The sequence below is a fragment of the Streptomyces sp. NPDC018610 genome (assembly GCF_044391765.1).
Taxonomy (GTDB): domain Bacteria; phylum Actinomycetota; class Actinomycetes; order Streptomycetales; family Streptomycetaceae; genus Streptomyces.
In genome coordinates this window covers 90,887-148,557 of sequence record NZ_JBISAL010000004.1, presented here as the reverse complement: position 1 = coordinate 148,557, position 57,671 = coordinate 90,887, and the positions used below count along the sequence as shown (strand labels likewise).

The 57,671-nt window shown below is 73.5% G+C and carries 45 protein-coding genes and 2 pseudogenes (1 of these 47 cut by a window edge); 23 read left to right on the top strand and 24 right to left on the bottom strand.

All coding sequences use genetic code 11. The annotated features are described in order from the left end of the window. The 3 genes from ACH5A8_RS12520 to ACH5A8_RS12510 form a co-directional block, all read right to left on the bottom strand. Positions 1-626 carry the beginning of an FUSC family protein gene (locus ACH5A8_RS12520; protein WP_399000893.1) on the bottom strand. 1,591 nt of this gene lie to the left of the window's left edge, so only the first 626 of its 2,217 coding nucleotides appear in the window; it begins with the start codon at positions 624-626; its stop codon lies off the left edge, out of view. A 99-nt stretch (positions 627-725) separates the two neighbouring features. Beyond that, entirely contained in the window at positions 726-1,295 is a 570-nt protein-coding gene (locus tag ACH5A8_RS12515; protein WP_399000891.1) for a DoxX family protein, read from the bottom strand. A gap of 185 nt (positions 1,296-1,480) precedes the next feature. Continuing rightward, entirely contained in the window at positions 1,481-2,233 is a 753-nt protein-coding gene (locus ACH5A8_RS12510) for a helix-turn-helix transcriptional regulator (protein WP_399000889.1), read from the bottom strand. 120 nt (positions 2,234-2,353) lie between these two features. Here ACH5A8_RS12510 and folE point away from each other — a divergent pair, with 120 nt between their 5' ends. Beyond that, entirely contained in the window at positions 2,354-3,013 is a 660-nt protein-coding gene (folE, locus tag ACH5A8_RS12505) for a GTP cyclohydrolase I FolE (protein ID WP_399000887.1), read from the top strand. 108 nt (positions 3,014-3,121) lie between these two features. Here the strand turns inward: folE and ACH5A8_RS12500 are convergent, their stop codons facing one another. Then, the gene (locus tag ACH5A8_RS12500; RefSeq protein WP_399000885.1) at positions 3,122-4,126 is read right to left on the bottom strand and encodes a phosphatase PAP2 family protein; all 1,005 of its coding nucleotides are present in this window, start codon (positions 4,124-4,126) and stop codon (positions 3,122-3,124) included. Positions 4,127-4,611: 485 nt separating this feature from the next. Between ACH5A8_RS12500 and ACH5A8_RS12495 the strand changes: the two genes are divergently transcribed. After that, positions 4,612-5,517 (top strand): class I SAM-dependent methyltransferase, encoded by a 906-nt coding sequence (locus ACH5A8_RS12495; RefSeq protein ID WP_399000883.1) that lies wholly within the window; start codon positions 4,612-4,614, stop codon positions 5,515-5,517. Positions 5,518-5,763: 246 nt separating this feature from the next. On the opposite strand, the gene ACH5A8_RS12490 is transcribed toward ACH5A8_RS12495, so the two are convergent. The 3 genes from ACH5A8_RS12490 to ACH5A8_RS12480 are packed head-to-tail and all read right to left on the bottom strand — an operon-like array spanning position 5,764 to position 9,037. Next, positions 5,764-6,864, bottom strand: a complete 1,101-nt coding sequence (locus ACH5A8_RS12490) for an NAD(P)-dependent alcohol dehydrogenase (RefSeq protein ID WP_399000881.1) — start codon at positions 6,862-6,864, stop codon at positions 5,764-5,766. Positions 6,865-6,866: 2 nt separating this feature from the next. Continuing rightward, positions 6,867-8,270: an aldehyde dehydrogenase family protein gene (locus ACH5A8_RS12485; RefSeq protein ID WP_399001490.1), complete on the bottom strand. Its 1,404-nt coding sequence runs from the start codon at positions 8,268-8,270 to the stop codon at positions 6,867-6,869. Between the two features lie 8 nt (positions 8,271-8,278). Beyond that, positions 8,279-9,037 (bottom strand): (5-formylfuran-3-yl)methyl phosphate synthase, encoded by a 759-nt coding sequence (locus ACH5A8_RS12480; protein WP_399000878.1) that lies wholly within the window; start codon positions 9,035-9,037, stop codon positions 8,279-8,281. Between the two features lie 270 nt (positions 9,038-9,307). Between ACH5A8_RS12480 and ACH5A8_RS12475 the strand changes: the two genes are divergently transcribed. Beyond that, entirely contained in the window at positions 9,308-9,742 is a 435-nt protein-coding gene (locus ACH5A8_RS12475) for a type II toxin-antitoxin system Phd/YefM family antitoxin (RefSeq protein WP_399000876.1), read from the top strand. Between the two features lie 99 nt (positions 9,743-9,841). Here ACH5A8_RS12475 and ACH5A8_RS12470 read toward each other — a convergent pair whose 3' ends face one another. From ACH5A8_RS12470 to ACH5A8_RS12435, 8 genes are all read right to left on the bottom strand, one after another. Then, complete coding sequence (locus tag ACH5A8_RS12470; protein WP_399000874.1) at positions 9,842-13,066, bottom strand: lectin; 3,225 nt, start codon at positions 13,064-13,066, stop codon at positions 9,842-9,844. Positions 13,067-14,132: 1,066 nt separating this feature from the next. Next, positions 14,133-15,575: an NF041680 family putative transposase gene (locus ACH5A8_RS12465; protein ID WP_399001488.1), complete on the bottom strand. Its 1,443-nt coding sequence runs from the start codon at positions 15,573-15,575 to the stop codon at positions 14,133-14,135. A gap of 539 nt (positions 15,576-16,114) precedes the next feature. After that, complete coding sequence (locus tag ACH5A8_RS12460; protein ID WP_399000872.1) at positions 16,115-16,783, bottom strand: DUF5825 family protein; 669 nt, start codon at positions 16,781-16,783, stop codon at positions 16,115-16,117. A 33-nt stretch (positions 16,784-16,816) separates the two neighbouring features. Further along, positions 16,817-18,781 carry a RiPP maturation radical SAM C-methyltransferase gene (locus ACH5A8_RS12455; RefSeq protein ID WP_399000870.1) on the bottom strand — a complete coding sequence of 655 codons (1,965 nt, stop codon included), beginning with the start codon at positions 18,779-18,781 and terminating at the stop codon, positions 16,817-16,819. Positions 18,782-18,893: 112 nt separating this feature from the next. Next, on the bottom strand, positions 18,894-19,016 hold the full coding sequence (locus ACH5A8_RS12450; protein WP_256257095.1) for a hypothetical protein: 123 nt from the start codon (positions 19,014-19,016) through the stop codon (positions 18,894-18,896). A 72-nt stretch (positions 19,017-19,088) separates the two neighbouring features. Then, on the bottom strand, positions 19,089-21,095 hold the full coding sequence (locus ACH5A8_RS12445) for an alpha/beta fold hydrolase (protein ID WP_399000868.1): 2,007 nt from the start codon (positions 21,093-21,095) through the stop codon (positions 19,089-19,091). Continuing rightward, positions 21,088-22,746, bottom strand: coding sequence for an MFS transporter (locus tag ACH5A8_RS12440; protein WP_399000866.1), 1,659 nt, complete (start codon positions 22,744-22,746; stop codon positions 21,088-21,090). Before ACH5A8_RS12440 ends, ACH5A8_RS12445 begins: the two co-directional genes overlap by 8 nt. Before the next feature lie 654 nt (positions 22,747-23,400). After that, the gene (locus ACH5A8_RS12435; RefSeq protein WP_399000865.1) at positions 23,401-23,982 is read right to left on the bottom strand and encodes a TetR/AcrR family transcriptional regulator; all 582 of its coding nucleotides are present in this window, start codon (positions 23,980-23,982) and stop codon (positions 23,401-23,403) included. Between the two features lie 483 nt (positions 23,983-24,465). Here ACH5A8_RS12435 and ACH5A8_RS12430 point away from each other — a divergent pair, with 483 nt between their 5' ends. After that, on the top strand, positions 24,466-25,644 hold the full coding sequence (locus tag ACH5A8_RS12430) for a GDSL-type esterase/lipase family protein (RefSeq protein WP_399000863.1): 1,179 nt from the start codon (positions 24,466-24,468) through the stop codon (positions 25,642-25,644). A gap of 51 nt (positions 25,645-25,695) precedes the next feature. Here the strand turns inward: ACH5A8_RS12430 and ACH5A8_RS12425 are convergent, their stop codons facing one another. Next, the gene (locus ACH5A8_RS12425) at positions 25,696-26,928 is read right to left on the bottom strand and encodes an MFS transporter (RefSeq protein WP_399000861.1); all 1,233 of its coding nucleotides are present in this window, start codon (positions 26,926-26,928) and stop codon (positions 25,696-25,698) included. Between the two features lie 255 nt (positions 26,929-27,183). Between ACH5A8_RS12425 and ACH5A8_RS12420 the strand changes: the two genes are divergently transcribed. The 5 genes and pseudogenes from ACH5A8_RS12420 (at position 27,184) to ACH5A8_RS12400 (ending at position 34,534) form a co-directional block, all read left to right on the top strand. Further along, complete coding sequence (locus ACH5A8_RS12420) at positions 27,184-27,849, top strand: hypothetical protein (RefSeq protein ID WP_399000859.1); 666 nt, start codon at positions 27,184-27,186, stop codon at positions 27,847-27,849. Between the two features lie 406 nt (positions 27,850-28,255). Next, on the top strand, positions 28,256-28,801 hold the full coding sequence (locus tag ACH5A8_RS12415) for a hypothetical protein (RefSeq protein WP_399000856.1): 546 nt from the start codon (positions 28,256-28,258) through the stop codon (positions 28,799-28,801). A gap of 123 nt (positions 28,802-28,924) precedes the next feature. After that, entirely contained in the window at positions 28,925-29,953 is a 1,029-nt protein-coding gene (locus tag ACH5A8_RS12410) for a DUF6215 domain-containing protein (RefSeq protein ID WP_399000854.1), read from the top strand. A 132-nt stretch (positions 29,954-30,085) separates the two neighbouring features. Further along, positions 30,086-31,198: pseudogene (locus ACH5A8_RS12405) on the top strand (hypothetical protein). A gap of 228 nt (positions 31,199-31,426) precedes the next feature. Next, positions 31,427-34,534, top strand: a complete 3,108-nt coding sequence (locus ACH5A8_RS12400) for an alpha-N-acetylglucosaminidase (RefSeq protein WP_399000852.1) — start codon at positions 31,427-31,429, stop codon at positions 34,532-34,534. A 101-nt stretch (positions 34,535-34,635) separates the two neighbouring features. On the opposite strand, the gene ACH5A8_RS12395 is transcribed toward ACH5A8_RS12400, so the two are convergent. Beyond that, positions 34,636-35,268: a TetR/AcrR family transcriptional regulator gene (locus tag ACH5A8_RS12395; protein WP_399000850.1), complete on the bottom strand. Its 633-nt coding sequence runs from the start codon at positions 35,266-35,268 to the stop codon at positions 34,636-34,638. A gap of 180 nt (positions 35,269-35,448) precedes the next feature. Here ACH5A8_RS12395 and ACH5A8_RS12390 point away from each other — a divergent pair, with 180 nt between their 5' ends. From ACH5A8_RS12390 to ACH5A8_RS12360, 7 genes are all read left to right on the top strand, one after another. Then, positions 35,449-36,348 (top strand): metal-dependent hydrolase, encoded by a 900-nt coding sequence (locus ACH5A8_RS12390; protein WP_399000848.1) that lies wholly within the window; start codon positions 35,449-35,451, stop codon positions 36,346-36,348. A 35-nt stretch (positions 36,349-36,383) separates the two neighbouring features. Then, on the top strand, positions 36,384-37,475 hold the full coding sequence (locus ACH5A8_RS12385; RefSeq protein ID WP_399000846.1) for a PDR/VanB family oxidoreductase: 1,092 nt from the start codon (positions 36,384-36,386) through the stop codon (positions 37,473-37,475). 248 nt (positions 37,476-37,723) lie between these two features. Continuing rightward, complete coding sequence (locus tag ACH5A8_RS12380; protein WP_399000845.1) at positions 37,724-38,602, top strand: M24 family metallopeptidase; 879 nt, start codon at positions 37,724-37,726, stop codon at positions 38,600-38,602. Positions 38,603-38,727: 125 nt separating this feature from the next. Then, on the top strand, positions 38,728-40,491 hold the full coding sequence (locus ACH5A8_RS12375) for an SDR family oxidoreductase (RefSeq protein ID WP_399001486.1): 1,764 nt from the start codon (positions 38,728-38,730) through the stop codon (positions 40,489-40,491). A 257-nt stretch (positions 40,492-40,748) separates the two neighbouring features. Then, entirely contained in the window at positions 40,749-41,384 is a 636-nt protein-coding gene (locus ACH5A8_RS12370) for a GNAT family N-acetyltransferase (protein ID WP_399000842.1), read from the top strand. Positions 41,385-41,521: 137 nt separating this feature from the next. Further along, on the top strand, positions 41,522-42,202 hold the full coding sequence (locus tag ACH5A8_RS12365; RefSeq protein WP_399000840.1) for a DUF5701 family protein: 681 nt from the start codon (positions 41,522-41,524) through the stop codon (positions 42,200-42,202). Between the two features lie 468 nt (positions 42,203-42,670). Continuing rightward, positions 42,671-43,129: a hypothetical protein gene (locus tag ACH5A8_RS12360; RefSeq protein ID WP_399000838.1), complete on the top strand. Its 459-nt coding sequence runs from the start codon at positions 42,671-42,673 to the stop codon at positions 43,127-43,129. 289 nt (positions 43,130-43,418) lie between these two features. On the opposite strand, the gene ACH5A8_RS12355 is transcribed toward ACH5A8_RS12360, so the two are convergent. The 5 genes from ACH5A8_RS12355 to ACH5A8_RS12335 form a co-directional block, all read right to left on the bottom strand. Next, positions 43,419-43,691 carry a hypothetical protein gene (locus ACH5A8_RS12355; RefSeq protein ID WP_399000836.1) on the bottom strand — a complete coding sequence of 91 codons (273 nt, stop codon included), beginning with the start codon at positions 43,689-43,691 and terminating at the stop codon, positions 43,419-43,421. 230 nt (positions 43,692-43,921) lie between these two features. Continuing rightward, complete coding sequence (locus ACH5A8_RS12350) at positions 43,922-44,701, bottom strand: hypothetical protein (protein ID WP_399000835.1); 780 nt, start codon at positions 44,699-44,701, stop codon at positions 43,922-43,924. A gap of 271 nt (positions 44,702-44,972) precedes the next feature. Then, positions 44,973-45,632, bottom strand: a complete 660-nt coding sequence (locus tag ACH5A8_RS12345; RefSeq protein WP_399000833.1) for a response regulator — start codon at positions 45,630-45,632, stop codon at positions 44,973-44,975. Continuing rightward, positions 45,629-46,831, bottom strand: a complete 1,203-nt coding sequence (locus ACH5A8_RS12340) for a sensor histidine kinase (RefSeq protein WP_399000831.1) — start codon at positions 46,829-46,831, stop codon at positions 45,629-45,631. The genes ACH5A8_RS12345 and ACH5A8_RS12340 overlap by 4 nt, the downstream gene beginning before the upstream one ends. Beyond that, the gene (locus tag ACH5A8_RS12335; protein ID WP_399000829.1) at positions 46,831-47,664 is read right to left on the bottom strand and encodes a lysostaphin resistance A-like protein; all 834 of its coding nucleotides are present in this window, start codon (positions 47,662-47,664) and stop codon (positions 46,831-46,833) included. Before ACH5A8_RS12335 ends, ACH5A8_RS12340 begins: the two co-directional genes overlap by 1 nt. 1,223 nt (positions 47,665-48,887) lie before the next feature. Here ACH5A8_RS12335 and ACH5A8_RS12330 point away from each other — a divergent pair. The 4 genes and pseudogenes from ACH5A8_RS12330 to ACH5A8_RS12315 all read left to right on the top strand — a co-directional run. After that, positions 48,888-49,307: pseudogene (locus ACH5A8_RS12330) on the top strand (SDR family NAD(P)-dependent oxidoreductase); the annotation flags it as partial. Positions 49,308-49,511: 204 nt separating this feature from the next. Further along, positions 49,512-49,784 carry a hypothetical protein gene (locus ACH5A8_RS12325; RefSeq protein WP_399000827.1) on the top strand — a complete coding sequence of 91 codons (273 nt, stop codon included), beginning with the start codon at positions 49,512-49,514 and terminating at the stop codon, positions 49,782-49,784. Positions 49,785-50,591: 807 nt separating this feature from the next. Continuing rightward, complete coding sequence (locus tag ACH5A8_RS12320) at positions 50,592-51,755, top strand: S1 family peptidase (RefSeq protein WP_399000825.1); 1,164 nt, start codon at positions 50,592-50,594, stop codon at positions 51,753-51,755. Positions 51,756-51,929: 174 nt separating this feature from the next. After that, positions 51,930-53,618: a beta-1,3-glucanase family protein gene (locus tag ACH5A8_RS12315; protein WP_399000823.1), complete on the top strand. Its 1,689-nt coding sequence runs from the start codon at positions 51,930-51,932 to the stop codon at positions 53,616-53,618. A gap of 82 nt (positions 53,619-53,700) precedes the next feature. Here ACH5A8_RS12315 and ACH5A8_RS12310 read toward each other — a convergent pair whose 3' ends face one another. Further along, positions 53,701-54,372, bottom strand: a complete 672-nt coding sequence (locus ACH5A8_RS12310; protein ID WP_399000821.1) for a CBS domain-containing protein — start codon at positions 54,370-54,372, stop codon at positions 53,701-53,703. Positions 54,373-54,871: 499 nt separating this feature from the next. Here ACH5A8_RS12310 and ACH5A8_RS12305 point away from each other — a divergent pair, with 499 nt between their 5' ends. Continuing rightward, complete coding sequence (locus ACH5A8_RS12305) at positions 54,872-55,489, top strand: ABC transporter ATP-binding protein (protein WP_399001484.1); 618 nt, start codon at positions 54,872-54,874, stop codon at positions 55,487-55,489. Then, positions 55,486-56,289 carry a hypothetical protein gene (locus tag ACH5A8_RS12300; RefSeq protein WP_399000820.1) on the top strand — a complete coding sequence of 268 codons (804 nt, stop codon included), beginning with the start codon at positions 55,486-55,488 and terminating at the stop codon, positions 56,287-56,289. Before ACH5A8_RS12305 ends, ACH5A8_RS12300 begins: the two co-directional genes overlap by 4 nt. Before the next feature lie 36 nt (positions 56,290-56,325). Here ACH5A8_RS12300 and ACH5A8_RS12295 read toward each other — a convergent pair whose 3' ends face one another. After that, the gene (locus tag ACH5A8_RS12295; protein ID WP_399000818.1) at positions 56,326-56,688 is read right to left on the bottom strand and encodes a hypothetical protein; all 363 of its coding nucleotides are present in this window, start codon (positions 56,686-56,688) and stop codon (positions 56,326-56,328) included. Between the two features lie 101 nt (positions 56,689-56,789). Here ACH5A8_RS12295 and ACH5A8_RS12290 point away from each other — a divergent pair. Next, positions 56,790-57,671: sigma-70 family RNA polymerase sigma factor (locus tag ACH5A8_RS12290; protein WP_399001482.1), on the top strand; the 882-nt coding region annotated here is incomplete at its 3' end.

Below are 57,671 nucleotides of genomic sequence, written 5' to 3'. Positions count from 1 at the left end.
GCCTGGCCGGTCTGCCGGGCCTCCTCGGCGGCGGCGGCGCCCAGGGCGTACGGCGGCGCCGCGAGGAGGGTCGCGAAGCGCGCGGCGCTCAGTGCGGCGGCCGCGGCCCGTTCCCGGTAGGACGGCGGGTCGGGGTCGGTGAAGAGCAGCGCCTCGGACGCGGCGAGCAGGACCAGCCCGGCGGTCGTCCCGGTGAGGCGTTCGCCGAGCGTCGCGGGGTCGTAGGGCGGGAAGGACGGCAGGATGTAGAGGAGTTGCAGGCCCGGCGCCGCCCCGGCCCGGCGGGGCCCTCCGACGGCGGAGAAGGCGAGGACGAAGCCGACGACCAGCATGCCGACGACGGCGCTCCAGGTCCGCACGGACAGCCAGGTGCCGGCCGCCACGAGCACCCAGCTCGCCGGCAGCAGGCGCACGATGGTCCGGGCCCGCTGCCGCCCGGTGCCGGGGATCTTCGACAGTCCGCCCAGCGCGATGGCGCCGAAGAGGGCGTAGGTCGCCGCGACGGGGCGGTCGAAGCCGTAGCGGAACAGGTAGAAGCCGCCCGTGACGACGAGGGTGATCCGTACCGCGGCCCGCCCCGGGGCGATGTAGTCCCGGGGGATCCGACCGGCTGGGACACCGAACACCCCTCCAGGATCACGCAGCGGCGTGTGCCCGGCACTTCCGCGGGGCACACGCCGCTCGCGCCCGGCGCCCTGGGCGGAGCGGGGGCGCGGGCGCCTCGGTCAGAGGGCGAGCGTGACGGCGGCGGCGAGGCCGCCGAGGCCGAGGGCGAAGCCGGCCGGTTTCCAGCCGCCGCTCCCCCAGGGGAGGAACCGGTCGGCGGCCAGCCGGCCGGGGCCGGTGGCCGCGACGGCCAGGGCGACGACGGCGATGCAGACGCTGTACTCGACGCCGCCGTCCGTCTCCCACAGGCCGTGGGCGCCGGTGACCGTCACCATCGCGTTGATCATGACACCGATCAGCGCGGCGGCCGCCAGCGGTGTGAACAGGCCGAGGGCGAGACCGAGACCGCCGAGCGACTCGGACAGGCCCCCGATCACGGCGAAGAGCTTCCCCGGGTGATAGCCCAGGGCGGCGAACCCCTTGCCGGTCGTCGTCAGGCCCGGGCCCCCGAAGAGTCCGAAGAGCTTCTGGGCCCCGTGCGCGGCCATCAGCAGGCCGAAGGTCAGCCTGATGAGCAACAGCCCGAAGTCGGCGGCGGTCGCGGGCGCCACCGCTTCCTCGGACGAGACGTGAGCGGATGGAACATGAGTGGTGGAGAGGGGAAGGGTGAGAAGGCGTTTGGTCGACATGGCGGTACTCCGGTCGGGACGCCGGGAACGGGCGTTTCCCCCAGCTCGACGGGACGTCGAGCACCGGTGACGGGCGAGGCCCCCGCCGGACGGCGGATACGGCCCCGTGCCACCTGGACTTCTCGCCGCGTGCGGGCAGGGTGGGCCGGGGCGGTGGTCCGCGGGCGCGGGCGGCCGACGCCGTGTCAGTGGTCCTGGGGCATCCGGTCATCGCGATCGGTGTCGTCCGGGCCCAGCCGTACGCAGCACGCGCCGGGCTGGGGCGCCAGGAGCGCCTGGATTCCGTTGACCTGCAGGCCGCTGAGGCAGCCGCCGAGGAAGGCCTGGTTCATGCCGCACACCAGGTCGGGGGCCTTCGCGGCCAGGGGATGGAACGGGCAGTTGCGCAGCCGCAGCCGGGTGGGGGCCTCCCGGACGGGTTCGTAGCCGTACTGGTCGAGCAGGGCCTCGCAAACGGTCAGCCCGCGCTCGGGGCCCATGCGCCCGGGGCGGATCTCCTGCCGTGCGGCTTCGCCCAGCCGCCGGCCGCGCTCCCGTGCGCTGCGCATGGCCGCCTGGGTGGCGTTCTCACCGGCCTCCTCGGTCAGGACGGCGTCGAGGAGGAGGTCGGCGAGGAGTTCATGACGCCGGTCGGGGATGCTCACGGTGATCTGGGCGTCGGTGGGCTCGTACACCTTCGGCCGTCTGCCGACCTTACGGATCCCGCCGGGCGTCTCGTAATGGGCCCGCAGGAGGCCGGCGTCGACGAGCTTGTCGAGGTGGAAGGCGGCGAGCTTGCGGGAGATGCCGACGCTGGCGGCGGCCTCGTCACGGGTGACGGCGCGCCCTGCCCGGCGGATGAAGGTGAACATGCGCCGGCGTGAGTCCTCGCCCAGGACGCTGACGGAGTCGATGGCGCTGCCGACCGCGTCGGCCGACGCTGCCCGTTCGGAAGCCACGACACCAAGATAACCCTCACCGGCATGGGCGCAAGGGGTCGCTCGGCCCTGTGTCCCGCGCCCCTTGACGCTCGCCGGCAATAAGACCAAGAATCGTTAGTGAAATCGGAGGAGGCCGAGATGAGCGAGTACCCGTACCACGCCACCGCCCGGACGGACACGCACGCCGAGGAGGTCACGGCGCCGGCACGGCCCGCCCTGCGGGTGGTGCACGAGCCCGACGGGATCGACCTGGCCGCGGCCGAGGAGGCGGCCGGCCGGTTCCTCCACGCCCTCGGCATCTCCACCGCCTCCGAGAGCCTGCGGGGAACACCGGGCCGCATGGCCCGCGCCTACGCCGAACTGTTCAGTCCCCGCCCCTTCGACCTGACCACCTTCGCCAACGACGAGGGCTACGACGAACTCGTCCTGGCGCGCCGCATCCCCGTCCGGTCCGTGTGCGAGCACCATCTGCTGCCGTTCGTCGGCACCGCCCACGTCGGCTACCTGCCCGGCGCCCGCATCCTGGGCCTGTCGAAGCTGGCCCGCGTCGTCGAGCACTTCGCCTGCCGCCCACAGGTCCAGGAACGCCTGACCAAGCAGGTCGCCGACTGGCTGCAGACCCATCTGGAGCCCAAGGGGGTCGGCGTGGTGATCGAGGCCGAGCACGCCTGCATGACCCTGCGCGGCGTCCAGGCCACCGGTTCCACCACGATGACCTCCACCCTGCTCGGCCGGCTCCGGTCCGACGCCCGCTCCCGCGGCGAGTTCCTCGCCCTGACCGGCACCACCGTCTCCTGACCCGCCTGCCCGAGGAGACCGCGGCGCGCACGGACCGTGCGCCGGGCGCGCTCTCCCGGAGGGCACCGGCGCGCGCTCCGGCGGACGCGCGACGGCGCGCCCGCCCGGTCAGCCGCTCCCCGACGAGCGGGGCGCAGCCGCTCGCCGCGCCGCGTCCCACGCCCTGTTGACGCTCGGGGCCGCCACCCGCGCGACCACGGCCACCGCTAGTCCGGTGACCAGGTCCGTCACGTAGTGCCACCGCAGGTACAGCGTCGACGCGGGGACGACGACGAGCAGCGGGGACGTCAGCCAGAAGAGTCCGCGGCAGTCCCGCCAGGCGAAGAGCGCCATCAGGATGATCGTCGCGACGTGCAGACTGGGGAAGGCGTCCACGTCGGTGCTGTGCTCCAGGTAGTAGCTCCTGATCCCGAGCACGTCGCCCAGCGGGACGGTGAACCGGTCGGCCAGCCCGTACCAGGGGCCCACCGCGGGCAGCGCGAAGTACCCGACGTATCCCAGGCACTGGACGAAGACCAGCCCGAGCAGCAGGTCCGACCACTCCCGGTCGCGGCGTCGGGCCCACAGGAACCCGCCCAGCGCGAGCAGCGGAACCCACTCGCAGGCGTAGGCGAGAGCCATCACGGCCGTCGCGACCGGGCTGACCAGGTGGTCGAGCACGGGCACCGGGTCACGGTCGGCGAACAGCCACCGGTCCGTCGCCGCCAGCACGCGGTCGTAGTGTCCCGGATGCACCATCGGCACCGCCCAGCGCAGGCTGGGATAGACGGCCAGGCACGACGTCACCGCGATCAGGTCGCGGACCCGGCGGCACCAGTGCGGCCGCGGACCGTGCCAGGCGGGCAGCCGGACCGCCATGCCGCACCACACCGCGACCAGCGTCAGGGAGAGGGCGAGCGCGGCAAGGGAGTCCGAGTTCGTCACCGCGGACGGTCGGCTCACGGCGAGCACGGCCACGAGGGCGACGAAGGGCAGTGCGGCCGCTTCTTTGGGATCCAGCAGGCGAACGGCCGAGCCGATTCCGCTCCCGCCGCGGGTGGCGGCCCATGGACGCGGGATCCGCCCGTCGAGCGGGTACCTCGCGAAGCGGTGCCGAAGACCGGGTGTCGCCACGCTCGCTCCCTTCTGTGCACGCCGCACGGACGGGTGTCGACACGGGGGTGACCGGGGGCGTCGCGAAGTCGCGCCGGCCCGGACCGCCTCGGCCGCGCCCTGGAGGCGCACCTCGCCGCGGACGCAGATCCTATGTCACCGTGTGTGCTCGGCTGCCTGCGGCGCGCGATGTGGGCGGGCGGCCGCCAGGGCGGGAACGCCGCGTCCGGGGCGCCGAAACCGGCCGAGAAGCGCACGGGGGAGGCCGCGGGGACGGGCGCGCACGACGAGCGGGGCGCTCTGTGAACACACGAGCGTTCCTTCACTCACCCGGTTGGAGTCTGCTTCCTTCTCGGACGGCGGGCGGGCTCCGGCAGGACAGTGATACGGGTTCGGGCGTCCGGGGCCCGGTCGGTCGCCTCGCGGCCGGTCGTCGCCGGATTCCCTCCGCCCGATCCGCTGGATCGCTCCCCTTCCCCAGTTCGCGGTTCCCGAGGAGGACACACATGGTCGGCACGGTGCGACAGGACCCCGGTGTGGAAGGCGTGGACGGAGGAGTCGGGGTGACGGCGCTGCTGGTCGCCGCGGCACGGGCCATCGAGACGCATCGCGACGACAGCCTGGCCCGGGACGTGTACGCGGAGCACTTCGTGCGCGCCGCCCCCGCCTGCGAGGGCTGGCCGGTCCGGATGCACCAGGTCCCGGACGGGGACGCGAACCCGCTGTGGGGCCGCTTCGCGCGGTACTTCGGTCTCAGGACCAGGGTCCTCGACGACTTCCTGCTGCGATCGGTGCGGGCGGGCGCACGGCAAGTGGTCCTCTTCGGCGCGGGCCTTGACTCCCGGGCGTTCCGGCTCGACTGGCCCGAGGACTGTGTGATCTTCGAGATCGACAGGGAGGGCGTGCTGGCGTTCAAGCGTGAGGTGCTCGGCGGCCTGTCCGCCCTGCCGAAGGCGGAGCGTGTGCCGGTTCCCGTCGATCTGCGCGCCGACTGGGCGGGGGCGCTGGCCGACGCCGGCTTCGACGCGAGCGCGCCGACGGCCTGGCTGGCGGAAGGGCTGCTGTTCTACCTGCCCCCCGCCGCCGAGACCCACCTGATCGAGGCGGTGGACCGGTTGAGCGCGGGCGGGAGTGCCCTGGCCTTCGAGGTCAAGCTGGAGAAGGATCTGCTGGAGTACCGCGACAGCCCGCTCTACACGGCGACGAGGGACCAGATCGGCATCGACCTGCTCGACCTGTTCGACACTCGGCCGCGGCCCGACTCCGCCGGGAACCTGGCGGTCAAGGGCTGGTCCACCTCGGTCCTCACGCCTTTCGACTTCACCCGCCGGCACGGGCGCGGGCCGCTGCCCGAGCAGAACGACGCGCTGGCGGGCAATCGGTGGGTGTTCGCGGACAAGCCCTCGCTGTGACGCCGCGCGCGGCAAGAGGGTGAAGCAGGTCCGGTGGGAGGGCGGGGCCCCGGTCCGACATCGGATGCTGTTGGTTACCAACAGCATCCGACATCGGACCGGGGCCCGTCCCGGCGTCGGCCGCGGCTTCGTTCGGGCGTCGACCGCGGCCTCGTCCCGGGGGGCGGGCCTCGCTCCGTGGTGCCGGGCTCGGCGGACCGGCAGGGCGGCGGCGGTGTCCGTCGGGATCCCGGGGCGGTTCGCGCGTCAGCTTCCGCCGTCCGGGATCAGGACGGGTTTGACGACGCGGCCCGCGTCGCAGTCGCGTTCGGCCTCGTTGACGTCGCTGAGCGGATACGTACGGATCAGCTGGTCGAACGGGAACCGCCCGGCCCGCCACAGTGCCGTCAGCCGCGGAATCAGAAGACCGGGGACCGCGTCGCCCTCGCAGATGTGGGAGATCTGCCGGCCCCGGTCCAGTCCCCCTGGTTCCAGCGGCAGCGTGGTGTGGAGCCGTGCCACCAGGCCGAGACGGCCGGTCGGACGCAGGGCCTGGAGCGCGTCGTTGATCAGCCGGGCGGAGGCCGTGGTGTCCAGCGCGAACCGGGCGCCGCCGTCGGTCAGTCGCCGGATCCGGCCGGGCAGGTCGGGCGAGGCGGCGTCCAGCGGGAGGGCGTGGAAGCGCTCGGCGAGGGCCAGCCGTTCGGGGTACCGGTCCACGGCCACCGTCACCGCGCCGGCGGCCGTGGCCGCCATCACGGCCGCCAGGCCCACCGCTCCCGCGCCGAGGACCACGACGGTGTCGCCGGGGCCGGCGCCGAAGGAGTTCAGCACCGCTCCGGCACCGGTGAGGAAGCCGCAGCCGAGCGGGCCGAGCAGTTCGAGGGGCAGCGCGGGGTCGACGCGGACGGCGTTGCGGGCCAGGACCATCGCGTACGCGGCGAACGAGGACTGGCCGAACCAGCGGGGAGCCAGCGCGTTCCCGGCCGCGTCGGTGAACCGCGCCGCGTTCCGCTCCCGCCCGCCGAACAGGTTGAGCGGGGCGAAGGAGTCGCAGTAGGCGGGAGCCGCGCCCAGGCAGTTGCGGCAGTGTCCGCACGAGTCGAAGCTGAGCACGACATGGTCGCCGACGCTCAGCCCCGTGTCCGGGCCGCCGGTCTCCACGACCACCCCGGCTCCCTCGTGGCCGAGCACCGCCGGCAGCGGCGAGCGGCCCGCCGAGTGCCGGACCGCGAGGTCGGTCCGGCACATGCCGCAGCCCGCGACGCGGACCAGGATCTCGCCGTCGGCCGGTCCCGTCTCCAGGACCACGTCCTCGACGGTGAAGGGACTGTCGTACGAACGCAGTACCGCCGCGCCGAACTTCATGGTCACTCCTCCCCCGGCCGGTGTACGACGAACGGTCTGAGGTTGCCGTAGAGCCCCCACGGCCCGCCCGCGACGCCGACGCCGCTCTCCTTGACGCCGGCGAAGGGCTGGGCGAGGGACAGTTCGGCGTGGTGGTTGATCCACGCCGTCCCGCACTCCAGCCGGTCGGCCACCGCCTCGGCCCGGTCGAGGTCGGTCCCCCAGACCGAGCCGCCGAGTCCGAAGCCGGTGCCGTTGGCGCACTCCACGGCTTCGTCGACGCTCCGGTACGGCAGGACCGGCAGGACGGGGCCGAACTGCTCCTCGGTCACCACCGGGCTGTCGGCCGGCACGTCGGCCAGGACCGTCGGGGCGAAGAAGTAGCCCGGCCGGTCCAGCCGGTGCCCGCCGGCCGCGGCCCGGGCGCCGTCCGCCAGGGCCCGGTCGGTGTAGCGTTCGACGCGGGCCAGCTGGTCGGCGTTGTTGACCGGCCCGAGTCGGGTGCCGGGCTCCAGGCCGGGCCCGACGGCGACGCTCTTCGCGCGCTGCGCGAGCGCCTCGACCACCTCGGAGTACAGCCGGGCCGGGGCGTAGACGCGCTTGACCGCCATGCACACCTGCCCGCAGTTGCGGAACGCCGCCCAGAACAGGCGCTCCGCGACGGCTTCCACGTCCGCGTCGTCCAGGAGGATCGCGGCGTCGTTGCCTCCCAGCTCCAGGGTGATCCGGGCCAGCGACGCCGCCGCCCCCTCGGCGACGGCCCGCCCGGTGGGGATCGAGCCGGTGAAGGTCACATGCCGGATCCCCGGGTGGCGGGCGAGGCGGGCGCCGAGGGGTTCGCGGCCGGTGACGACGGTCAGTACGTCATCGGGCAGGGCGGCGGCGATGACGGACCCCAGCAGCCGTGTGGCGAGGGGCGTGTACGGGGAGGGTTTGAGCACCATCGTGTTGCCGGCGGCGAGCGCCGGGGCGAACTTGGCCGACGCCAGCTGGAGGGGGAAGTTCCATGGGACGATCGCGGCGACGGGTCCGATCGGGCGCCAGCGGATCTCGCTGCGCACCGGCCGGCCGTCCGTGATCTGCTGGGTTCCCGGGTCCAGCTCCGCGAAGTAGCGCAGCCGGGCGGCGGTGCGGGCGACCTCCGCGTGCGACTCGGTCAGGGGTTTGCCCTGTTCGCGGGTGAGCAGGGGGGCGAGCTCGGTCCCGGCGGCCTCCACGGCGTCGGCCGCGGCGAGCAGCGCCGTCGTACGGGCGGCCGGGTCGGACCGCCAGCCGCGCCAGGCGGCGTGCGCCCGGCCGACGACGGCGTCCAGTTCGTCCGGGCGCCGGTCGGGGGCTTCGTCGAAGGCCTGGCCCGTCGCCGGGTCGACGACGGCGAAGTGCCCACGGCGGGTGACGGACGCGGGGCGGGGGTGCGTGGCCGGCATGCCGGCGGTCAGCTCGCGGCGGCGACGGCCGGCCCGGAGTGCTGCCGCACGCACCGGTCCATCTCCGCCCTGAAGGCGGCCACCAGCTCCGGCCGGATCCGGCCGGCGTTGCGGTCGCCGCCCTCGCAGACCGCCCCGCGCACTCCCACGATGTCCGTGCCCATGCGGGCCAGTTCGTCGAGGTCGCCGGCCTTGACGCTGCCCGCGAGGGCGGCGAGCAGACCGGCCTCGTGGGCCAGCCGCACGAACGTGGCGCAGACGTCCGGCGGAGTGTGGTCGAACAGCCGGGTCCCGTCCTTGATCGCGGTGTCGAGCATGGCCCCGTCGGAGCCGGAACGGCGGGCGATGTCGGGCAGTGCGAGCGGGTTGACGCAGCCGATCCGATGGGCGTCGGCGTACCCCGACGCGACGACGAACGCGTCCGGCCGGAAGTCCTTCACCGCTCGGACGACCCCCCGCATGACGTCGATCGCCTGCTCGGGCGTGGTGCATCCGTAGAGGCCGACCTTGATGTAGGTGGCTCCGGAGACGGCCGCGCCGAGCGCCGCCTGGGCGACCGTGCCGGGCTTGTACGGCACGTCTCCCACCGTGGCGGACACCGGCTTGTCCACCGGGACCGCGTCGCGGATCTCCCTGATGACCCACGGGAAATTGGCCCCCAGCGAGCCCTCGTCGGGCTTCTTCACGTCGACGATGTCCAGGTGCTGCGCCGCCTTCGCGCATTCGAGGGCCTCTTCGACGCTGTCCGGGGAGATGAGAAGCAACAACGTGGACTCCTTCCGCCGTGTGACCCTCCGCCGGAAGACGGGGGTGCACGCCCGCCGCGATCGCTTGCGGTCCGCTCATCATCACCGCGGCCTCCGGCCGTCGGTAGAGCGCGCGGGCTCCCGGCGGCACGTCGCCGTGCTGTGCGCACCCCCTCAGTGCGCCGTCCGCTCCGGCGGGCGCCCGGCGCGGAGTCGAGGAGCCGTCACGCGGACCGTCGCGCCGGTGCGAGGCCGCGGCCGGCAGCGGCCGCGCGGGTAGTGTCGGTCCGTATGGACGACGTCGAACTGATGGAAGGCTCATCTGATTTCGGGCGTCTGGTCGCCGAGGTCGAGGCGAGCGGCGAGCGGGTCCGGGTCACCGAGGAGGGCGAGCCGGACAGGGTGCTGCTGGCGGCGGCCGAGCTGGCGGCATTGGAGTACTGGGCCGCGCGTCACCACAAGGGTGCGCGGCCCGAGGAGGAGCCGGCGCTCGGGTGTCCGCCGGGGCCGACGACGTACGGCCCTTACCTCGGACTCAGCCGTCCGCACGGCGGGATGACGCTCATCCGGGGCTCGGTGGTCGTGGCCGAGCTGCGCGACGCGGAAGCGGTGGCGTGGTTGGAGGAGCAGGCCGGGTACGGGCGCGGGGGGAACATGGGCCCGAAGCAGTCGGCGGCGTTCGCCGAGTTCCTCGCCCGTCAGGCGCCCGACGGCGACGGGCGCTGAACGACGGGCCGGTGCCCGCCCGCGAGACAGGAGTCACGGCCCGTGGCGCCGGCGGACCCACACGCGCGGGTGGGACCGCCGGCGCCACGAGGAGCACCGTCAGGAGGACAGCCGCCACTTCTGCGCGGCACTGCCGTTGCAGGTGTACAGCTGCACCTGTGTGCCCTCGACCGTGCTGGAGTTCGGGTCGTCCAGGCACAGGCCGGAGTGGGTGTTGATCAGTTGGCCGGAGGCGGTGGCTCTCCATTGCTGGGCGCCGCTGCCGTTGCACGTCCACAACTGCACGTGAGTGCCGTCGGTCGTGCCGCTGTTCGCGGCGTCCAGGCAGGCGCCCAGTACCCGGAAGGTGCCGTCCGCCGCCGACGTCCAGCTCTGGGCGGGTGTGGCGTCGCAGCCCCACAGCTGGACGGGGTTGCCGTTCGTGGTGGCGGAGGACCGGTCGTCCAGGCACAGGGTGGAGGAGACGCCCGCGGTGACGGCGCCGGTGCGGGCGGGCGGCGCGGCCGGCAGCTTCCACGTCTGCGCCGCGGACTTGTTGCAGGTGTACAGCTGCAGCTGGGTCCCGGTGGCGGAGGTGCCGGCCGGGTCGTCCAGGCACAGTCCGGAGTGCGGGTTGACGAGTGAGCCGTCGTCTCCGGGCGTCCACTGCTGGGCGGCGCTGCCGTTGCACGTCCACAACTGCACATGGGTGCCGTTGACCGTGCCGCTGTCGGCGGCGTCGAGGCACTTGCCGAGGGTGCGGATCGTGCCGTCGGCGGCGATCACCCAGTCCTGGGCGTAGCTGCCGTTGCAGGTCCAGATCTGCGCGTGGGTGCCGTCGGCGGTGCCGGAGCCGGCGGCGTCGACGCACAGCGAAGAGGACACGCCTGAGGTGACGGGTCCGACCCGGGGCCGGACCGGTGTGCCGAGGTCGCCGCCGTAGGAAGGGGGCGCCTGGCCGGCCGCGGCGGCCCAGGAGGTGTCGGCGGTGGTGCCCAGTGTGTAGGCGAGGGTGCCGCCCGTGGTGAGGGCGGAGGCGGGAGCGTACGCGTTGTTCCACGGCGAGCCGTCGAACGTCGCGGACTGCACGTAGGGGGCGTTGTCGGCGGCGCCGTCGCCGTTGACGGTCAGCGTCCTGCCCGACGGCAGGGCGAGGGCGATCTGCGGGAACAGCGGGGAGCCCAGCGCCAGGTCGGAGGTGCCCGGCGTCATGGGGTACATGCCCAGCGCGGACCACACGTACCAGGCGCTCATCGCGCCGAGGTCGTCGTTGCCGTCGGCCAGCCCGCCGGGGGTGTTCGCCCAGATCTGGTCCTGGATGTGCCGGACGGCGGCCTGCGTCTTGTAGGGGCGGCCGATGTAGTCGTACTCCCAGGGCAGTTCGATGCTGGGTTCGTTGCCGACCCAGGCGTACCCCTTGTCGCCGGTGTAGCTGCGCAGCACGGTGTCCAGGTAGTCGTTCATGGCCGTGTCGCCGCCCTTGGCCGCGGCCAGGCCGGCCACGTCGAAGGGCACCATGCCGGTGTAGATCCAGGAGTCGGCCTCGACCATGTCGGTGCCGCTGGTGGGGTCGAAGCCGCCGGTCCAGGTGCCGTCGGCGTTGCGCGGCTGGACGAACCCGGACGCCGGGTTCAGCACGTCGCGCCAGTCCTGCGCGCGGTGGGCGTAGGTGTGCTGGGTGTCGGTGTCGCCGAGCGCGCCGGCGAACGCGGCGAGCGCGAAGTCGGCGGTGTCGTACTCCAGGGTGGTGGCGACGGGACCGTAGAAGTTGCAGCAGCCGTAGCTGCCGTCGTGCGGCATGTAGCCCGGCGCGTCCAGGTAGTTGAGGCCGGGGCGGTTGTTGTTGGGCTTGCTCGCCTCCGCGATCATGTCCTTCAGGGCGGTGGCGGTGTCGAAGTCGCGGGCCCCGAAGGCGTAGTAGTCGGCGATCATCGCGGCGGCCGGGTCGCCGACCATCACGTACGACTCGCCGTTGTTCTCCGACCACTTGGGGAACCGGCCGGTCTGCGCGTAGTCGTCGAGCATCGACTGGGCGGTGTCGGAGGCCGCCTGCGGTGCGATGAGGGCTTCCAGCTGCGACTGGGTGCGGTAGACGTCCCAGCCCGAGTAGTTGGCGTAGACCGCCTTGTGGCCGGGGTCGACGGTGTGCGGGGCGCCGTCGAAGCCGGGGTAGTGGCCGTCGGTGTCGCTGATGACGTTCGGGTGCAGCAGGGAGTGGTAGAGCGCGGTGTAGAACTGCGTCTGCTGGTCGGTGGTGCCGCCCGAGACGCGGGCCTTGCCCAGCAGGGTGTTCCAGGCGCCCTTGGCGGCGTCGCGGGTGGCGGCGAAGTCCCAGCCGGCGTTCTCGGCGGTGCGGTTGGCGACCGCGCCCGCCTGCGACACGTACGAGACGCCGACCTTGGCCTGGACGACGGGGCGGGAGGTGGTGTCGAAGGTGACGTACCCGCTGGAGGGCGCCGCCTGCGGTGCGGCGGGCGTCGCGGGCGTCCGCGTCTTGGGCGTCGTGCCGTGCAGCCGCGGCGACTCGAACGGTTCCGCGGTGTTCCTGGACGCGCGCGGGGTCGCGGTCGGGGCCTTGGCGGCGGGTGCGACGGCGGTGCCCTGGCCGGCGAAGGGCCGGTCGAAGACCATGTCGAAGTAGACGGTGTAGGTGTTGCCCGCCCCGCAGAAGTGCCCGCTGGTGACCTGTCCGCTCACCTCGGTGTCCGACACCTTCGTGAACCGGGTGGCGGTGGCGGTGCTCTGGCTGCCGGCGAGCTTGAACACCAGGTTGGACCGGCTGCTCGCCGGGAAGGTGAAGCGGGCCATGCCGCTGCGGGTCGTCGCCGTCAGCTCGGTGGTCACCCCGTTGCCGAGGCCGACCTTGTAGGAGCCCGCCGTGGCGGACTCGGCGCCGTGGGAGAACGAGGCGACGGCCCCGGCGTCGACCGCGCCGACCGTGGGCAGGACGGGTACGTCCCCGGCCGCGCCGCAGCCCGGGCCCGCGATGTGGGTCAGGCTGAACCCGGTGATCGAGGAGTCCTTGTACTCGTAGCCGCCGCCGTCGGGGCGCGAGGGGGTGTCCGGGCTCCACTGGACCATGCCGAACGGGACGTCCGCGCCGGGGAAGTCGTCGGCCGCGTTCGAGGTGCCGATGAACGGGTTGACGAGCGAGGCCGGGTCGGTGACGGGTGCGGCCTGTGCTCGCGCGGCGCCGGTCGGCGTAGCGGGCGCCGCCTGGGCGGGGAGGGCCGCGAGGCAGGCCAGCGCGGTGCCGATGCCGATGACCGCGCTGAGGGCGCGGCCTCTGGGGCGGCGCGGGCCGCGTAACGATCCTTGTGACGTGCGCATGACAGATTGACGCATCGCCTTACTCTCCTTCGGGGGTGCGGCGAGACACTTTGACAACGTTGTCACAACGCTGGGCGGGGTGGGAGAGCGCTCGCGTCGAAGTTAGTGAGGAGGAGGGAGCCCGTCAATGGGTCGGAGCATGAGGGCAGTTGGGCCGGGAGGCGAGCCTTCGCGGTCGAGTCCCGCAGCGCCGGCGAGGCAGAGCCTCCGGCCCCTCGAAGGGTGCCGGAGGCTCCGCGGCCCCTGTGCGGCGCGCCGCCCGAAGGCCTTGGCGTCCGCCAGGCGTCGCGGCTCGAGCGCGTCGACGGTCCCCGCTCCCAGCCCCGGGGTGTCCCGCCAGGCCCGCAGCTTGCGGGCCACTCCCCGCACCTTCGGATGGGTGGGCCCGAGGGCCATCTCGAAGTGCGACTCGCACGGCGTCGAGCCGGTTGCGCGAGCCGGGTCCGAACGAGGTGTCGAGTTCCCGGGCCTGATCGAGCTGGTTCTCGCCGAACGCGCCTGACCGCCGGCCGCCTCGCGGGCGCGGCGGGCGGGGCCGGGCCGTCGGGACCCGAGGCGGCGTCCGGTCGCCGGATCGCTCGGGCGGTTCCACGTCGTGCCCGCCGGCCGGCCTCCGGGAGTCGGACGCGGACCGGCAGGCGCGATGGTGCGTGACCGGGGGTGTGGCGATCGTGTCGCGCGAGCGGGAGGTCGACGGGCTGGACAAGGCCGTCGCGGTCACCGTCGCCGCGGCGCTCTTGCTCCGGGAGCTCGCCAGTGGAGCGCGCTCGTCCGCACCCCGAGCCTTGGGGGCCCCGTCGCCACCTACCGCGTGGCCGGCTCCGAGCGGCTCCCCGAGGGCCGGGACCGTCGCCCCGACGCCTGACGTCCGGCGGGGCGGCGGTCACCTAGGGCGTGTTTCGAAAGTGGCGCTGTCCGCCCGAAGGGCGGGCCCCGCGGCGTCTGGTGCGTGTGATCGCAAGGCGGAGGGTCGTCCTCGTACTGGGCGTACGTGGACGATCCCGACAACGCGGCGAGCGCGCGTGCCAGGCGTCGCGGGGCAGGCGGGACTTTCGAAACACGCCCTAGGCTTGTTCTTTATCTACCAGGACCTGCCAGGCTTGCCGATGGCCTTGAGAGTCTCGGGGCGTTTGACGGTTTTGCCGACGTCGTAGCGGGGTGCCCGGTGTTTGTTCTTGGCGCCGGGTGGCCGTCCGGGGCCGGTGCCTCTGGGTTTGGGAACACGGGTCGGGCAGGCGAGGTGAGCGCGGATGTTCCTGAACCCCCGGCGGCCCCGGGCCGGGGTGAGCCGGTCGGATGTGGTGGGTTTCTCCCAGGGCCGGCGGAGGTCTTCTGCGAGAGGCCGGGCGAGCCGGAGCTGGGTGTGGGCGACGATCAGGATCCAGGTCCAGCGGTCCGCCACCTCGGGAGTACGGAGCTTCGGAGTGGTCCAGCCCAGGGTCTGCTTCGCGAACCGGAAGGTGTGCTCCAGATCGAAGCGGCGGAGAAATGCCTGCCAGAAGCGGTCAACGTCGTCCGGAGTGGCGCCGGTCTTGGAGGACCACAACCACACCGGCGGGGCATCACGGTCCTTCGACAGATGCTCGACCTTCAACCGGATCAACGTCCCCTCTACCAGGGGAAGTTCACCGTCATGGTCGAGCCAGGACGAGCGGTGGGTGAGCCGGGGGTGGACCCGATCCCACGCCTGGGTCTCGGCCTTGCCGTAGTTGGTGGTGGCGGTGACCGTGGCGATCGCGGGCTCGGGCCAGATCTCCGGCTTGGCGAAGCGGAATTCCGGGCCGTGCTTGGACGGCCGGCCGTTGGTTCCTGGCTGGCGGGGCGGTCTCGGCAGGCGCATGACCCGGTCGGAGCGGATCCGGCCGACCAGCTCGACCGGCAGATCGCGCAGGACCCAGGCCAGGCGGGTGATGTCGTAGCCGGCGTCGCTGACGATCACGATGTGTGGGTCCCCGCTCTGCCACTGGCCCGCGGTGATGAGCCGTTCAACGACTCCTCGGAGCTGGGCGGCGGTGATCGCGGTCGCGTCGTCCGCAGGTCCCAGCCGGACCGCGTCCAGGATCGCGGTCCATGACGTGGCACCCGGCTCCAGCACGGCGACAAAGGAGTACGGCCAGCCCGGGATGAACTGTGAGGCCGTCTTCGCCCGGCCGTAGACGTGGCAGAACAGCCGGTCCGCCGAGCAGGGCGCGTCCGAGCGGAGCCACGGCGACACGTCGACCGCCAGGACCAGGCGCCCGCCGTCGAAGCGCGGCAGCGACAGCCCGGCCAGTACGGTCCGCAGCCGGCCGACGTCGATCCGGCCGTGGTTCAGGCCGCCGTACATCGCTCCGTGCCCACGACGATGTTCGGGCAGCAGCGTCAGGTCCACCGGGGACTTCACCGCACCGTCCGCACACAGCACCGCGTCCACCAGCTCGAACAACTCGTCACGCCGGGCGGTCAGACACTCATAGAACTCACCTCGGAAGGCTGACGCTTGCGCGAACGCTTCCCTCCGGACAGCACCAGGCAGAAGACTCACCCTCACGGCCTTCGTCTTGGTCACGTGCACCTTGGTCGGAGCACATGATCAGACGAAGGCCGTTCCCGCGTCCGGTGATTGTCGGGCTTACGATCAAGTTCGACGGCCGTTCGAGGCCCACATGGGGGCGCAATGTCAAAGATCGCTCAGTGGCTCAAGGACTGGCATGCCGCACATCAACACGAGCTTCGCTCTCGTGGGATCAGCTCTGCGGTGAAGCGGCCCGCCCCAGGAACCCCATCCCGAGGGCGGCCGAAGGCCACGGCAGTGAGCCTCACACTGGAATCAGACGAGCGCACGGGGATGGTGTTCCTCTGGGAATCGGGTGCCACTTCACTGCTCTTCATCGACTCCGGAAGCGAACACACCTGGCAGGACCAACCGGTGCTCACCTCCGAGAACGAACTGCCACAGATCCTGGCGCCCCTCGTGAAGCTAGTCGAAGCAGCTGCCGACGGTAGTTAAAGAACAAGCTAGGCGGAGGCGCCGGGCGCCTCGGCCCCGGGCACGGTCGTGCCCGCGGGCTCCGAGGCGGCGGGTCATACGGCCATGGCCTCCTGGAGCCAGCGGGAGACGCGGTACGGCAGCCACCAGGCCAGGTCGCCGAGGCACAGGACGAGGTGTTCGGAGGTGAACTCCTCCAGTACGTCGGCGGGTACGCCGGACCGGTCGGCGCCCGCGTCGAGAAGCGCGATGGCGTCCTGGTAGCGGGGCTCGTCCGCGGTGAACCGGCGCAGGTCGCCCCAGCGCCGGTCCCGGATCTGGACGAAGCCGGGGCCCTGGCGCCAGACGAGCTTGCACACGTAGTGACGGGTGCGCCAGGCGTGCAGGGCCTGTGCCGCGTCGTCGAGGCCGGTCAGGGTGCGCGGCGGGTGCAGATGGGACAGCACCTTCCATTCCTGCGCGGAGCGCTGCGGCGACTTCGCCGACACCTCAAGGTCCCAGTCGACGGAGACGGCGCGCGCGGTGAGGTCCCGCACCAGGCGCAGCCGGTCGATCGCCGCGCGCTGCGCCGCCGGGTGCGTGGCGGAGAGGTCGACGGGAGCGTCCAGTTCGACGTGCCGCACACCCAGGTCCCAGAGCCGGTCGGCGTCCTGGTGCCCGGCCGTGCCCGCGAGGGGCCCCAGGGACATGCCCGGCAGCCGGCGGGCCTGCGGGTCGTGGTCGCGCCAGGCGCGTATGGCCGGTTCCGGTGCGATGGCTGTCATGTGTCGTCCTTCGGGGTTCCGGTCGGTCGGGGGTCAGGACAGGGCCGGCGCCGGCTCGGCCGGGGCCTCGGGCGCGGGGGCGGCGGGCGTGCCGGACCCGGGGCGCGTGTGGAGGTGGCGCATGTAGTCCAGGCGCAGCAGGTCCTGGTTGACGGCGGCCGGGGCGATGTGGACGTACTGACCCGCGTCGGTGAACACCACGCCCAGGTCGACCCATCGCCGCAGCAGGTCCTCGACGTCCTGCGGGGTGTGTTCCGCGCCGTCGGCGTGGTGTGCGCGGGAGGTGAGCTTGCGGTGCAGGGCCATCGCGCCGTGCGGCTGGTCGAGGAGGCGGAAGAGCGCCGTCTCGAACGGGTCGGTGAGTTCGAGGGTCCGCCACGGGAACGACCGGCGTCTGCTGACGAGCACGATGCGGTCGCCCAGGTCGGTGTGGGTGAGGCGGGCGTCGGCGTGGTGCTTCTTCCAGGCGGCGATGGCCTCGTTGAGGAGGCCGACCGTCGGTTCGGTGATGCCGCGCTCGGGGGCGGAGAACACGTAGGCGAGGTCGTGCAGTTCCGGCTCGGGCAGGTCGTAAGTGAACAGGTAGTGCTCCTCGGGCCGCAGCCCGGTGAAGCCGAGTTCGGGGCGTTTGAAGTACGGGCTGAAGCGCTCGATGGCGATGCGGGCGGACAGGTCGACCGGCGGGTCGAGGTGTTCCAGCGCGGGGAGCTGACGGATGACGGGGTCGTAGTCCTCGGCCGTCTCGCCGGGGAAGCCGTGCAGGTAGTTCCAGGACACCGACAGCCCGGTCTCGGCCGCGTCGCGGAGCATCCGCACGTTCTGGCAGCCGCTCACTCCCTTGTCCATGAGGTCGAGGACCCGGCTGTTGAGGCTCTCGATGCCGGGCTGCACGTAGACGAGGCCGGCGTCCGCCAGGACCTGGAGCTGGGGGCGGCGCATGTTGGCCTTGATCTCGATGTGCATGCGCAGGTCGTGTCCGCTGTCGATGATGCGGGGCAGGACGGTGGACAGGTAGCGCATGTCCAGGATGTTGTCGACGACGTACATGTCGAGCACCTGGTGGCGTTCCGCCAGGTCCATGATCTCCTGGTAGAAGGTGTCCGGGCTCTTGCTGCGGAACTGCATGAAGGAGCCGTTCAGCCCGCAGAAGGTGCAGTGGTGCTTCTCCCCCCACCAGCAGCCGCGCGCGCCCTCGACGACGAGTTTGGGCTCCACCCAGTTGCGGGCCACGGACGCGGCCAGCCGCTCGAAGTAGCCGCTGTAGTCGGGGGGCAGGATCGCCGCGGGCGGCAGCGGGCCGGTCGGCATCGGGTTGGCGGTGTGCGCGCCGTCGGGTGTGCGGTGACACAGTCCGGGGACGGACGCCGCCGCGGTCCGGTCGCCGTCGCGCAGGGCGGTCAGCAGCCGGGGGAAGGCGTCCTCGCCCTCGCCGCGGACCACGTAGTCGACGAAGGGGAAGTTGCGGTGGACGGCGGCGCCCTGTTCGGCGTCGCAGTTGGCGCCGCCCATCACGGTCACGATGTGCGGGGCGAGCCGCTTGATCTGCCGGGCGGCGGCCAGCGCGGCGGTGTTCTGCTGGAACGTGGAGGTGAAACCGACGACGTCGGGCCCGATCTCCGCCACCCTGCGCGCGACGTCGGCGACGAACTCGGGGACGGTCCGGTGCAGTTCGCGGGTCATCCGCATCCGCTCGCGGCGCAGCTTGTCCGACATCACGGCGACGAACTCGGGCTCCTTCCACTCCGGGTCGTCGTAGAGGGCGGAGGAGAACACCCAGTCGCCGCAGCCGAGGAAGTAGGAGGACAGGGCGTAGTACTCGTAGTCCTCGGCGGAGAACTCCGTGCGGTCGGTGATCCAGTCGGTGAACTCCAGGTTGGCGTGCAGCACTTCGCACGTCGCGCCCTCGACGCGTTCGTCGACGCTGCGTTTCAGGATGCCGAGGGCCAGGGAGGGCAGGTCGATCGGCGACCAGGGCATGTTCACGAGAAGAACGCGCACGGTGAGCTCCTTGCGCACGGGCGGGCGGCGGACGGCGTCCGGGGGCGGGGCCCCTGGTGGAAGGGGGGAAGAGCCCGGCCGGCCCGCGCGGGCGGGCCGGCCGGGCCGGGGATCACTCCTCGTCGCCGCCCTCGTCCGCGTTGCGGAACGGAACGGTGATGGTGATGCCGATGCCGGGCTTGCGGTTCTCCTCGTCACCGGCGAGCGGGTCGTTGTGGATGATGTCCTTCTGCATGGTGGTCCTCCTGTTCGGGTGCTGGTGTTCTTCGGACGGGTGGTGCCGTGCGACCCGGTCCCGCTGTCTGTCTCAGCGGGACCGGGGTCCTCCCGGACGGGCCGGGGGACGCGGGGGGCCGGCCGGGGCCGGCGCGGGCAGAGTGGTGCGCAGGAAGGTCAGGGAGCGGCGCAGCACGGCGATGTGGGTCGCGCCGTCGTAGCCGTCGTGTCCGGTGTCGAGCCACATCCGTTCGTGCGGGACGCCGGCGGCGGTCAGCGCGCCGAGGTAGTTGCGGATCTGCTCGGGCGGGCACTTGAGGTCGTGGCGGGCGCCGACGACGAGCACCGGTGCCGTCACGTGCGCCGCGTAGGTCAGCGGTGAGCTCGACGCGTACTGTTCCGGGACCTGTTCGGGGGTGCCGCCGAACCAGCGGACGTCCAGGGCCCGCAGCGCGGGCGTCGTGGTGCGGTGGGCGGTGAACCAGTCGGCGACGGGCTTGACGGCGATGCCGGCCTGCCACAGTCCGGGTCGGGTGCCGAGTGCGAGCAGCACCAGGTACGCGCCCCAGGACACGCCCCACAGGGCGGTCGCCCGGCCGTCGACGAGGCGGCGGCGCACGAGGTCGGCGCGGACGGCGGCGAGGTCGTCCACCTGGGTGTGGCCGACACCGGAGGTGAAGGCGCGCTGCCAGTGGGGGCCGTAGCCGGTGGAGCCGCGGTAGTTGACCCTCGCCACGGCGTAGCCGGAGGCCACCAGGGAGTGCACTGTGGCGTCGTAGGCGTCCCGGTCCTGGTCGGCGGGGCCGCCGTGCACCAGGAAGACGGCGGGCGGCGGGGCGGCCCCGCCGGGAGCGGGAGCGTCGCGGGCGGGGTCCGGCGGGCCGGGCCGGGGCCGTTCGCCGGGGACCGGCGGGCCGGGCCGGGGCTGTGGGCCGGGGTCCGGCGGGCCGGGTGCGGGCCCGGCGTGCTCCGGCAGGGCTCGCGGGGGCTCGTCAGGGTGGTGCGGCAGCTCGCCAAAGGGGTGCGCGGACTCGCCCGCGTGGTGCGGTGGATCGTCGGGGTCCGGGAGGCTGAGCAGGGTGTGGACGGGGCCGTCGGGTGTCGGTGTCCACAGTTCGGTGTGCCGGCCCGGCACCCGGGGCAGCAGGCCGGGCGTCGGCAGGGCGAGGCCGTCGGTCGTGTGCGGGACGGGCGGGTGGGCGGTGGCGGTCCACAGGTAGTGCAGCTCCCCGCCGGGACGGGGCGCGGCGTCCAGCAGGCTGCCCGGCGGTGTGGGGACGACGCGCCGGGTGCGGGTGTCCAGGGAGACCCGGTGCAGCAGCGAGCGGCCATGGCGGTCCTGACGCACCAGCACCTCGCGGGCGTCGGGGCACCAGCGCGCGGTGACCTCGGTGTCGAAGGCGCACCAGTGATGGACGGACAGGCCGCCGTCCGGGGTCCAGGTCGCCGGCCGGTAGCGGTCATCGGCCTGCTGGACCAGCAGCAGTTCGGGGCGGCCGGGCAGGGGGGAGAAGCCGCGGCACCACAGCCTGCCGCCCGTCCCGCCGGGGCCGGGCAGAACGGCGACGGCACGGCCCGACGCGGTGACGACGGTGACCGCCGCGTCGTCGTCGGACGCCGACGACAGCGCCACGAGGTCTCCGCGCGGGGAGAGTCCGCCCAGGCCGTACTCCCCCGGCACGGTGAGGATCTCCCGGGGGGCGCAGCCGCGCCGGCCCAGCAGCACGCTCGTGGCGCCCTCCCGGGTGGTGACCGCCGCGGCGACCGTGCCGTCCTCCGTCACCGCCAGTCCGCGCGGCAGTCCGGCCGGGGCGCCCGGCAGGCCGGGGCGCCGGGGGCCGCCGTCGAACGGCTCGTACCACCACTGCCCCCGGCCTTCCGGGTCCTCCTCGAACCACCACACGTAGGCGTCGGCGTCGATCGCGCAGTGCACGGTGCCCATGGGCCGGTCGGTGACCTGCCGGGTGGCGCGCGTGGCCGCGTCCCAGGTGAACACCTCGCAGCGCCCGCCGGCGTCCGCCGTGAGCACCATGCGCCGCGGGTCTCGCGGGCACACCTCGGGCAGGGCGCCCAGGAAGACCTTGAAGAGGTCACTCATGGCCTGCTCCCGTCCCGGGCCCGGCCGTGGCCGCCGGCGCCCCGGTCCGGAACACCGTGCGGACCCTGACCCTGGTGTAGAGGGCGAGCACGGCGGACAGCGCGGTGCACAGCAGCACGGGCGCCCGGGTGTCCCAGACCGTGACCAGCGCCGCCGCCGCGACCGGCGCGCCGGCGGCGGCGAGCGCGGACACCGAGCCGAGCACGCTCGCCACCCGCGACTGGACGCCCCGCGGGGTGCGGGCGACGGCCAGGCTGGACAGGACGACAGTGATCAGCGGCAGCAGCAGGGACAGTCCCGCGAAGGCGGCGCCCCAGCCCCACGCCCCGTCGGCCCACAGCAGCGACGCGCAGGGCACGGGCAGCAGCCAGGCCGCCGACATGAGCACCCGGGCCGCGCCGAGCCGTCGTATCGCGGGCGCCGCGAGCAGCGAACCCAGCAGTCCGGCCGCGCCGGAGGCGGCGAGGACCAGCCCGGTCGCGGCGCTGTGCCCGTCGCGGCCCAGCCGGAACAGCGCGGTGTAGAACAGCAGCGTCAGCGTGCCGCCGGCGGTCGACGTCCACACCAGCACCATGCGCAGGACCGGGGAGCCGGCGACCGTGGCCAGGCCGGCCCGCGCGTCGCCGGCCCAGCCGCGACACGCCCTGCCCCAGGCTGCGAGCCGCCGCCCCGGTGGACGCGGTGCGTCCGCCGGCGCGCCCGCGGTGGGGGACGGGTCGAGCGGGGGCGGGTCGAGCGGGGTGCGGATGGCGCGGACGCCTAGGGCCGCCACCGCGTAGGAGAGGGCGTCGGCCAGGAAGGGCACGGGCCGGGCGAGCTGGAACAGGGCTCCGCCCAGCGCCGGGCCCGCGACGAGGGCCGCCTGGTCGCCCGCCTGGAGTCCGGCGGCCGCCCGGGGCAGTTCATCGGCGGTGGCCAGCCGGACGAGCGCTCCACCGGCGGCGGCCTCGTAGGCCACGGCGCACAGCCGCTCCACCAGGGCGAGCGAGATCAGGAGCCACAGGGCGGGACGGCCGGGGCTGACCAGCGCCAGCGTTCCCATCGACAGGGCCGCCAGCGCCGCCGACGTCGTCATGATCCGACGCCGCTTCCCTCGGTCGGCCGGTACGGCGACGAGCGGACCGAGGACGACGCCGGTGAGCGCGGCCGCGCCGGCGAACGCGCCCGCGACGCCGGGCCCGTGGCCGAGCTGGAGCAGCAGGAGCGGGAAGACGAGTCCGGACGCCTGGCTGCCGAGCGCGTCGACCGCGTTGACCCACCACAGGATCCGCAGGTCTCCCCGCACCGGTGCGGGCCGCCGGCCGGGCACCGTGGCGGTGGGCGGGGCGGCACCCGGAGCCGTGGCCCGGCCGGAGGGCGGCTCCGTGCTCGGGTCGCGGGACGGGACCGCGTCGGGGCCGGCGGCCGGGACCGTGCCCTGGCCCGAGGGCGGGACCGTGCTCGGGCCGGAGGGCAGGGCCGCGCTCGGGCCGGAGGGCGGCTCCGTGCTCGGGTCGCGGGACGGGACCGCGCCGGGGCCGGCGGCCGGGACCGTGCCCTGACCCGAGGGCATGGCAGTGCTCGGGCCGGAGGGCGGGAGAGGGAGTTCGGCGGGCCGGCGGGCCGCTTCGTCGTCGGCGGGGGGCGGGGGCTCGTCGGCGTGTTGCCGCATCGCAGACGCGTCGACCTTCCCCACCTCCCCTGGACGACGGGGACTCCCGGCGGAGTCACCGACACGTACGTACGCCGTTCGCGGTCCGGATCGCCGTGCGAGCCGACCGTGATGTGCCGAAAACGTGTGTGAAGCGTGAAAGCGAGCGGGAGCCTAGCCATCACGCGTCGCCTGAGACAAGAGCCGGTCGGCGCGGGCGTTCCGGCCGGACGGCCGCATATGGCCGACAGTCGTCTGGCCGGGGAACGACGGCCCGTGCAGTCGCGCCGGAAGTGCCCGCCCGCGCCGTCCTCACCCCGGCGCACGGTCTCGCCTTCACACCCGCACATCGGGCACCAAGCACACCTGATGACCCGTCATCTCCGGTGCGCGGTGTCCAGGGCGTGGCACCTCGGCCTGTGCGCCACCGTCGGGGCGGCCGGGAGAACCGACTTCGGCCGGGGCAACCGTTGCGCCACGGAACGCGGACGGCCGCCTCCGTGCCGCCCGCGCCCCGCGCCGACCGCTGGGGCCCGGTGCGCGCCGCCCCTACCGCCCGACGGGGCGGGTGGCGGGGGGCGGCGCGCATTGGCCGACAACACACGCCTCCCCTCCGCCAGTCGATCACACTCCGCGGTGCGCCGGGGGTGGGGGTGACAACGTTGTCCGCCGTTGTCACTGTGGCGGCGGATCGGTCTGCGCTCCGCTCCGTGCGCCGTGCCGCAGGCCGTCGAGGAGGAGCGCCGTGATGCGGACGGCTTCCTCCTGCCAGCCCTCCATGGCGTGCATGCCGCAGATACCCCCCATCGCACGCAGCAGTGTGCGGCCGCCGACGCCCCCACGGACGGTCCCGGCCGCTTCGCCCGCTTCGAGCAACCGGTCGAAGGCACGCACCATCCGGGCGCGGACGTCGTCGTAGGGCGGTGAATCCGTCGCCATGACGCTCTCCAGCGCGACCGCCATGCCCCTGCCCATGGCCGCGCGCTCCACGAGCAGCAGCAGGAAGCGCCGCAGTGCCTCGTCCGGGGCGTGCCGGACGAGGAGGCGTGCGGGCGCGGCGCACAGCTCGTCGACCTCCTGACGGAGGACCGCCTCCAGGAGGGCTTCGCGCGTCTCGAAGTGGCGGTAGAGCGTCCCGACCGCCACTCCCGCCCGCCGGGCGATCTCCTTGACATGGGCGTCGGCTGCACCGGTGAGGAACGCCTCGCGCGCGGCGGCCAGGAGCGCCTCGCGGTTGCCTCGCGCGTCTGCGCGCATCGGACGTGAAGAGGGCAACAGTGCCTCCATGGGGCGCGTCGGGTTCTGCGGGCGGGGAGTCTCCGGAATCGGGTTGACGTCATGGGCGGCGTTCCTCGCGCCCGGCTCGCCCGGCTTCTCTTCCGGCTCGTCGGGCTTCTCTTCCGGCTCGTCGGGCTTGCCTTCCGGCCTGTCCGGCCTCACGCCCGCTTTCGCGTCCGGCTTCGCCTCCGGCCTCACGCCCGGCTTCGCGTCCGGCCGGAGGCTTCACGAGCGGCAGGGCAGTTTGCCTAAAGCTATTAGGAAAATGCATAATCTCTTTCGGTAGTGGTGGGGTGAACGGTTGTGTGACTCCCCGGATACCTGTCCACCCCGGGACCGAAAGCCACCTTTCCCTGACCACCACCCGCCACCCCCGCATCACCGGAAGCGGCCCCTTGCGCCCCGCCGGGCCCCCCGGCATGCACGCGGACGTCCGCGAACACCCACCGACAGGTTGAGGCGATGAACACCGACCAGCCCACGATCACGACACCCGTCACCGAGGACCTGCTGCGCGGTCACCTCGACGTGGAAGCGACCGCGCACGGGCTGCTGCCGCATCGGCTGCCGGCCCGGGCCCGCCGGCAGATCCCCGACGACCAGCTGGCCGTGGCCGAGGCCCAGCCCTCCGGCGTACGCCTGGTCTTCCGCACCCGGGCCACCACCATCGAGCTGGACACCCTGCCCACCAAACGGGTCTACCGAGGTTTCCCGGCCCCGGCGGACGGGGTGTACGACCTGCTGGTCGACGGCCGTCTTACGGCTCAGGCCACGGTGCCCGGCGGCAACGTCCGCACGATCACCGACATGTTCACCCAGGCCTCCGAGCTGTCCCGGGGACCGGCAGGCACCGCCCGGTTCACCGGTCTGCCGGACCGTGAGAAGGACGTCGAGATCTGGCTCCCGCACACGGAGATCACCGAGTTGATCACCCTGCGCACCGACGCCCCCGTCGAGCCCGCGCCGGACACCGGGCGCAGGGTGTGGCTGCACCACGGCAGTTCCATCAGCCACGGCTCGAACGCCGCCCATCCGACCGCCGTCTGGCCGGCCCTGGCAGCCTCCCTGGGCGGCGTGGAACTGGTCAACCTCGGTTTCGGCGGCAGCGCGCTGCTCGACCCGTTCACCGCCCGGGCGATGCGGGACACCCCCGCGGACCTGATCAGCGTCAAGGTCGGCATCAACATCGTCAACTCCGACGTGATGCGCCTGCGTGCCTTCGGCCCCGCGGTCCACGGCTTCCTCGACACCGTCCGCGAGGGGCATCCGACGACACCGCTGCTGGTCGTGTCCCCCCTCCTGTGCCCGGTCCAGGAGGACACCCCCGGCCCGCTCGCGCCCGACTTCGACGGCGGCACCCTGCGGTTCAAGGCCACGGGCGATCCGGCCGAACGCGCCGCCGGGCGCCTGACGCTCAACGTCATCCGAGAGGAACTCGCCCGGATCGTCGGGCAGCGGGCGGCCGACGACCCGCACCTGCACCACCTCGACGGCCGTGACCTCTACGGCGAGAGGGACCACGCCGAGTTCCCCCTGCCCGACGCGATCCATCCCGATCCCGCGGGACACCGCCGTATCGGAGAGAACTTCGCGCGGCTAGTGTTCGGCGAGGGCGGCCCCTTCGCCACCGGGACGAGCTGACGGGACGACGGCCGCACGGTCTCGCCGCGAAGGCCCGCGCTCCCCTCGCCGTCAGGTCTCGCCGTCGGTCGCGACGGTGTGCTCGGGCGGCGAGGACCGTCGCGCGCCCTGGGCGAGAACGGCGGCCAGGACGACCGCCGAGAGGGCCGACGCGAGGTAGACGGACCGGTAGCCGACGTGTGAGATGAGCAGGGCGCCCAGTGCCTGGGCCGGCGCCTGGGGACCGAACAGGAGCAGGGTGACGGCGGCCGCGACACGGCCCTGCAGGTGGTCCGGGGTCAGTTGCTGCCCGGCGTTGAGCGCGGCCAGGAACACCCACGGAAGCGCGAAACCGAGCACGAAGGATCCCAGCCACACCGAGGGCATCCACGCGACGGACCGCAGGGCCGAGCCGCAGGCGAACGCGGCCAGGCCCAGCAGGGCGAGGTTGTCCAGGCCGACCCGGGCGAGCACGCGGGAGCTGACCAGGCCGGCCAGCACCGACGCGCCGCCGAGGAGGGAGGCGAGCACACCGAGGTAGCCGGGGGGCCGGTGCAGTGCGGCGACCATGCTGTATTGGGCCGCCACGCCCACACCCGACACCGCCATGATCAGCGCGGCGACCACCAGGATCCGTGCGAGTGCCGGGGTGGCGCGTATGTGGGCGGCGCCGGCGAGGATCTCGGTACGCCACCGGGCCCGTGGCGGCCGGGCCTGCTCGGGCGGCGGCTTGAGCAGCGCTGTCGCGGCGGCCGCCGCGACGAACGTGGCCGCGTCCAGCAGGGCCACGGCTCCCCCGCCGAGCCAGGTGAACAGGCCCGCCCCGATCAACGGCGAGACCAGGCGGCCGGTTTCCTGCATGCCCAGACGCAGGCCGTTGATCCGCCCGCGCGTCGACGGCCGGAACATGTGGGCGAACAGCGCGGTCTCGGCGGGGTCGATCAGGACCAGGGAGGTGCCGTAGGCGGCCATCACGGCGCAGATCACCCACACGTCCTGCGCGCCGTCGGCGAACAGCAGGCAGGCGACGGCGACGGCCGTGCACAGGTTCACGCAGATCAGGAAGCGCTGTCGCGGAACGCGGTCCGCGATCAGACCCGCCAACGGCCCGAACAACGAAGGGAGGTAGATGCACATCTGCGTCAGGCCGGCGAGCGCGCTGCTGCCCGTGAGCGACTTGACCCAGATCCCCGCCACCAGGCTGAGCGCGGTGTCGCCGACCATGGAGAGGCCGAGACCGGTCAGGTACAGGCGCGCGTTACGCCGCTCAGCCGCCGTCGTCGGCTCCGGATGCTCGGTCGGCATCTGTGAACACCTCGCACTTCTCCGGCAGTCGACGCGCCGGGTCCGCCGGCTGGTCGCCGTGACAGTAACAGGTGGCGGGCTCGGTCGATCGGGCGGCGGAAGGGCCGAGTACCGGGAGGGCCGGGGGGTGTCGTCAGGGACACCCGGCATCCGGGTCCCAGGCCCAGGGACGCGGGGCGCCGTGGACGGCAGGCTTCAAGGTGTCGGCGAACGAGCCGTAGCGCACTCCACCACACGGACCACCGGGGGACACCCATGGACGAACATCTCGCGCGGCGCCTGACAGGCGTGGCGGGCATCGCCACCGCGACCGGCTTCATCGTCGAAGTACCCCTGTACTTCGTCTACTCGGGCCCGCCGCCGGACGCGAACGTGCTGGCGAGGCTGCTCTTCGGCATCGTCGCCCTGGTGTGCCTGATCGTGTTCCTGACGGCCTTCCGCGAACTGGTCAGGCGTGTCAGCCCGGCCCACGAGTGGGCCGCTTCCCTGGCCTGCGCCGCCGGACTGGCGTACACGACCGTCATCCTGGTCTCCAGTGGGCTTGAAGCGGGTGCGGTCATCGCGGCGGACCACCCGATCGACCCGACGATCACGGTCAGCGGCACGTACATCCTCTACGGGTCGATCTCGCGCCTCCTGCTGGCGCTCCTCCTGGCCACCGTCGGCCACATCCTCTCGCGCACACGTCTGCTGCCGCCCTGGACCGGCCGGTCGGCCTACGTCCTGGCCGCGGTCAACCTGGCCTTCGTGCCGTCCCTGTTCTTCGGCAACACCCCCGCGCACTTCTACGCGGCCAACGGCTGGGGCACCACGGCGCTGATGGGCGCGCTCCTCAGCTACTGGCTGCTGGCCCTGGGCGTCTCGGCCTGTCGCAGCGCCCGGCGCGTCGGCCCGGCCGGCGCGCCGTCGCCGCGGCACTGACACAGCGCCTATGGGGAAGGCCCGCACCGGTACTCCGGTGCGGGCCTCCCGCGCGCAGGCGTGCCGCGGGTGTCCGGCACGTGGGGAACTCCGCCCACGGCCCTCATGCCGGCCCTGTACCGCCCGGCTCACCCGGCTCCGACCGTGTTCCCGTCCGACGCGCTCGTGGTTCCCCTCCGACCGTTCTCACGTGTCCGTCCGACCGCCTTCCCGACTGTCCCGCGGGCCCGGGGCGGGCGTGAGGGCCGGCCGGATCACTCGAACAGCCCACCGCGGGACATCGGGCCGGGACGCGGCCCGACATCGCCGGGCGTCCGGGCCGCCGGGGGCCGGCCGGGGCGGACCGATGGCCGGCGGGGCGGGCCGTGGACGGGCGCTCGCGCTGTCGCCGGGTGAAGCTGGAGGCGTGAGCACCACTGGCAAGCACCCGGTAAGCGCCGACCAGGTCCGCGCGGCGCTGGCCGCTCTGGCGGCCGAACCGGCGACGGACGCGGACACGGGCCCCGAGGAGCAGCGGGAAGGGGAGCGGCTGCGCCTGCTGGGCAGTCTGCTCGCCAGAACGGAGCTGCTGATCACCGCCGCGACCCGGCTGACCGAGGAGGACGAGGTCGAGGACGTCCTCGAAGCCCTGAACGGCTGGACGCAGCAGCTGGGACCGGACCCCGGCGTCGCGGTCAACGTCCTGACGAACAGGCTGCAACGCACCGCGCTCCAGGTCTCCGAGCCCCGCGAGGAGGAACTCCCACCGGGCCGGGAGGCCGCCTTCGCCGCGGTGATGACGGCGGTGTACGCGCTCAGCGCCCAGTTGCACGCCGACCGCGGCGACGCGCAGGGGACCCGGTGCGCCCTGAGCGGGGCGGAGGAGGCCCTCATCGACACCCTCCAGGGCATGCACGACCTGCGCGTCGAGATCGGCGACGCGGCCGGGCAGGAGGACGGGGCGGACGACTGACCCGACCGCGGTGTCAGTGGTCGCCCCTCTCGTGATCACATGAGGTCACGCAGACCTGCCGGACTTCCCGGAACTGTGGCTTCCACCACGGCGGAGACGATCTTGTCATGGTGAGATCAACAGGTGCTCGGTTTCCTCATCCGTCGTCTGCCCTTCTGGGTCCGCGAGCCCTTGCTCATCGTGGTCGGATCCGTCTTCGGCGTACGCATCACGTATCTCGCCGTCCGTGACCTCGACCGGGTCGCGGCCTGTATCGGTGCGGTGTTCCTCGTGTTCACCGCGATACGTGTCCATGTGGTGGTCCGGGCGCTGCGCGCGCGCCGCGGGCAGGGTCCGGCGGCCTCCGCGGCGGGGACCGGAGCGGGGGGAGGTGCCGCCGTCCAGGCCCAGCCGCAGGACCGGGTTCCCGGGGCCCGGTCCGAAGCCGGGCCGGGCCCCGGCCCGGCAATCCAGGAGAAGGAGCCGAACGCATGGCTCCAGGCCTTCGCCGCCCTGGGCGTCTTCGCGGTGCTCGCGGCCTTGGCGTGGCTGGATCCGCACCTGCCGTCCGGCGACAACACGCCGAAGGCCGCCTCGTGTTCGAGCTCGGAAGACGAGGCGCTGCCGAAGGTCTACGGGCAACGGCCCCGGCCCCTGACCGGTGACGAGCTGTGCGAGGCGCTGGACCGGCCCGACCTCGCGCGGCTCCTCGGCACGCCCGAAGAGGTCGCGGACACGGTTTCGGGCGACAGCCGCACCGCCCTGCTCAGCGACGGGAAAGTCGCCCAGCCGGAGGCCGAGATCAGGTTCGAGACGTACACGGTGAACATCTCGGCCACGTACGACGAGCTGACGACCGCCCAGTACGTGAAGCTGATGAAGTCCGGGAGCGGGCAGGACGTCCGGACGCTCACGGTTCTCGGCCGGCCCGCGATCCTCTCCTCGGACCACACCCTGCAGTTCGAGGTCAGCCTCGGCACCGGCGGCGGAACCGGCGGACCGGCCGGAGAAGGACCCCTGGCCAGGACCCTGACCGTGGCCCTCGACCCGGAGGACCGGGGCGGTCACTACGAGCTCACCGTGTGGAGCACGTCCGGAGCGCTCCTGGAGGACGGCGTTCTCCAGGGCATCGCCGAGAAGATCCTTCCTACGCTCCCCGAACGGACCGCTTAGGTCCCCGGCCGCACAGCGCGGAGGCGCTCCCGCCGCACCAGGCCGCGCACCGCCGCCTTGTCGGACGGGAAAAGACGTTGTCCGGCCGACCGCCGGGTGCGACCATGCACGGATTTCCCCCGTGGAGGGTCGTTGTACGTCTTCGTCTGTGCCAGGTGCGGCACCGAGCTGACCGCCCCGTTGTCCCAGGTCGCTCTTCCGGCCCACGCCCACCAGCGTTACGGGAACGGGGTCCAGCTGCCGGTGCTCATGGAACCGGGAACGTTCGCCGTGGAACGGGGCCCCTGGGGACCGCCGTGGCGGCTGAGGGACGAGGTCGGCCCCGGCGAGGCCGAGGCCCGCGGCATCCACGCGCCGGTGCACGCCCTGTCCGACGGCGCCCGGGGCGCGATCGTGACGGCGCCCGGGGACATCCGCGGCACCCGGCTGATCCCCGACAGGACCGGCGGCGCCTGCTGCGGTCTCGACGGGGGCGACGGCCCCAACATGGCCTGTACGGCGTGCGGCCTGGCCGTGGCGACCAGGATCGACGACTGCTCGCTGTGGCAGGCGGTGTGGCTCGCCCCGCAGTCCGTGCGCCGCGTCCGCGTCGACGGCGTCGAGCCCGCACCGCTCACCTGGGAGGAACTGGTGGCGGAGGGGAAGATCACACCTCTGTTCGAGCCGATCTCCACGTGAGGCGGGCGGGCCTGGGGGACGGGGCACTACTGGTCGTGGAGTCCGCGGTGGGAGGCGGCGGCCGGTCAGGCGCTCGCCCACCTGCTCGCGGCCTCCGGCGGACGGCGGGTCACGGTTCCGGACGGCCTGGTCGCGGACGTGTTCCGGCGCACCCTCGACGCCCTGCTGCCCGCGCGAGGACCCGGACGGCGCGCCGTCCTGGCCGGCCCGGGACGCCCTGCTCCCGAGGCGGGCGCGGACCTCCACATCGTGCCGGTCCACCCTCGAACGGGCCGCCTCTGGACGCCCCCCGATCCGGCCGCCGCGCCGGCGTCTCCCGTTCCGCTGCCGATGGGGGTATGGCTGTGGATGGTCTCACCCCGGCCCTTTCCGCCCGTTCCCTCGTCGGGCGGCCTCCCCCGCGGCGTCCTCCGTGACGAACCGCTCCCGCCCCGCCCCGGTTCCCTGTTCCGCATCGACTCGGGGACGTTCTGGCGCACCCTGGTCCGGCTTCCGGTCGCGCGCAGCCCATGGCTGCGCGAACTCCTGGAGAACCTCACGCCGGACACGGCGGCCGGCCTCTTCTAGCCGTCCGCGGCGGCCGCCTTGGGGGGCCCGCCGAAGCGGTGGCCGGTGCGGGCGTGGCGGACCGGCGCGACGACCGCCGAACGGCGGGCGCCCCCCGCATCGGCGAAGGTCGTTGTTGAGGCGACGGTCAGCCACTGTCCGCCCGGCGTACAGGTACGCACCGTTGAGTGGCGACGGCGCCCCGGCTACCGTGCGCCGCACCAACCGCGACGCATGGGGGTCACACGCATGTCCGCACCGACGCGACGCACGGTTCTCGGCACGGTCGGCGCCCTCGGGCTCGGCACGGCCCTGGGCGGCCTGGACGTTCCCGCAGCACAGGCCGGCACACGTTTCGACACGGGCGAGGCGCTCGCCGCGCTGGAGAGGCTGCTGCCGCACCACGCGGATCAGTTCCGGCTCGCGCTGACGGCTCCGGGCGACGGCACGGACCGTTTCCGGGTGCTCGGCAGCCGGGGCCGCGTCGAGGTGTACGGGACGACCCCGGCGGTCCTGCTCACCGGGGTCCACTGGTATCTGAAGTACGTGTGCGGGGCGCACATCTCCTGGAACGGAAGCCGGCTGGACCTGCCGCGCACGCTGCCCGCGCCGAGCCGCACCCTGGAGCGGTCGACGGCGCTCCCTCACCGGTTCGCGCTCAACGACACCCACGACGGCTACACGGCGCCGTTCGCCGACTGGGCGCACTGGGAGCGCCTGATCGACGTGCTCGCGCTGCACGGCTGCAACGAGGTGCTGATCACTACGGGCACGGAGGCCGTCTACCACCGCGTGCTGCGGGAGTTCGGGTACAGCGACGCGGAGGCCCGCGCCTGGCTCCCGGCCCCCACGCACCAGCCGTGGTGGCTGCTGCAGAACCTGTACGGCTACGGCGGTCCCCTCTCGCCCGAACTGATCGCCCGACGAGCCGAGTCGGGCCGCAGAATCGTGGACCGGCTGCGCGCGCTCGGGATGAGGCCCGTCCTGCCGGGCTACTACGGCCACGTCCCCAAGGGCTTCGTGGAGCGCAACGGCGGCGACGCCCACGTGGTGCCGCAGGGCACGTGGTCGGGCGGGTTCGAGCGGCCCGACTGGCTCGATCCGCGCACCAAGTCGTTCGCGCGGGTCGCCGAGTCGTTCTACACGCACCAGCGGGACCTGTTCGGCGAGATCGACGCCTTCAAGATGGATCTGCTGCACGAGGGCGGCACCGCCGGCGACGTGCCGATCGACGGCGCCGCGCGCGGCGTGGAGGCCGCCCTGCGGAAGAACCGGCCGGACGCCACCTGGGTCATCCTCGGCTGGCAGACCAACCCGCTGCCCGCGCTGCTCGACGCCGTCGACAAGAAGAGGATGCTGATCGTCGACGGCGTCTCCGACCGCTACACGTCGGTGACCGACCGGGAGAAGGACTGGGGCGGCACCCCGTACGCGATCGGCACCATCCCCAACTTCGGCGGGCGCACCACGATCGGCGCCCGCGCGCACATCTGGAACGAGAAGTTCTTCGCCTGGCGCGACAAGCCGGGCAGCGCCCTCGCCGGCACCGCCTATCTGCCCGAGGCCACGCACCGTGACCCGGCCGCCTTCGAGCTGTGGTCCGAACTGGCCTGGACGGAGCGGAAGATGGACCGCGCCGACTGGTTCGCCGGGTACGCCGACTTCCGTTACGGGCGCCGCGACGACGGCGCCCGCGCCGCCTGGCGCGCGCTGTACGAGACGGCCTACCAGCACACGGCGGTCGAACACTCCGACCCGCACGACTCGTTGTTCGCCGCGCGCCCCGACCTCACCACCGACCACGCCAACTACTGGGGGCCGCGCGCCCTGACCTTCGATCCGGCCCGCTTCGACGCCGCCCTGAGCGGACTCCTCGACGTGGCCGAGGACTTGAGGGGCAGCACCGCCTACCGCCACGACCTGGTCGACGTGGCCCGGCAGGCCCTGGCGAACCGCAGCCGCCAGCTGCTGCCCCAACTGCGGGCCGCGTACGACGCCGGGGACCGGGCCGCCTTCGAGCAGCTCGCCACGCTGTGGCTCACGCTGATGCGTCTGTCGGACGAGGTGACGGGCACCGACCCCGACTTCCTGCTGGGCCCGTGGGTCCAGGCGGCCCGGACCATGGGCACGAGCGACGCCGAGCGCGCTGAGTTCGAGCGCTGCGCCAAGGTCCTGATCACGGTGTGGGGCGACCGGTCCGTCGCCGACACCGGCAACCTGCACGAGTACGCCAACCGCGAGTGGCAGGGCCTGATGGGCGACTTCTACCTGCCGCGCTGGCAGCGGTGGCTGGACGCGCTGCAGGACGCGCTCGCCTCGGGGCGCGAGCCGGAACCGGTCGACTGGTTCGCGGTCGAGGAGCCGTGGACGCGGCAGCGCAAGGACTACCCGCTGCGGCCGTACGGGGACGCGTACCGGACGGCCTCGCGGGTGCGGGACGTGCTCGCCCGGGCCCCCTATCAGGGCACGGTGACGGTGACGGCCGAGCCGTCCGTGGTCCCGCCGGGCGGGCACGCGCGCCTGGCCGCCACGTTCCGCAACGTCAACGGGCTGCGCGCGACCGGCCGGGTCGACTTCGCCCTCGACGGCGTCGACGCGACGTCCGAGCACGGCACGGCCCTGTCGCGCGTGGCCCCGGCGGGCGAGGGCACCGTCTCCTGGCGGGCGAGCACACCGGCCGCCCCGCTCGACCGGCCGCTGCGCCCGCTGCCGTACACGATCGACGTGCGGTACGGGCCGCAGGGCGAGAAGCGGGTCGCCCAGCGGCACCGGGGCACGCTCTTCGAGGCGGGCCCCCTGGCCGAGGGCTGGCGCACGTACAGCGACAACGATGCCGTCTTCGGACAGTTGGCGGACCGGTTCGCGATCGACGGCGGCGGGGCCGACCTGTGGAAGGCGACGACGGAGTTCGGCGCCCTGTACCGCGAGGGCGCCTTCCGGGACGGTGCGTCGGTGGTGCTGCGGGTGGACGCGCAGGCGGTGACGGGCGCGTGGGCGCGGGCCGGGATCGTGGTCCGCGATTCCCTCGGCTCGCCGGGGGCGCCCGGTTTCCTGAACCTGTCGGTGACCCCGGCGAACGGGGTGGTCCTGTCGTACGACTCGAACGGTGACGGCACGCTGGACACGTACCGGCGGATCACCGGCGTGACGGCGCCGGTGCTGCTGCGGCTGAGCCGGTCGGGCGGCGCGTACACCGGCGCGTGCTCCACGGACGACGGGTCCACGTGGCGGAGTGTCGCGACGGTGTCGGTGCCGGGCGCGGCGCCGGTGCAGGACGTCGGCCTGTTCATGACCGCGGCCAACGGCGGCAGCGGGGCGCGCGGCACCGTCGAGTTCAGTGGCTGGGCGCTCACGTAGGGCCTCTCGTTCGGACCAGGCCCGGCTCGCGGGCCCTGGCGCCACTCCCCCACGCGGTCACAACCTTTGCGCGGACGGTCCCGCGGGTCCTCGCCGGGCCGTCAGCGCCGGTTCAGCAGGGCCGCGATCTCCTGCCAGCGCTCCTCGTCGTCCAGGGCGCCCTCGGCCAGGCGGTAGAAGCTGCGCTCGCACATGTCGATCAGCTCCGCCTTGGTGAGCTCCGGGCGGGCCAGCCAGCCGAGCACCGCCTCTTCCATGAAGGCGAGCCAGGCGTTCACCGTCAGCCGCAGGGTCGGCGTGAGTTCCACGCCGACGCTCTCGATGCCCTCGGTGATCCAGCCGCCGATGGCGCCGCGCGCGCTGCTGTGCAGTTCCCGGACGTCCGTGCCGCGGCCGAGGCGGGTGACCGCGACATAGACAGTGGGGAACCGCGACACGTAGTCCACGAACGTCTCCACGCCGGCGCGCAGTTGCTCGGCGATGCTGAGCGCCGGGTCCGGGCGGACGTGGGAGAGCAGCTCCTCGGCGGCCATCTGGAGCACCGCGTACCGGAACTTCCGCTGTGAGCCGAAGTAGTGGAAGAGCAGGGCCGGTGAGACCCCGGCCTCGCCGGCCACCGCCTCGACCGAGATGTCGTCGATGGCCTTGTGCTCCAGCATGCGCCGGGCGGCCGAGAGGATCTGGGTCCTGCGGTCGGTCGGCAGCATGCGGGAACGGGCGGAGTTGCGCGGCATGGGGCCCAGTCTATTGACAGAAACTCAACGAGTCCTACTGTTGAGTAATCCTCAATAAGGAGGGCCGCGCCCGACCGGCCGCGCCCTCCCGGCCGTGGCCCCGACCCGTCGTGGCCGCGGACCGGCCCCTCGCCCCGACCCCGGTCCGCCCCAGCCTCGCCCCCGCCCGCAGGAGCCGTCATGAGCAAGCAAGCCGCCGTGCACAAGAAGCCGGACGAGCACGACGACCTGGTCCTCACACCCCGCGACGTGCGCTTCGACTGGGCCCGGCTGCCCATGCACTGGGTGCCCGGCGAGCCCGCCGCCACCCATGTGATCAACGTGCTGCACCTGCTGCTGCCCGAGGGCGAGCGCTGGTTCGTGCGGGTCTTCCAGCAGACCATGCCACTGATCACCGACGAGGAGCTGCGTGAGCGGGTGCTCGGCTTCACCGGCCAGGAGGCCATGCACGCCGAGGCGCACCAAGGGGTGCTCGACCACTTCCAGGCCAAGGGCCTGGACATCTCCCCCTACGTCAGCCAGGTCGAGTACCTCTTCCACGAGCTGCTCGGCGACAAGCCCGGCCTGTCACCCCGCCAGGAGCGCGAGTACCTGATCGAACGGGTCGCGATCATCGCCGGGATCGAGCACTTCACCGCGTTCCTCGGCGACTGGATCCTCAACGCCCGCGCCCTCGACCGGGTCGGCGCCGACGAGATCATGCTGGACCTGCTGCGCTGGCACGGTGCAGAGGAGGTCGAGCACCGCAGCGTCGCCTACGACCTGCTGCGCCATCTCGACCCTGGCTATCTGCGCCGGGCCCGCACCATGCTCGTCGCCGCCTCCGCCCTGACCCACCTCTGGGTCCGCGGCACCCGCTTCCTGCTGAGCGTCGACCCCGAGCTGGGCGGCTCCGTGCGACCCGGCTGGCGCGAGGCCTACCGGGCCTCCCGGCGCGGTCTGCTGCCCAGCCCGGGCAAGGCGCTGCGGTCCGCCTCCCGATACTTCAGCCGCCGCTACCACCCCACCCAGGAGGGCTCGACGCGGCAGGCCGTCGCCTATCTCGGCGCCTCCCCCGCGGCCCGCGCCGCCGCTCACTGAGACATCCGCCGCCCGCCGAGACCGAGGACCGCAGCATGAGCCGCCCGCACCCCGCCCCGACCCCGCCGGACCTGTTCGGCCGGCCGCGCGCCGACCGGTACTTCCGCTTCCTGGAACGGCTGATGGACGTCTACGTCCCGCTCACCACCGCCCGGGACCGCTACGGCCGGCGCCCGGACGTCGAGGAGCGCCCGCGCCTGCTCACCGTGGCGCGGCGCCGCATGGTGGCCGAGGACGTCGTCGCGCTGCGCCTGACCGCGCCGGACGGGCGGCTGCTGCCGCCGTGGCAGCCTGGGGCGCACCTCGACCTGCACCTGCCCTCGGGGCGGCGGCGGCAGTACTCGCTGGCGGGCGACCCGGCCGACCGGTACGCGTACACCGTCGCGGTGCGGCTGATCCCGGACGGCGCCGGCGGATCGGCCGAGGTGCACCGGGAGTTGGCCGAGGGCAGCCTGGTGGGCGTCCGCGGTCCGCGCAACGCGTTCCCGTTCGCGGGCGACCGGAAGGTGCTGCTGCTCGCGGGCGGCATCGGCATCACGCCCTTGCTGCCGATGGCGCGTGAGGCGGCCTGGCGGGGCCTGGACTGGCGGCTGGTGCACACCGGCCGCACCCGCGCCTCGCTGCCCTTCGCCGACGAACTCGACCGGCTCGCCCGGCGCCATCCGGGCCGGGTGGAGATCCTCACCGACGAGGAGCACGGCGTCCCGGACGCCGCCGCTCTCCTGGCCCGCGCCCCCGAGGGCGCCGCGGTCTACTGCTGCGGGCCGGCGCCGATGCTGACGGCGGTGCGACGCGCCTTCGAGCACGGCGGATCGCGGGCGCTGCACTTCGAGAGGTTCGGCGCGGCGCCGATCGTCGACGGCAAGCCGTTCACGCTGCGGCTGCGGGACGGCCGGGAACTGCCCGTACCGGCGGACACCAGCGCGCTGGACGTGCTGCGGGCCGACGACACGGCCACGCCCTACTCCTGCCGGCAGGGTTTCTGCGGGGTGTGCAAGGTGCGGGTGCGCTCGGGGACCGTGGAGCACCGCGACCGGAAGCTGACCCCGGAGCAGCGCGCGGACGGCGAGATGCTGGTGTGCGTCTCGCGGGCCGCCGAGGGCGCGTGCCTCGAACTGGACGTGTGAGCCGCCCCACCCGGCCGGGGCGCGCCCCGGCGCACCGCCGATCGCCGGCGCCCCGGGCGCCCACCCGGCACCCCGGCACCGCGTCCCGCACCCGGCCCCCTGAGACGCCTCACACCCGGCGCCCGGCACCCCGCCGCACACACCCGACGTCCCGGCACCCCACCGCCCTCACCCGACGCCCCGCACCACACCCGCCTCCCCGGCGCCCCGCCGGCCGACGACCGCAGACGAAGGCGAGACGAGCCCTGATGAGCGACACGAGCACCCGCACCCGCCGACGCACGGGGAACACGCCCGCGTTCCCCTTCGACGAACACGACCTCGACCGCTTCCGCGAACTGCAGCGGCTCGCCTACCGGTGCGCCGAGCGGACCGCCGACTGGCTGGAGCCGGGCGTGACCGAACGCGAGGCGGCCGGACGGCTGCGCGAGGAGCTGGTCGCGGAGGGCGTGCGGGACTTCTTCCACGTGCCGTTCGCCTGGTTCGGCGACCGCACCGCGTTCCGTCGCTTCCGCACGCCGCTGCAGTTCTTCGCCACCGGACGCCGCCTGACCGAGGGCATGTCCTACGTCCTGGACTGCGCGCCCGTGATCGACGGCTACACCGCCGACATCGGCTACGCGGGCAAGGTCGGCGACAACCCGATCTGGGACCGTATCGCCGAAGACCTGTTGGAGTACCGGGAGTTGATCGTGCGGCTGGTGCGCGAGCGCCGCACCCTGGACGAGGTGTACGCGGCGGTGGACGCGAAGATCGCCCAGCACGGCTACGACAACCGGCACAAGGTCTACCCGGGCCGCGTCATCGGCCACCAGGTGACCCGGATGCGCGACCCGCGCCTGCCGGCCGGGGTCAGCCTGTTCGGCTTCGGCGTGCGCACCCTGCAGACGCTGGGCCGGGAGCTGGTCAGCGAGCGGCTGCGCGGCCGCTCCCCGCTGTGGGCCGACGGCCGCGCCTCCCGTCACGCCCCGACCCCGGGCCTGTGGGCGGTCGAGCCGCACGTCGGCTTCCGCGACGTGGGCCTCAAGTTCGAGGAACTGCTCGTGGTCACCGAGGACGACGCCTACTGGCTCGACGACGACCTGCCGCACGTCCACCGCGGCCGCGCCCTGGCGGCCGCCCGGTGAGCCGCGGAGAGCGGACCGGAACCGAGGGGAACAAGAGGAGTCACGTGCGCGACGACGGCAGGAACGGCGAGAGCGGTGCGAAGAAGGGGCGGAGCGGCGGCCCGCGGGAACCGGGACCGGGCGCGGTGCGCGGCCGCCGTGTGCGCTCCGGCGCGCTCTCCCTGGCCGTGTACGAGCAGGGCGACCCGGCCGGACCGACGGTCCTGCTGGTCCACGGCTACCCCGACACCCACGCCGTCTGGGACGACGTGGCCGCCGACCTCGCCGTCGACCACCACGTGGTGCGCTACGACGTGCGCGGCGCCGGCGCCTCCAACTCGCCCCGGACCACCGAGGAGTACCGCCTCGAACTGCTCGCGCAGGACCTGTTCGCGGTGGCCGACGCGGTCTGCCCGGACCGGCCGGTGCACGTGGTCGCGCACGACTGGGGCTCGATCCAGTCCTGGGAGGCCGTGACGGACCCCCGGGCCGCCGAGCGCATCGCCTCGTACACCACGCTGTCCGGGCCGTGCCTGGACCACATGGGCTACTGGCTGCGCCGCCGCGTGCGGCGCCCCACGCCCCGGCACCTCCGGCAGCTCGCCGCGCAGGGCGCGCACTCCTGGTACATCTACCTCTTCCACCTGCCGGTGCTCGCGCCGGCGGCCTGGCGGCTCGGGCTCGCCCGGGCGTGGCCGCGCCTGCTGCGCACCCTGGAGCAGGTCGCGCCCCGCGAGGGCCATCCGCAGCGCACGCTCGCCGGCGACGCCGCCCGCGGCGTACGGCTCTACCGGGCCAACATGCTGCCCCGGCTGCTGCACCCCACGCCCCGGCCCACCGCCGTGCCGGTGCAGGTCATCACACTCACCGACGACCATTACGTCAGCCCGGCGCTCTCCGAGGGCCTGGAGGAATGGGCGCCGCGCCTGTGGCGGCGGGAACTGCCCGCCACCCACTGGTCGGCGCTGCTCGAGAAGGGGACCGCCGTGGCCCGTATGATCCGCGAGTTCACCGCACACCAGGAGGGCGCGCCCGCCGCGGACGCCCTCGTCGAGGCCCAGACCGGCCGGTCGGAGGGAGCGGCCGGGGAGGCGGCCGAGTTCGCGGGCAAGCTGGTGGTGGTCACCGGCGCCGGCAGCGGCATCGGCCGGGCCACCGCGCTCGCCTTCGCCGAGCGGGGCGCCGACCTCGCCCTGTGCGACCTGGACCCGGACGGCCTCGACCGCACCGCCGAACTCGCCCGGCTGCTCGGCGCGAAGGCCGAGACCCACCGTGTCGACGTCTGTGACGGCAGCGCGGTGGAGGCGTTCGCGGCCACCGTCGTCGGCAGCCAGGGCGTGCCCGACATCGTGGTGAACAACGCGGGCATCGGCCACTCCGGAACCTTCCTGGAGACCAGCGAGGAGGAATGGCGGCGCGTCCTCGACGTGAACCTGTGGGGCGTCATCCACGGCTGTCGGGCCTTCGGCGCGCTGATGAAGGAGCGGGGCGCCGGCGGGCACATCGTCAACCTGTCCTCGGCCGCCGCGTATCTGCCCTCGAAGGTGCTCGCCGCGTACGCGACCAGCAAGGCCGCGGTGTTCATGCTCTCCGACTGCCTGCGCGCCGAGCTGGCCCGGGACCGGATCGGCGTGAGCACGATCTGCCCCGGCATCGTGAACACCAACATCACCCGCACCACGACCTTCTCCGGGGTGGACGCGGCCGAGCAGGAGAAGCGCCGGAGGAAGTTCTCCGGTCTCTACGCCCGGCGGGGCTTTCCGCCGGAGAAGGTCGCCGCCGAGATACTCGCCGCCGTGCGCACCAACCGGGCCGTCGTGCCGGTCACCGTGGAGTCGAAGGCGGCCCGCCTGGTCAGCCGCCTCTCACCGGGCGCGCTGCGTCTCGCGGCACGGCTGAAGGTCGGCTGACCCCGCCGCGCACCGCAGGGGCCCCCGGCCCGTACGGCCATCGTCGGCGGGCACGCCCGCCCGGCCCCGGCGCGGGTCCGGCCCCCGCCCGCACGGGACCGTGCGCGGCCGGGCCGGGGGTGTTCCCCAACCCTGCCCAGCCGGGGGCGCTCCCCGGGACGCCGCCGGGCCCGGGGTGGTGCCCCAACACTCCGCCGGGCCGGAGGGCACTCCTAAAGACGTTGTGGGAGCGCTCCCCCGCGGTGCAGCATGTCACCATGGCGATCTCTCGTGCACACATCCGGCCCTACCGCCCCGCCGACCGCGACGCGCTCTTCGACATCTGCGTCCGCACGGCCGACAACGGCGGCGACTCCCGGCGGACGTATCCGGACCTGGAGCTGCTGCCCAACATCTTCGCCGCCCCCTACGCCGAGCTGGAGCCGGAGCTTGCGTTCGTCGTGGACGACGGCGAGCGCGCGGTGGGATACGTCCTCGGCACCGCCGACACCCCCGTTTTCGTACGGCGCTTCCGGGACGAGTGGCTGCCCCGGCTGGCCGACCGCTACCCCGCGCCCGCGAGCGAGCCGAGCACGCCGAGCGAGGTGATGGTGCGTCTGATGCACACCCCGGAGCGGATGCTCGTACCGGAGATCGCCGACCACCCGGCCCACCTGCACATCGACCTGCTCCCCAGCCACCAACGTGCGGGCTACGGGCGCGAGTTGATGAACACCTTCCTTGCCGCACTGGCCGCCCGGGGCGTGGAACGCGTCCACCTCGGCATGGTCACCGCCAACACCGCCGCCCGCGCCTTCTACGACCGCCTCGGCTTCTCCGTCCTTCCGGTACGGGACCCCGGACCACTCACCTACCTCGGCCGCACGACACACCCGGTCGCCGTCCCCCGGTAACGGTCCGGGCCGACGGCCGCGGCGCCCCGTGGCACGGAGGCGTGTGCGCGGGCCGGGCCCGGGCGGCGGGAACGATCCGGCGGGCCGCGTCGTTCCCCCCGGGCACGTCCACGCCAACCGCCCTACCCGGGAGCATCGTGCCCAAGACCACGCAGGCCACCTCCACCCTCCTCCCCGCACTGCCGGCCCTCAGCACACAGGCCGAGCGGCTGATCGACCTGGGGATCCACGAGTCGGCCGGACTGCCCGCAGCCGGGCTCCGCGCCTTCGCCGCGGCCGCCGAGACCAGCGCGGGCGGCGACGGCGCCCTGCTCGCCGTGCACCCCGACCGGGTCCCCGCCTCCGCTCTGACGCCGCTGCTCCGCCGCGACGGCAAACCGGGCTTCGTCGTCGTCGACATGCCCGACGTCGACCTCTTCGCCCCGATCGACACGGTCGCGCTGCCCGACGCCCCGCTCTACGTCCTCACCGGGCTCGACCGCGGGGACGAGATGGCCGACTGGAGCCCGAACGAGGCGCTGCCCGCCCTCACCGCGAAGGCCCACACCCCGTTGCTCCTCACCGAGGGCATCCACTGGGTGCTGCAGCAGCCCTCCGTCCTGGAGCGCAACCACTGCTTCATGACCATCGGCTCCCGGCTGCGCAAGGCCGACGGCGCTCTCGACGCCCGTACTCCGGCACTCTGGATCAGCAACGGCACCGGACGGGACGGCCGTGAGCGCCGCGACGCCCCCAAGGTCGGCTGGTGCTGGGCGGGCAACCGCCACACCTGGCTGGGCTTCGCCTCCGCGGCCGGCCGCCGGGAGCACGCCGTGTGAGGCGCCGTGACCGGGCCGGCCGGAGGGCCCGGCCTCTGGCTCCGTGGCCGCGCCGTGTCGGCGGGTTCGGCAGCAGCGGCGCGCCCGCGCGCTGGGTGTGACGCTGCACCAGGGCGGTCCCGGTGCGGCCGATGTCCGTCGGGCCGCCCAGTGCGCGGGCGAGGACGGTGCCGGACGAAGTGCCTGATCACCGGCCCCGTAGCCCGGCCGACGACGGCTTCCGCGACGTCGCGGGTCCCGTTGGTGCGGGCGGGGTCGAAGAGCGGGCCGGGACCACACCGGGAGCCCGGTCGGGTTTCCTGTGCCGTGTCCGGGACGCACGGGCGATGGACGCGTGGGGGCCTACGGCCGGGAGGGTCTGCTCCCGGCCGGAACCAGCCTTCCGCGGCAGCGACGCGTGCGTGCCGACCGCCCCGCCGGCCTCGGCCGAGCGGAGGCTCCGACGACAGCGCTACCGAGGAGAACGCAATGCGCATTGCAGGTGCCCGCCGACGCGTGTCCACCAGTGCCTTGACCGCCCTGATGGCGTGCGCGGGAGCCATGGTGGCGGCCGCTCCCGCCATGGCCGGCGACGGCTCGACCATCTTCGGTCAGGACAACACCGTCGCCATCGGCGCGGTGACGATGGTCTCGCCGTTGACCCTCTCGGTCGACGTCACCTACTCGTGCGAGCCGAAGGACACCCCGCACCTGGGAGTCGTATGGCGTCTGGCCGACGACCGGGACAGCGACATCTACGCCCCGAGGGGTCTGGCCTCCCCGGTGGCCGTCACCTGCGACCGGCAGAAGCACAACATCAAGGTGAACGCGTCGGCTTGGGACGAAAGCTGGGGGCTCACCAAGGGTGACCCGGTGAGCGTGACGGCGATGGTGAGCAACTACGAAGGTGTTCCCTACGCCCAGTTGAACAAGGTCGTCACCGTCTGAGTGCGGATCGACGCGGCAGTCGCCGCTGTCCGGCCGGCGGAGCGACCGCCGGCCGGACGGCGGCGCGGGCGAGAACTGACGGTCACCGTGCGGCAGCGCCCCCGGATCGACGGACCCACCCGCACCGCTCGCGCGGCACGGGAGTCCTCCATCACGGCTCCGCGCCCGCCTGTCCGGCCCGTCGGAGGACATCGCCGGTCCGGTCCGTCGGGTGATGTCCCCTGTCCCGTCCGTCCGTCCGGGGATGTCGTCCGTCCCATCCGTCAGGACATGTCGTCCGTACGGCCCCTCAGGGAACGTCGCCGGTCCAGTCGAAGCGGCGTGGGTCGCCGGGGCGCGGGGTGTACGCCGCCCGGCCGCCGGCCCCGAACCGTCCCAGCTCGGTGGGGAGGGCCACCTCGGAGTCGGTCTCGCGCCGGGTCCAGTCGGTGATGTCGAGCAGCAGGCCGTCCAGCGGGCCGCCGACCAGTTCGGCGTAGCGGCGTCCCGGCCGTGGGCCCGGCCGGTCGTGGTCCTGGCCGTAGACCCGGCCGCGCAGGAGCTGTTCATCGTTGCCGTCCATGCCGTCCAGCCTCTCAGCAGCCACTGACAGCGCCTGCCCGGAGCTCAGCCGCCGTCCGCCTCGACCGCGAGATCGTCGGCCCGTCGTCGCCGGACGACAGCCCCACCCCGTCGACCCGGCGCTCGCGACCCTGTACCGCGTGGCGAGGGACGGCCGACCGGGCCGGACGGGGCCCCTCCGCGAGCCGCGTCCACGAGCGCGGCGACGCCCGCCACGGGCAGCGGTCCCGGTCACGCGATGCCACTCCCGGACGGCGGGGCCGCGACCGGCCTCGCGAGAGTCAGTTCGCTCCAGCGCTCCCGTTCGCCGGCGTGGCTCCCGGCCGCGGTCGCCCGGGCGACCGCGGCGGCCTCCTCGGGCGTCGGCACGCCCTCGCGCGAGCGCAGGGCCAGCGGCCACGCCGGGGCGTCGGTCACCGCTCCGTCCAGGGGGCGCCAGTCCCAGGCCGCGTCGAACCGCCAGACGTGTCCGTTCCGGTCGGCGACCTCGTCTCCCGCTTCGAGGAAGGCATAGGGGCGCAGGAGCAGCCGGATGGCGATCGGTTCGGCGCCGGCCGGATCGAACGCGTAGCCCTGGTCCTCCAGATCGAGGTCATGGGTCTCGCCCTGCCGCAGGACTTCCAGGTAGGACGCGGGCCGCGGCAGCGTCCCCGTCACCTGCGGCGGATCGAAGTGGTACACCCCCACCACGTGCACCACGGTCGGGGGGATGCCCACCCGACAGGTGTCGCCGGACTTCAGCGCGGCCTGGGCCGGCAGCGTCCCGAAGAGGTCCCACTCGTCGGCCTCGGGCTTCGGGAGGGCTCTCCGGCCGTTCCAGCCGAAGTCCTCCGCCTGCGGGTCCACCTGCGACCACGGCCACCGTACGGAGACGTGGAAGTCGGAGACCTCGGCGACCGTCGTCGCCGTGAACGGACACTGCACCTCCAGCACGTCCCCCGGCCGGAACCGCACACCACCGCTGTCCGCCCCCTGCCGGCCCGCCTCCGGCCCGCCCGACCATCTGTCCACCGCATCCTCCTGGAATTCCGCGACGATCATCACAGCCCCCACAGCCACCCCCTACCTCGACCCCCCGAATCGCCTGCGGCGCCGGCAGGATCAGCTGCCCGAGAACCATGACGTCGTACATCGCACAGGAGGCCGTTCGCACCCGAGGGGCCGGCGTGCTCGTCCCCGTCCCCTCGGCGCCGTGCTCACGCTCTTGCCTCGAGGCCCGTTCCGGACGAAGTACGGACGCACGGCGGCGCGTTCCCGACCCGCGTCGTGCGCGTGGCGGACGTCAGGTCGTCAGGCCGTGGCGGAAGGCGTAGACGACGGCCTGGACGCGGTCGCGGAGCTGGAGTTTGGTGAGGATGCGGGAGACGAAGGTCTTGACGGTCTCCTGGCTGATGACGAGGGCCGCGGCGATCTCGCTGTTGGAGAGGCCGTCCGCGATGAGGCGCAGGACCTCCAGTTCGCGCGGGGTGAGGGGGATGTCGCGGGCGGCGTTCTCGGTGGGGCGGATGCGGGCGGCGTAGCGGCCGACGAGCTGGCGTGTCACGTCGGGGTCGAGGAGGGCCGCGCCGGTGGCCACCGTGCGGATGCCGTGGAGCAGCCGGTCCGGGGGCGCGTCCTTGAGGAGGAAGCCGCTGGCGCCGGCGCGCAGCGCCTCGTACACGTACGCGTCCAGGTTGAACGTGGTCACCACGAGGACCTTGACGGGGTCGGGCACGCCGGCGCCGGCCAGCAGGCGGGTGGCTTCGAGGCCGTCGAGGACCGGCATGCGGATGTCCATCACGACGACGTCGGGCCGTACCTCGCGGGCGAGTTCGACTCCGCTGCGCCCGTCGCCGCATTCGCCCGCCACCTCCATGTCGGGCTGGGCGTCGATGATGGTGACCAGGCCGGTGCGGATGAGCATCTGGTCGTCGCAGACCAGAACCCGGATCGGTACGCTCACGAGGTGCTGCCGGCGGGGATGCGGGCCCGGACGGTGAAGCCGCCGTCCGGACCGCCGCCGGCGCTGAAGTCGCCGCCCAGGACGTCGACGCGTTCGCGCAGCCCGGCCAGGCCCCGTCCGCTGCCTACGGCGGCGGCGGAGCGCGAGCCGCCTCCGTCCGTGCTGACCTCCACGGTGATCTCCCTTTCGCCGTGCCGTACCTCGACGCAAGTGCGGCTGCCGTGAGCGTACTTGAGGGCGTTGGTCAGTGCTTCCTGCACCACCCGGTAGGCGACGAGGTCGGCGCTGCCGGTCGACGCCGGTGGCGTGCCCTGTTCCGTGAAGTCCACCGGCTGTCCGGCCCGGCGGGTCTGCTCGACGAGGGTGAGGACCCTGCCGACGGCCGGTGTCCTGGGGTCCTCGGTCTCCGTCGTCCCGGGGCCGGTGTCGGGGGCGGTGCCGGTGCCGGTGCCGTGGGCGGGGTTGAGCAGGTCGAGCAGGTGACGCAGGTCGGTGAGGGCGCGGCGGCCGGTGTCGCTGACGGCGGTCAGCGACTGCTCCAGCCGATCGGGTGCGGCGGTCAAGTAGCGGGCGGCTTCGGCCTGTACGACCATCGCGGTCACGTGGTGGGTCACCACGTCGTGCAACTCGCGTGCGATCTGGGCGCGTTCGGCGGTACGGGTCTGCGCGGCGACGCGCTCACGATGTTCGGCCTCCGCGAGACGGGTGGAGCGCAGCCACGCTCCGGCGCCCCAGGCCAGGGCCAGCACCAGGTAGAACGTCACGAACTCCTCCGGCGTCTCGCCGCCGGAGCCGAGCCGGGTGAGCGCGATGGCCAGCGGCACGTACGCCCCGGAGAGAAGGGCCACGGTGGTGCGCCGGCGGTGCCCCAGATGGGACCCCGCGCTGATCAGCGCCACGGGCAGCGCGCTGCCGGCGGCCGAGTGGTAGCCGCGCAGCTGGTCGAGGGCGAAGCCGCAGATCACCAGGGCGAGACTGACGGCCGGCCACCGCCGGCGCACCGCGAGGGGGAGACATTCCAGGGCGAGGGCCGCTGCGGCGAAGGCGTCGAGGGGGCGGGTCGGCAGGTCCCCGAGCGTCGTCCCGTGGCCGCGCATCCCCGGCAGGAACGACGCGACCAGGAACAGCATGCCGAGCGGAAGGTCGCGGACGGTGACGTCGAGCCGGCGCCACATCCGGCGGGCCTCCTGAAGGCTCATCACCGGGCGAGTGTAGCGAGTGCGTCGACGCGCTCGGCACGCTGCCGGGGGACGATGTGGCCGCGCCGGCGGGCCAGCCACAGGAAGGCGAGCGTCAGCAGGCCGCCGGCCAGCATCGCGTACACACTGGCCTCGGGGCCGAACTCGCCGCCCGTGACCAGCTGGGCGCCCGATGTGGAGGCGTCCAGCAGACCGTGCGTGTCGCCGTTGCCGGAGACCTCGGTGCCGAAGATGCCGGACTCCGCGTAGTTCCAGCCGAAGTGCAGGCCGATCGGCAGCCACAGGGAGCGGGTGGCGGCGTAGGCGGCGGCGAGCATCGCGCCGGCCTCGAGTGCGATGGCGACACCGCCCAGCAAGGTGGCGTCCTTGTTGAGCAGATGGGACGCGCCGAAGACCACGGCGGACAGCACCAGCGCGATGTAGGTGCCCAGGCCTCGTTCCACGAGCCTGAAGAGCAGGCCGCGGAACATCAGTTCCTCCGAGACGGCGGCCCCGGCCATGAAGCCGACCAGCGCGATCGCTCCGCTCGCCGAGCCCGCGCCGTGGACCTTGTAGTCCCCGAGGAAGTAGATGTTCGCGATGACGCATCCGAACATCAGGACGCCGATGACCAGGCCCCGCAGCAGCGCCCCCGGTGCTCCTTCCCGGGCCAGTTCCGTGACCGGGCGCCGCTCGGTGCGGCCCACGACCCACCGGTAGACGAGCACCAGGAGCACGGCCGTCAGGCTGCCCAGGGGGAGCGAGAGCCACGGGTTGTCCTGCACCGCGCTGACGCTCTGACCGCCGATCGCGCCGACCGCGACGACGGCCAGGATCTGCCACAGCAGTTTCATGACGACTCTTCCTCCGGTTCCGTTCCCGGTCCTCGCCCGGGGCCGCGGCCGGGGCGCCGCGGCTGAAGAGAACGCTAGGGAAACGGTGATCGGGAATCGTCACCTCACGGTGGACACCTGCGCGTAGCTCTCACGGGGGACGGACCCCGCACCCCCGTGCCGGGAAGTTCCCGTCCGCCGCATGGGAGTTCGCGGTCGACGACCTGGACCGGCCCTCGGGGGCCCGGCCGCGAAGGCTCGCCCCGCGTGGTGCAGGATACGGGCGGGAGGGGATTTGAATGCGTTCAAAAATGCGGGGACCTCTACGGACGCGGGCGCGGGTGAGGGACAGGTTCGGCGCGGTGCTGACCGCTTCGGCGTCCGTGCTGTCGGTCGAGGCCGTGCTCGCGGTGATCGCGCTCTTCGTGTGGGGGCAGACCCAAGAGGTCCCGGACGCCTCCTACGCTCCGATGGGGATCTTCCTCCTGGTTCTCGCGGCCCCGTTCGTCGCGGCGGCCGGAGCCGCCCTCACCGCCCTGGTGTCGGCCGCCGTGGTGCTGCCGCTGCTGGCCGCGTCCGCCTCGCTCGGCCGCCGGCTCTTGGGGCGCGAGGCGTGGTGGTGGGTCCCGGTGTCGGCGGCCGCAGCGAGCGCCCCGCCGGTCCTGGCCGTGGCGGCGCCCCTCGAGGCAGGATCACCGGTGGGCATCGGCGGATGGCTCGCGGTGACGGCGGCGCTCGCCGTCCCGGCTCTGGTCGCCCGCAGGCTGCTGCTGCCGAACCGCCCGTGGCTGACCGGGGGCGCGATGTTCGGGCGGGTGGCACTGTACGGGGCGGTCGCCGTCGTCGGCGCCTGCCTGCTCGCCGCCGCGGGCCTGTACGCCGGTATCGGTTACGAGCCTCCGCGGCTGGACACGGAGCGGGTCGCCGGGACGTGGTCGGACGGGAAGGGCGGCACTCTCGTCCTCACGGCGGGCGGGAAGGCCATGGCGACCCGCGTCAGGACGTTCGACGTCGACGACTCCGTCGAACCCGTGGTGCGCCATTGCACCGGAACCGGGACCTGGACGTACGACGCGGGCGCGGGGCCCTGGCCCCAGAAGGTGGAGGTGTCCGTCGACGACTGCGCCATGGACACCTGGGAGGTGTTCGGGACCGCCGAAGACCCGAAGCTGTTCGTCTACATCGGCGACCCCGACAGCTGGGACCTCTACGTCCTGCGCCGCGGCGACCCGAGGGAGGCCGCGAGCGCCGCGGACATGATGCGGGAGGTCTTCGAGACCGACGTCTTCGGCGTGGCGCGCGTCACCCACGCGTTCCTGCCGTTGCAGCGGCGGTCCGCGTCACCGGTCGTGGTCGACGTCAGCAGCGGCCTGGGCTCGATCGCGGCCATGACCGACCCGGACCGCCCCGCCGCCGCCTACCCGGGAGTCGCGTACCCGGCCTCCAAGACGGCGCTCGACATGGTCACCGTGCAGTACGCGAAGGCCCTCCCGGGCATGCGGATCAACGCGGTGGAGCCCGGGTTCACCAAGACCGATCTGAACGGCAACACCGGGACACAGACGGTCGCGGAGGGCGCCGAGATCATCGTCCGCATGGCGCGGCTGGGCCCGGGCGGGCCCAGCCGCGGGTACTTCGACGCGGCGGGCCCGTTGCCCTGGTAGGCGGCGGAGGGCGAAAGCGGCGACGGACGGGCGCGCCCCGCGACTCCGTACGTCGCGATCTACGACGACGTCATAAAGCGGGCTTTTTAGGAAAATTGCGGACATAGCGTGTGTAACTCGTCAAAAGCTGTGGAGACGCTCTACGCTGACGACTGTCAGTGATCAGCCCGAAGCGGGCTGTAGTGACATGAAAAAGGAGAGGCAATGCGCAAGTTCCAGAAGGCCGCTGTCGTCGTGGCCATGCTCGGCAGCGTCGGCTTCATCGGTGCCGGTGCGGCCCAGGCCCACGGTGGCGACGGCGGCGGGCTGAAGGTCGACAGCAAGCAGACCCAGACCTGCACGGGCCAGGTCGACTCCCAGCAGGGCCTCGTCAACATCCAGGACCTGGGCGTCGCCGCCAACGCCATCCTCGGCGTCGGCAACCCGGTCGGCAAGGCGACCTCGGTTTCCTGCCCCTCCGCTGTCACCTTCGGCTGACGATCACCGATCAGGTGATGCGAGCAGGGCTCGGGGCCCGGACCACTGGTCCGGGCCCCGAGCCCGTGCCGCCCGTGAGTTGACGTCCCGTCAGCCCGCTCTCGGGGCCGACGCCCCCGAGCCGAGTCGGCGTACGCCGCACGCGGGCGTCGCACCCCCGATCCTCGCCGCCCGCTCGCCCCGTCCCGCCGCTCCCGCGTCCCCGCCACGGCCGGGCGGCCTACGAGGCCCGCACCCCCGCCCCGCCGGTGATGGGCGCCGCCCCTCCCGGCCCTGGGCCTGGTTCTCGGCGACGCGAGGCCGCAACTCCGCCTCTTGGACGGCGAACGTGGACGCGTCGCAGCCGTCCGCCTCGGCCGGCCCGCCAGGCCCGCGCGCCCGCGCCGATCAATGCCCCTTGAGGCGCCCGTCCCGCTGGTGGGCACAGCCCAGTACCCCGTGTGGCCGAGCAGCACGTCACGGCCGCGGGACCCACCGCGAGGGGCCCGGCGGCTCGGCGCCGCCGGTTGCTGTCCGGGCTGACGACGCAGTGGCTGGTCGACTTCGAGCACCCCCGTGTGGCGCCTACGTGGTGCGGGTGATCCGCGCGCTCGACAGCGCCTCCTGACTTGGCGTCAGCAAGCCTCGCCGGGCGCCCGCCGACTGTCGCCGCGTACGACCGGGGGACGAGATCCGCGATTCACCGCCGCCTTTGGTATGGACCTGCCAAATCGGTGGCGCTACTGTGAACCCGCCACCTCTTGAGAGCGCTCTCACCCTCTGCCCTTCGCACCCCACCGACCTTCGGATCGACGAAAGGCAACCACCTTGAGAAGGAAGACAGTTCTCCGCGCGGTCCTGTCCGCCGGCCTCCTGCTGACCGCCGCGTCCACCGGACTCGCCCAAGCCGTGGCCGACGACACGTCGGCTCCTCCCTCCGCATCCGCCGCCCACCGGGCTCCCGCGTCGGACGGCCTGCTGACGGCCATGCGGCACGACCTCGGGCTCACGCGCGACCAGGCCGCCCACCGGCTCGCCGCCGAGACGGCGGCCCGCCGGATCCAGAACGACGCGCGACGCGCCGCGGGCGACTCCTACGGCGGCTCGTGGTTCGACGCGACCAGCGGCAAGCTCGTCGTGGCCCTCACCCGCACCGGCGACCGCGAGGCCGTCGAGGCGACCGGCGCCCGGGTGACACTCGTCCGGCACAGCGAGCGGGAACTGAACGCGACGATGCGGCGCGTCAACGCCCTCGACGCTCCCGCCGGGATCGCCGGCTGGCATGTCGACCCCGAGGCCAACTCCGTCACCGTCGACGTGGTCTCCTCCCACCAGGCCGACAACGATGTCAGGACCTTCGTCGCCCGCGCCCGAGAGGCGGGCCCGGTCGCCGTGGAGCGCACCGACCACACCCCTCGCACCCTCGCGGCGGGCACCGTGGGCGGCGACCCCTACTACACGGGCAACGTGCGCTGCTCCATAGGCTTCTCCGTGTACGGCGGCTTCGTCACCGCCGGGCACTGCGCCCAGCCCGGCGCCGCCGTGAACGGCTGGGACGGCAGCTACATCGGCAACTTCCAGGGGTCGAGCTTCCCGGACAACGACTACGCCTGGGTCAACGTCGGCAGCGGCTGGTGGACCGTGCCCGTCGTGCTCGGCTGGGGCACCGTCTCCGACCAGCTCGTGCGCGGCTCGGCCGAAGCGCCGATCGGCGCCTCCGTCTGCCGCTCGGGCTCGACCTCGCACTGGCACTGCGGCACCGTCCTGGCCAAGAACGAGACTGTCAACTACAGCCAGGGCGCCGTCCACCAGATGACGAAGACGAACGTCTGCGCCGAACCCGGCGACTCCGGCGGCTCGTTCATCAGCGGCGACCAGGCGCAGGGCGTCACCTCCGGCGGCTGGGGCAACTGCGGCAGCGGGGGCGAGACCTGGTTCCAGCCGATCAACGAGATCCTGAACCGCTACGGACTCACCCTCCACACCACGTGAGGTGACCGTACGGACTCCGGGTGCCGCGCCGGCCCCCTCCCCGAACACCGGCCGGCGCGGCACCCGGAGACCGACCACTCCCCCTCGCCCCTCCCAACTACTCCTCCCCCTCTCACCTCACGTCTCCTCCCCTCCCCCTCGCGGCAACAACCCCACACCCCCAGGAGCCCCCTCGTGCTCTCACGCCGTGCCCTTCTCGCCACCGCAGCGGCCACCGCGGCCGCCCTCCCCCTGTCCGCCTCCACCGCCCGCGCCACCGACGCCGGTCGCTCCGGTCCGACTTCCCTCGCCGCCGCCGCTCTGCCGATCGCTCTCGCCAACAACTCCGGCGGCTCCGCGCCGGTCTACGCCTACATCTCCGGGGCCGACACCTCCGGATGGCCCGGATTCGTCACGGCGGACGGGCAGTTCCACCGCCTGCCGAGCCCGTCGTCGGTCCTGACACCCGTGCCCGACTACGCCATCCCGCTGGGCGGTTCGGGCTCCGCGCCCACCCGGCTGACCCTCGGCGACTACGTGATCGGCGGCCGCGTCTGGTTCTCGACCGGGCGGAAGATCCAGTTCTTCGTCAACCCGCCGGGCGGCAACGGCGGCGTCCCCGGACTCGTGCAGCCCGGCTTCACCAGCACCGACCCCAACTGGAACACCAGTTGGACGTTCTGCGAGTTCACCTACAACTCGGCGAACCTGTACGCGAACATCAGCTACGTCGACATGGTCGCCCTGCCGGTCTCGATGGCCACCACCGGCGCCGCCGGGAACCAGTCGGTGCCGGCACTGCCCTCGGGGGCCCTGGCCTCCATCGCCTCCGGGCTGCGCGCCCAGCACACGGCGGACGGGGCGCCCTGGGACCAGTTGGTGGCGACCGACTCCTCGGGCACGGTGCTGCGCGTGCTGGCGCCCTCGCACGCGCCGGCGGACTTCGGCTCGTACTGGAAGCCATATCTGGACCGGGTGTGGGACTACTACCGCAGCCACACCCTCACCGTGGACGGCCAGGGCTCGATCGGCGCCTACTCGGGGACCGTCAGCGGCGACGTGCTCACCTTCGCGGGGCTCAACACCAACGGCGTGCCGTTCACCAAGCCCTCCGCGGCCGACATCTTCGGCTGCGCGAGCGGCCCGTTGTACAACTCCGGCGCCGACGCCCGCTCCGCCGTCGCGGCCCGCCTCGCCGCCGCCCTCAACCGCTCCAGCCTCCTGGTCGCCGGCGGCGCGAACCAGCCGAACGGGGTCACCCCCGCCCAGTACTACACGGAGTCGATCACCAACCACTACGCCCGCCTGGTGCACCGGTACGCGACCATCGGCTACGCCTTCCCGTACGACGACGTCGGCCCCACCGGCAGCGCCCCGGTCGACGGCCACCTCCAGGATCCGGCCCCCACCTCCTGGACCATCACGCTGGGTCCCGGCAGCGGAGGGACGACCCCGCCACCGGGCGGCGGCGGCACGAGCGCGTACTCCACCGTCCAGGCGGAGGACTACGCCGCGCAGAGCGGCACGCAGACCGAGACGTGCACCGACACGGGCAGCGGCCGCGACGTGGGGTACCTCGCCGCCGGGGACTGGCTGAAGTACGCCTCGGTGGACTTCGGTTCCTCCTCGCCGGTCCAGTTCCTGGCCCGGGTCGCCTCGGGCGTGGCCGGCGGCGTCAGCGGCGCGATCCGTGTACGGGTGGACAGCGTCACCGGGCCGCAGATCGCCGAGATCGACCTCGGCTCCACCGGCGGCTGGCAGACCTGGCGCACCGTGCCCGCCAACGTCACCCGGTCGGTCACCGGGGTGCACGACGTCTACCTGACCTTCGCCGAGAGCACGGTCGAGTTCGTCAACGTCAACTGGTTCACCTTCACCCACTGACCGTCACGGACGCCGCCGCCCCCTGACCCGAGGGGGCGGCGTCGCGGGCGACCGGGAGGGCCGGCGGCGCGGTGATCCGCCCTCACTCCCCGGTGTCGTCGCCCCGAGGGGTCCGCGGGGCCGTCGAGGGAGTGTCGTCTTGGTCGTCGCTCGGGTCGGCGGAGTCGTCGTGCTCGAACGCGAGACGGTTCACCACCTCCACCACCCCGTCGACGCTGTCGCACAGCCGTACGGTGACCGGGATCAGGCTCCTCCGCTCCACCGTGCCGCTGAGCGTCACCCGCCCCTCGGCGACCTCGACCGTCAGCGCCGAGGGCGGCAGGCCCAGGGCCCGTACGATGACGTCCTCGAGGATCTCCTCCTGGATCGCGCGGTCCCTGCGGAGGAACAGGCGCACCAGATCGCTGCGGCTGACCACGCCGATCAGCCGGCCCTCGCCGTCCACCACGGGCAGCCGCTTGACCTTGTGGCTCTCCATCGTCCGCGCGGCCCGCACGGCGTGCCAGCCGGGCTCGGCGACCACGGCGGGGCTCGACATCAGGTCCCGGGCGGTGTTGCCGCGGCCTCCGGACGTCTGCCGGCGCAGCAGGTCCGCCTCGGAGACCACCCCGACCGGCCGGTCCTGGTCGTCGACCACGACCACGGCGGTGATGTCGTACTCGTCGAGGGTGCGCGCGATCTCCTTGAACGGCGTGCCCGGCCGCACGCTCACGACGGTAGGAGTCATCAGGTCGCCCACGTTGCGTCGCCTCATCGCTCAGCACCCTCCTCGTTCCTCGTCACCGGCCTCGCCGCCGGCCCGACAGGTGCGCCGGACGCGTCGGGAGGCCGCCGCCGTCCACCGTATGCGGTGCCCGTGTCGCACGGTGCGCCCCTGAGCACCTGGGCGGACCGGTCACCCGGACGGCGGCGACGGCTTCGAACGGACCGGGGATCGGGGATCGGGATCGGGATCGGCCGCACGGTGTCCGTGCGGCGCACTGATCGTTGCTCAGGGCGCAGTCACCTCGCATCGCCCACTCATCTGGAGGTCCCGTGTCCGTGCCGGGCAGTGGCCGCGTGCGCGCGGCGGCCGGGGTCGAGGACCACCCGCGGGACATTCGCACGGCGGTCGGGAACCGGCGACAGGGCCGGGGGCCGGCCTCCCCCCACGGCCCCTGCCCCACCGGCGCCGGCGCCACCGGTCCCGCCGGTCCCGCCGGTCCCACGGGCCCCGCCGCCCGCGGCGTCGCGTCCTCGGGGCGCGTGTGAGCATGGTGCTGTCGGTGGAACATGTCGCCAAGAGGTACGGCTCACGGCCCGTCCTGCTGGACGCGAGCCTGCGCGCCGGCCGCGGGCAGCTCGTCGGCGTCGTGGGGGAGAACGGGGCCGGGAAGACCACGCTGCTGCGCGTCCTCAGCGGCGACCTGCGCCCGGACGCCGGGACCGTGCGTCTGGACGGCACGCTCGGCTACTGCCCGCAACACCCGGTGCTGGACGAGGAGCTGACCGTACGTCAGCACCTGCGGCTCTTCCAGATCGCCCACCGGCTGCCCGGGCTGGAGCGGGCCGAGAGCCTGCTGCGCACGCTCGGCCTGACCGGCCACGACCGGCAACCGGTCAAGACGCTCAGCGGTGGCACCCGGCAGAAGCTCAACCTGATCCTCGCGCTGATGCACGACCCCGCGGTGCTGCTGCTGGACGAGCCCTACCAGGGCTTCGACTGGGAGACGTACCTGCGCTTCTGGGACATCGCCCAGGATCTCAGGAAGGCGGGCCGCACGGTAGTGATCGTCTCGCACCTCGCCTACGACACCCAGCGGCTGGACGCCCTGTACCGCCTCGCCGACGGCCGACTCCACCCGGCCCCGACCACCGGAGCACACGGGTGACCGCCTACCGCGTCGCCGCCGGCTACAGCCTGCTGGCCCTGGCGAAGAACCGTCTCGCCCTGATCCTCCTGGCCGTCTTCGTGCCGCTGTGGATCACGGTGGCCAAGACCGTGGCCACCCCGGACCTGTTCCCGTTCCGGCTGCGCGCCACCGGGCAGGTCCTGCACGCGGGCGGCGACAAGATCACGATGATCAGCGGGTCCCTCAACGCCGTGTCCCTGCTGGTCGGGTTCTGGATGTTCAGCGCCGCCCGGCGCACCGGCGCCTTCGACCGGCGCCTGACCGCGGCCGGCTACCCGCGCTGCGCGCTGCTGGCCGCCAAACTCACCGCCCTGCTGGTCACCGCCGTCCTGGTCAGCGCCTACGCGGTCGCCTGGATGCTGCTGTACTGGACGCCGCGCCAGCCCGGTCTGCTCGTGCTCGCCGTGCTCGCCACGTCCCTGATCTACGGCGCGATGGGCCTGTTCCTGTCGCTGTTCCTGCCCGGCGAGGTCGAAGGCATGGTCGCCCTCATCATGACCAGCATCATCGACCTGGCCCCGCAGAACCCGGTCGCCGCGACCACCGCGAACAGCCCCCTGGTCACCTGGCTGCCCAGTTACGGGTCGCTCCAGACCGCCCTGCAGGCCGGCTTCACCGACGAGCTGACGCTCACTCCCCTGGCCAACAGCCTCGCCTGGCTCGCCGCCCTGTCCCTCGTCGCGCTCATCGCCTTCATCCGCCGTACCCGCGTCCACAGGGCCCCGCCGACAGGCGGGCCCCCGCTCACGGATGGAGGCCCGGTGGACCCGTCCTCCTGATCAGCCGTCGGCCCCGCACGGCGCGGGAGGCGGGGCTCAGCGCCGGGCCAGCGCCAGTACGCTCAGCCCGAACATCAGGACGCCCAACGGGAGATGGACCGAAGGGACGTGCGCGATGCCGAGCACGACCTGGACCGAGGCGAGGACGAGGAAGCCGGAGGCGTGCCAGACGGGCCGGGGCGAGCCGCCCCCCGGCTTCCACGCCAGCACGGCCGCGAGGACGTACAGCATCGCCGCCCCGTACATCACGCGGGCTCCGACGCTGTGCAGGGTCTCTCCGTAGGACGCGGTCAGCAGCAGTCCGGCGGAGACCGCCTGGAGGAAGATGGTCAGGGTCTGCAGGGCGATCGCGATCCGCAGAAACGAGGAGGTGCGCTGCGCCGTCGCCTGGGTGGCCATGTCACGGTCCCCTTTCCCGCCCGGGGGCGGTAGATCGGTAAGGTCTCACCAGCCCGACGACGCGGGCCCGCGAAAGGTAAGGCGAGGAGGGGGTCGTGGGCATGGGGACAGCCGGCACCATCGACGAGACGATCGGCGAGCGGCGTCAACTCATCAACGTCGCCTACCGGTTGCTCGGCTCGCTGGCCGAGGCCGAGGACGCCGTGCAGGACGCCTACGCGCGCTGGTACGCACTGCCGCCGACCCGGCGGGAGGAGATCGTGTCCCCCGGCGCCTGGCTGACGACGGTCACCGGCCGCATCTGCCTGGACGTGCTCGGCTCGGCGCGGGCCCGGCGGGAGCGCTACGTCGGCGTGTGGCTGCCCGAGCCGCTGCCCGACCGCGAGGAGTGGGACCGCGGCCATGGCGCCGACCCGGCCGACCAGATAGTCCTGGACGAGTCGGTGTCCATGGCCTTCCTCGTCGTCCTGGAGTCGATGACGCCGGCCGAGCGGGTGGCGTTCGTCCTGCACGACGTGTTCCGCTTCCCCTTCGCCGAGATCGCCGGCGTCCTCGGCCGCTCCCCGGCGGCCTGCAAGCAGCTGGCGTCCTCCGCCCGGCGGCGGGTGGGCGCGACGCGCCCCGCGGCGACGGCGGGCGGGCAGGCGGAGGCCGTCCGGCATGTCAAGGAGGCGTGGGAGTCCAAGGACATCACGGCCCTCGTCGGCCTCCTCGACCCGGCCGCCGTGATGACCGCCGACGGCGGCGGGATGGTCGGCGCCGTCTTGCGCCCGATCGAGGGCAACGGGCGCATCGCCCAGTACATGGTCGCCGTCGCCGACATGGCTCCGGGACTCGAACTCCTGGAACGGTCGGTCAACGGCGCGGGGGGGGGGGGGGGGGGGGGGGGGCCGGGGGGGGGGGGGCGCCCGGGCCCGCGGGGGGGGGCGGGGCGCGGCGGAGCCGCAGGGGCCGCGCACCCCACCCCACCCAAACCCCCCGGG

Bases quoted from the DNA above. Each gene is read 5' to 3' on its own strand.
- ACH5A8_RS12460 (WP_399000872.1), bottom strand. From the start codon at position 16,783: ATGACAGCCATCGCACCGGAACCGGCCATACGCGCCTGGCGCGACCAC.
- ACH5A8_RS12435 (WP_399000865.1), bottom strand. From the start codon at position 23,982: ATGCGCGCAGACGCGCGAGGCAACCGCGAGGCGCTCCTGGCCGCCGCG.
- ACH5A8_RS12325 (WP_399000827.1), top strand. From the start codon at position 49,512: ATGCGCAAGTTCCAGAAGGCCGCTGTCGTCGTGGCCATGCTCGGCAGC.
- ACH5A8_RS12400 (WP_399000852.1), top strand. From the start codon at position 31,427: ATGTCCGCACCGACGCGACGCACGGTTCTCGGCACGGTCGGCGCCCTC.
- ACH5A8_RS12440 (WP_399000866.1), bottom strand. From the start codon at position 22,746: ATGCGGCAACACGCCGACGAGCCCCCGCCCCCCGCCGACGACGAAGCG.
- ACH5A8_RS12355 (WP_399000836.1), bottom strand. From the start codon at position 43,691: ATGGACGGCAACGATGAACAGCTCCTGCGCGGCCGGGTCTACGGCCAG.
- ACH5A8_RS12305 (WP_399001484.1), top strand. From the start codon at position 54,872: ATGGTGCTGTCGGTGGAACATGTCGCCAAGAGGTACGGCTCACGGCCC.
- ACH5A8_RS12295 (WP_399000818.1), bottom strand. From the start codon at position 56,688: ATGGCCACCCAGGCGACGGCGCAGCGCACCTCCTCGTTTCTGCGGATC.
- ACH5A8_RS12385 (WP_399000846.1), top strand. From the start codon at position 36,384: ATGAGCCGCCCGCACCCCGCCCCGACCCCGCCGGACCTGTTCGGCCGG.
- ACH5A8_RS12335 (WP_399000829.1), bottom strand. From the start codon at position 47,664: ATGAAACTGCTGTGGCAGATCCTGGCCGTCGTCGCGGTCGGCGCGATC.
- ACH5A8_RS12430 (WP_399000863.1), top strand. From the start codon at position 24,466: ATGAACACCGACCAGCCCACGATCACGACACCCGTCACCGAGGACCTG.
- ACH5A8_RS12495 (WP_399000883.1), top strand. From the start codon at position 4,612: ATGGTCGGCACGGTGCGACAGGACCCCGGTGTGGAAGGCGTGGACGGA.
- ACH5A8_RS12310 (WP_399000821.1), bottom strand. From the start codon at position 54,372: ATGAGGCGACGCAACGTGGGCGACCTGATGACTCCTACCGTCGTGAGC.
- ACH5A8_RS12515 (WP_399000891.1), bottom strand. From the start codon at position 1,295: ATGTCGACCAAACGCCTTCTCACCCTTCCCCTCTCCACCACTCATGTT.
- ACH5A8_RS12450 (WP_256257095.1), bottom strand. From the start codon at position 19,016: ATGCAGAAGGACATCATCCACAACGACCCGCTCGCCGGTGACGAGGAG.
- ACH5A8_RS12425 (WP_399000861.1), bottom strand. From the start codon at position 26,928: ATGCCGACCGAGCATCCGGAGCCGACGACGGCGGCTGAGCGGCGTAAC.
- ACH5A8_RS12380 (WP_399000845.1), top strand. From the start codon at position 37,724: ATGAGCGACACGAGCACCCGCACCCGCCGACGCACGGGGAACACGCCC.
- ACH5A8_RS12420 (WP_399000859.1), top strand. From the start codon at position 27,184: ATGGACGAACATCTCGCGCGGCGCCTGACAGGCGTGGCGGGCATCGCC.
- ACH5A8_RS12360 (WP_399000838.1), top strand. From the start codon at position 42,671: ATGCGCATTGCAGGTGCCCGCCGACGCGTGTCCACCAGTGCCTTGACC.
- ACH5A8_RS12475 (WP_399000876.1), top strand. From the start codon at position 9,308: ATGGACGACGTCGAACTGATGGAAGGCTCATCTGATTTCGGGCGTCTG.
- ACH5A8_RS12445 (WP_399000868.1), bottom strand. From the start codon at position 21,095: ATGAGTGACCTCTTCAAGGTCTTCCTGGGCGCCCTGCCCGAGGTGTGC.
- ACH5A8_RS12470 (WP_399000874.1), bottom strand. From the start codon at position 13,066: ATGCGTCAATCTGTCATGCGCACGTCACAAGGATCGTTACGCGGCCCG.
- folE (WP_399000887.1), top strand. From the start codon at position 2,354: ATGAGCGAGTACCCGTACCACGCCACCGCCCGGACGGACACGCACGCC.
- ACH5A8_RS12485 (WP_399001490.1), bottom strand. From the start codon at position 8,270: ATGCCGGCCACGCACCCCCGCCCCGCGTCCGTCACCCGCCGTGGGCAC.
- ACH5A8_RS12490 (WP_399000881.1), bottom strand. From the start codon at position 6,864: ATGAAGTTCGGCGCGGCGGTACTGCGTTCGTACGACAGTCCCTTCACC.
- ACH5A8_RS12395 (WP_399000850.1), bottom strand. From the start codon at position 35,268: ATGCCGCGCAACTCCGCCCGTTCCCGCATGCTGCCGACCGACCGCAGG.
- ACH5A8_RS12370 (WP_399000842.1), top strand. From the start codon at position 40,749: ATGGCGATCTCTCGTGCACACATCCGGCCCTACCGCCCCGCCGACCGC.
- ACH5A8_RS12390 (WP_399000848.1), top strand. From the start codon at position 35,449: ATGAGCAAGCAAGCCGCCGTGCACAAGAAGCCGGACGAGCACGACGAC.
- ACH5A8_RS12340 (WP_399000831.1), bottom strand. From the start codon at position 46,831: ATGAGCCTTCAGGAGGCCCGCCGGATGTGGCGCCGGCTCGACGTCACC.